Origin of the sequence: Eubacterium sp. CAG:156, from assembly GCF_000434315.1 — a bacterium.
GTDB lineage: Bacteria > Bacillota > Clostridia > Lachnospirales > Lachnospiraceae > Eubacterium_U > Eubacterium_U album.
Genome location: NZ_FR878157.1, coordinates 1 through 47,433 on the forward strand (window position 1 = coordinate 1; position 47,433 = coordinate 47,433).

Here is a 47,433-nt window from a genome sequence, read left to right on the forward strand (position 1 = left end):
TGGGCAGAGAAGGATTCGAACCTTCGAAGGCGTTGCCAGCAGATTTACAGTCTGTCCCCTTTGGCCACTCGGGAATCTGCCCATTTGTTTTCAACAATAAATATTTATACCATATTTTTTTTATTTACGCAACCATTTTTTCTACTAAATCAAGCTAAATAGGCACCATCAAATACTACATAATTGACATCCTTTTTTCCAAGTCAAATACTTGTCTATATTATGAAATTGGCTATTTATACATTAAGATAGGAATTTAACAATGGTGAAACTTTCATCTATATATTGTGGGTTATTACACACATCTATTTTGTTCTATAAACTACCGCGCTACATGCAGGAATGGTAACTGCTATATTACCATTTTCTACCATTACCGGAATTCGACCCACATTATACAATTCCTCAGATGTTTCCATTAATCGTTCCATTACGTTTCCATTTGGAATGTTTAACTGCCAAACAGGAATTTTCACATTGATTTCATGGTCTGATGTATTGATAGCTGTTACTGTGCCATTTAATGCGTCAAATCGTCCATAACTTAAATAATTGTTGCCCCAGTCTAATTGCTTGTAAGAACCTTTCTTCAATTCATCGCAATGATTGTGTATAAAAATCATATCTCTGTAAAATTCGATTAATTCAAAATCTTCTTTGCCCCAAGGATATGTTCTTCGGTTGTCCGGATCTGTCCATCCACACACGCCGGCTTCATCCCCATAATACAATGTTGGTGCTCCCGGCAGAGTCATCTGCATTACGACTCCCTGTTTAAATATGGCTTTCTTTACATTTTCATTTGCCGCTTCTGCTCCTGCAGTTGCAATTCTTCCAGCCATACCGTTTGTTCTTGTCATAAATCTTGAATGATCATGATTTGACAATTCATTCATTGCCACTAATAACGACTGATTCTGGAATTGCGCCATATGATATTTCATTGCATCATTAAAGCTGTGGGCATTTCCCTTAAGTTCCGGTTTTACATTGTCAGAATGTTTATCAACACCTGTTAAAAACCAGCTTACAGGATCCATGAACGCATCATAATTCATTACCGTATCCCATTGGTCGCCCTTTAGCCATTCTCCCGCTTCGCCATAATGTTCTGCTAAAATAATTGCATCCTTATTTGCTTCCTTAACTGCCTTTCGGAATTTACGCCAGAATTCATGATTAAATTCACCACTATGTCCCAAATCAGCTGCAACATCTAATCTCCATCCATCAACATTATAAGGAGGTGAAACCCACTTTTTTGCAATGTCTAAAATATACTGTTGCAACTTTTCACTATCTTCATAATTAAGTTTTGGCAAAGTATCAAATCCCCACCATCCTTCATATGTTGAATTGTGAGGCCACTGACCGCCATTAAATTTAAAAAAAGAATTATATGGGCTGTCCTGAGAAATATATGCACCTTTCTCATAGCCATTCTCTTCTCTATAAATTTCCTCGTAATCCATCCATTTGTTAAAAGAGCCACAATGGTTAAATACGCCGTCAATAATCACTTTAATTCCACGTTTATGAGCCTCTTCTACTAATTCAATAAACAATTCGTTACTTGCTTCAAGATTTTTCTTATTTGTAACTCTTGAAATGTATTTTGTTGCCTTTGAATTATCTGTCTCTCCATCTTTTAATACATCCCCCTCATCAACAACTATTTTTCCAAAATGAGGGTCTATATAATCATAGTCCTGTGTGTCATACTTATGGTTTGAAGGAGATACGAACAACGGATTAAAATAAATAGCCTTTACGCCTAATTTTTCCAAATAATCCATCTTATCTATAACTCCCTGTAAATCACCACCATAAAACTGTCTGGTATCGTCTGCTGCCGGATTTTCATACCAGTCTTCAATTTTTTCTACGCCTTTTCCAATATACGCATATTCATTTGTTTCAACATCGTTTGTTTTATCTCCGTTGCAAAAACGTTCTACATATATCTGGTACATAACTGCACCTTTTGCCCAATCCGGTGTATTAAATCCGGGTGTTATTGAAAAGTCATAAACATCTGAGTAGCTTGTATCAGCTCCTGCTATATTGTAAAACAGGATTTCATTTCCATCTATCTCAAATCTATATCTATAACATCTGTTTTCAAGGTGAATTCTTACAGTATAATACTCAAATATTTCATCCTGATAACATGATGTCATTTGAATTCTTTCATTATCAATAATTATATATACTTCATTTGCCATTCTATGGCCTACGCGAAGTATAAAGCTATATTTATCTGTCTGTTTATTGTATCTGCAAAACTGTTCTGTTCCGTCATGAAAAATAGAATTTCTATTATGGTTCATATTGTTCTCCTAAATATAAAACTATATAAAATTTCCTAAAAAAAAATCAGGAAATAAACATTACTTTTCAACTATCTGTTTGTAACTGTCATATATATATATTATTTCATATATTATTCAATATCTTATTCCAAGCCTACTCACTAAATTATATTACATATTTGCATAAATTGGTGCTATTTATTTTTATACAAACAAAAAGGACAGCTGCTACTGCTGTCCTTTTCGGAGAAGGTATTCGTTTTTTCTTTGGGGTGTAGCAAAAAAAACTATATAATGTATTGGGGGGTTTTACAATAATTATTATAGCATAAAATCAACTGTTGTAAAGCGTTTTGTTACCGATAACAACACTTTTTATCTTTTGCACAATTTATTATTGTTTATTATTGTTTTTTATTAGTATTTTACACAATTTCTTGTTTTTTAAAACATTTTTATTAGTCATTATTACTTTTGTTAAAAAATACTTTCGAATTCCTGTTGGTTTATCTTCTCTTTTTCGATCAACATTTGAGCACATTTTTGTAATTGTTCCATATGATCTTCGATAATTTTTTTAGCATCTTTGTAACATGTATCAATGATATTTTTTACTTCTTCATCAATTACTGATGCTGTATGTTCTGCATATCCTTTTGACTGTGCTAAATCACGTCCAATAAATACTTCTTCAGAATCATTATCATAATTTATTAAACCTAATCTGTCAGAAAATCCATATTTTGTAACCATTGCCTTAGCCATTGCAGTTGCCTGTTTAATATCTTGAGATGCTCCTGTTGTAATATCATCAAGAATTATTTCTTCTGCAATTCTTCCACCAAGGCTTACCATTATTTCCTGAATCATATGTCCTTTTGTATCAAACATTTCATCTTTTTCAGGTAATGGCATTGTATAACCTGCTGCTCCTGCTCCTGTTGGAATAACTGAAACCGTATGAACAGGTCCTACGTCAGGCAATACATGGAATAAAATTGCATGGCCTGCTTCGTGATAAGCTGTAATACGTTTCTCTTTGTCAGAAATAATTTTACTCTTCTTTTCTTTTCCAACCCCAACTTTAATAAGTGCTTTATCAATATCTTCCTGAATAATAAATGCTCTGTCAGATTTTGCTGCAATAATAGCCGCTTCATTTAAGAGGTTTTCCAAATCAGCTCCTGTAAATCCTGATGTAATCTGTGCGATTTTTTTCAAATCAACATCCTCGCCTAACGGCTTATTCTTTGCATGAACTTCAAGTATTCCCTTTCTGCCTACAACATCAGGTCTTCCTACTAATACTTTTCTGTCAAATCGTCCCGGTCTTAAAATAGCCGGATCAAGAATATCTACTCTGTTAGTAGCTGCCATAACAATGATACCTTCATTAACACCAAATCCGTCCATTTCTACAAGCATCTGGTTTAATGTCTGTTCACGTTCATCATGGCCACCACCCATTCCTGTTCCCCTTCGTCTGGCAACAGCATCGATTTCATCGATAAATATAATACATGGTGCATTTTTCTTTGCTTCCGCAAATAAATCTCTTACTCTGGAAGCACCTACGCCTACAAACATTTCCACAAAATCAGAACCTGAAATTGTAAAGAAAGGCACCTTAGCTTCACCTGCAACAGCTTTTGCTAATAATGTCTTACCTGTTCCCGGAGGGCCTTCTAATAAAACACCCTTTGGAATTCTTGCTCCTAAATCTATATATTTTTTAGGATTCCTTAGGAAATCTACAATTTCTTCAAGTTCTTCTTTTTCTTCAATAAGACCTGCGACATTTGAGAAATTAATATTCTTAACATCAAGTACAAGTCTTGCGCGGCTCTTACCAAAGTTAGCCATTTTTGCATTGCCTGCATTGGCACTACCATTCATAACCATAATAATAACAATTACAACACCTGCCATTAATAGCACCTGTATAATTGATATCATCAATGAATTATCACCTGCAACATCAGTAACTGTAGGCTTAACATCTGTATCTATTTCATCTATATCACTAATTACTTTATTTACATCTGTTACATATACTACTTTTCTTGATTTATCCTTTGATAAAACAACAACAATACTTCCTGATGGTACCTCATTATTTTGTCTGATTGTAACTTCTGATACATTTCCAGCCTTTAAATCAGTAATAAAATCATTATATTTATAATCACTGTCTTTCGTTGAAAATATTGAAAATGCATACATACCTACAATCATTAATGCTATAACTATAAAGTAAATTCTAAATCCTCTTGAACTATTCTTCAATTTTTCACCTCCTATGGTAGTATTTTGTATCGCTGTCAGTAAAATTTCACGCATCCGTCATCTTAATCGGAGGCAAATTTTTTTTGAATATTAAATTACTCTTCAACAACGCCTACAAAAGGTAAGTCTCTGTACTTCTGGTCGTAGTCAAGCCCATAGCCTACTACAAATTTATCTTCTATTTCAAACCCTGTATAATCAACATGAACATCTACTTCTCTTCTTGATGGTTTATCAAGAAGTGTTGTTACTGCAATGCTTGCAGGCTTTCTTTCTTTTAACAACGGTATTAACTTGTTTAATGTATTGCCTGAATCAATGATATCTTCAACAACAATTACATTTAATCCTTCTATGTCATGATCCAAATCTTTTTTGATTTTAATATCACCTGTACTTACAGTACCTGAGCCATAACTTGATACACTCATAAAATCAAGAGTTACCGGTATTGATATTCTCTTTGCTAATTCGCATGTATAAAAAACGCTTCCTTTTAGGATACAGATGAGACGAACAGATTTTCCCTTATAATCTTCGCTAATCTGCTTTGCAATCTCTCTAACTCTTTTATCAATTTGTTCTTCACTAATCATTTCCTCGATATGACTTGCCATTTTCTTCTCTCCTTTGTTTTTTAATTATAAAATTCAATCTTAATTATGTTTCTAGTATTACTGTTGACTTTATAGTAACTACTCATTCTATATCCGACTATCCACACTATATGATTTCCATCGGCCAATAGTAATACTTTATCTCTGTCTTCTTTAGGAATTTTTTCATTGATAAAATATTCTTTCAGTTTCTTTTTACTTCCGAAATCATTTACTACAAGGTAATCACCCTCTTTACGATTCCGTAAGGTTAACGAACCTATTTTATCACAATCAATCCATTTAGTATACAGTAATTCCTGTATATCATCTACTGAAAATCCGTTGTTTTCGAAGTCAATTTTAAATTTTCCATTGTACGGATTCTCGTTTATAAGTTCATTATTTACAATAATTGGAATCTCCTTAATTTTTTCAATTTTTATATCGGATAAATCCGAAAGTAGAATTCCCTTATACTTTTTTATTGCTTTGATATTATAAGGCAAATTAACTGACTTTGACACTTCAAGCTTTGCCAAATTTATAATACTTTCAACGTGCGCCGCCGTTACATCTTTTAATTTTCCTGCTTTTTTCTCAATTCCTTTTCTGACAATCCTTTTTGCTATAGCCGGATGAATTTCAAATGCCTTTAATGAGATGAATATTCCTTCTTCATTTTCGTCTACATATTCATCATATGTCTTATTTGTTTCAATCTCTAAATAATCTTCTATTTCTCCTAACATTTTTCCGGCATTTACAATATTATATTCAGCTTTTTTATTTATATTTTCTTTTATATACGGAATCAATTCTAATCTAAGCTTATTTCTGCTATATTCTGTTTCAAAATTTGTTTTATCTGTCCTATATGATATATGATTTTCTTCAAGATATTTTTCAATCTCTTTTCTTGATACACAAAGCAGTGGCCTTACAATGTTATCACGCTGCATAGGGATACCCGAAATTCCTTTTATTCCGGTTCCTCTAAAAAGGTTAAACAAAATAGTTTCACTATTATCATTCAAATTATGTGCCACCGATATTTTATTTGCATTATATTTCTCCTGCACTTTTGCAAAACATTCATATCTGCAGACTCTTCCTGCCTCCTCCTCTGACATTCCTCTGGCTATTGCCTCTTTTTTAGCATCTATGTGAAAAATTTCATACGGAATATGCTCTTTGTCACAAATTTTTCTAACATATTCCATATCTCCATCTGCTTCTTTGCCTCTGATATGATGATGTACATGAACCACTACAAGTTTTAAATTAATAAATTTGCTTATTTCTTTTAGTACATATAGCATACAAATGGAATCAGCGCCTCCGGATACTCCCAGAACGACGCTGTCTCCATTTTGCAGCATATTGTTTTCTTTAATAAAATTCAATACTTTCTTTATCATATTTTTAATATACTGTATGCTTATTCTAAAGTCAAACAACCCGGTTAAATCGTTTAATATTTTCATCTGTCTGTTACTTTGATTGTCATAAAATACCTTAAATCAATAATTTATGTGATACTCTTGTTTTAATGCTTTCGCCATATTCCTGTCACAAGAACCGTCATATCATCTTTTGGCACTCCACCCGACAGTTTTATCGCCTCATTCATAATAATAAGTGCCATTTCTTTTGGATTATTACTCTCTATATCCATTATCACATTTGCCATCTCCTTTTCTTTATCATCGCACTGCAATGATTCCACTATTCCATCTGAAATCATTATTACAAAATCACCGTCATACAATTTTTTAGTTATAGTCTCAACATCCACCTCATTTAAAACTCCTATTGGTAAAGATGTTGACTTTATACATTCTACCCAGTTCCCTCTTTTTATAAACGTGCATGCAGCACCTGACTTCAAAAATCTACATGTTCCCGAATATAGATCAATCATTCCCATGTCGACCGTAGTAGAAATATCCCATCCGCTTTTTGTCAGCAAAACCGAATTAATAAGCCTTAATATTGTATTTTCATTCAGTCCACTGTCCATAAACTGTTCCAACAAATCAATTATGATTCCACTATACTCATTTGCAACACTTCCTGAGCCCATACCATCGCATATGCTCATAAATGTCTGCCCTTTATCTAACACAAGATACGTAAAATTATCCCCTGAAACCTGTTCATTTCTTTTAACTGTTTTTGCACTCCCCTGTAATGTGTGAAAATTCACCTCCTCTAATAACTGAAATTTTCCATATTCTAATGGTATATTTCCATATTCTAAGTTTACCATTCTCATCTTTTTGCCAACCACCCGACTTATTATATCCGTCATCATTCTAACCGTAGCTTTTGCCCTCTTCTTCTTTTTGGCGTAAAACTCTACTTCTATATATTCTTTCTCATTTTTCACCACCCTTATTTTCTTTGCATATATTTTTTTCTCTCTGAATTTTCGTTGTATTTTTTCTGCCATTCTGTCTGTAAGTAAATCTTCACTAATTGCCGGTCTCAAAAATTTTTCCACGATTTTACTTACTTCATTGAATTGTGATGCCATGGCTTCCCTCGTTTCCACCATTTTGCTAAACCACAAATAATTAAGCCTTGCCCTTTCCATATACTGTATTTCACTATTCGCACATCCGCTACACACACACTCATTTATATGATTTTCCAAATATTCGTTTTGAAAATTTTCATTATACTCACTGTTTATATACTGCATTTTAGAAGCTATTCCCTTAAAAGCTTTCGCCGTTTTTAACACCTGCTCCGCATCTACATTTTGCATACCATCATCTATTGGCGATAATTTTTTCTGAACCATAAATTTATTTATTCCATATGCAAATATTATGGTTGTTGACCAGTTAAGCATTATTATCGGAATATATGTAAGCATTTTAAATGTACTCCAATGAAGCGACGCCATATTATTCATATAAAAATCTGCTCCCTCCATAACAACCATTGTCATAACCGAAATTCCTGCCAAAATAAACGGATTTGGATTCTTTGCCCATTTCTTATATAAATTAATACACACATATGTCATCAAAATTATCATTGTATACTTGCACATTGGCAAAAATCCCTGATAAAAATATATTCCCCCTGCCATAACCGGTGCTATCACTACTCCAAATACGGGCAATATGTTTCCCGCACTATACCATGCCAAAGCTATCGGATTACAGCCAAAAAATGTAATTCCTGTTACTGCCCAGGATATCATAAGTAAAAATAATGGTTTCAATACCTTTTGCGTCATTAATCAATCCTCCATTTTTTTATTGACAACAGTATATCGGATGTCAATATCCAAAATTGTCGAATCATAACCTTATGTTCCTTAGACTTTTTGACATTTTTTCCTTTTAAACTTTTATAGACCGCCTTGGTCAAAAGGTCTAAGTTCACATGAATTTGTTCATAAGCGGGTTAAAGCCAAATTCATATAAACATCAAGTATATTATACAAACATGAGCTTACTCATAAGTAAATAAAAGACTTTTTAATCTGTCCAAATACGAGCAAAAAAAAGAAGCTGACCTTTAAAGTAAATGCAAAAAGTTAAATTATCTTATAACTATTAATTCCATGTACTTTTAAAATCAGTTTCTTTTTTAATTATATAGAAAATAAATCTCTTTAAAAATTAATTTTTTATTATATTAATATAAACATCTTTAAAATTGGTTTCTTTTGTATTTAGGAAAATTTACTTCGTAAATCGCTTTCTTACTTATTTCCTATAGCTTTAGTCTTCTGGCTTAAATATTACTTCATCCGGATACACTAATCCCATCTTTCTTGCCATTTCTTCTATATATTCGTCTGTCTTAACGTAGTCTTCTTTTTCTTTTAATTCATCTGATAATTCTAATTGGTCATTATATTCCTGCGTAAGTTCTTTTTTCTGTTTCTTTAAATCTGATAACGTTCCATATGCATTAAATGTCTGTACAAGTAAAATAGCACATAACATAATAACTACAAGGCTTATTCCAACTATCATGCCTCTGTTATCGTTTTTTTTCTTACTCTTACTTACTCTGCTCACTCTGGAAGTAGCAGTGCTTTTCCTTGGTTTTCTTACCTGTTGTCCGTTTTGCTGTCTGCGTTGCATGCTTTCCTGTGGTTTTCTTTTTTCCGACATCTACTCACCTTATTTCCTTTTGCAAACTTTTCTTCTATTTTCGTCTTTCTTAGTTTAATTCGTTTCCATGCTTTTTTCAATGGTTTTAATAAAGTTCTAATTATCTTTTCCAAAACTTTCGAAATTTTCAACACTAATTTTCTTCCTACTATTATTTCATAAACTGCCATTGCCAAAAGCATTCCAAATATAGGATACCATCTTAAATTTCCGTAATTTTTTTTAATCAACATACTAAAAAATATGTAAGCTACACATATCCAATATATAAAATCTTCAATAACCACTCTAATAAAATGTGGTTTAATAAGATTTCTTATTATCCTTATAGCATCGTATACAATTGCAAATATTATTCCGCAATACAGTGAAGTAAAAAGCAAAATAAGTTCATCTTTAATCATTTAAACATCCTTTTAAGCATGCTTTCTTTTTTTCTTTTATATGATGAGATTTCAGAATATTCCATGCTGTCCACAGTTCCTTCAATCTCTAATTCCCCTTTTTCTATACTTAACCTATTTACTTTTAAATCCTCACCTTTAATAGTCAGAATTCCCATTGTCGTTTCAAGTAATACCTCTTTTGTATCAAAAGAAATAACATCCTCGACCCCTGTAATCTCCATTGATTTCCTGTTAAGCATCATAAGTTTATGAGCTTTGGAAATATTATCATTCTCCACTAAATCACCCACATAGCTATACTTACATAAATATATGAAACTCTTTTTTTATTTATACTAACTAAAAAACAATCCGTAGGTATCAAAGCTAGAGCTTTTGACCCAAACATCTAAGTTTATATTTCTATCAAATAATTTCTGTATGGGCTAATTTAGGCACTCTTTTATTAGATGCATTAGTACATTTATATTTGTATACTATCTTAAATTTATGTCAAATCTTTGTACATTTCTGTAGCTTCTTCTTTTTTTACGGTTTCATTCAAGTTTAATACCTGAACTTTAACTGTTCTCTGTCCAAATTGAATTTCAATTACATCGTTAATCTTAACATCGTAAGAAGCTTTTACAGGTTTTCCATTTACTATTACTCTTCCTGCATCACAAGCTTCATTAGCTACTGTTCTTCTTTTAATAATTCTTGATACTTTTAAGTATTTATCTATTCTCATGTTTCCTCCTGATTTTGTTGTTAATTAGATATCCTTTTTTCTGCTATTATATTCATTAACCGGATATCTTTTCTGTTTTGCACAATTACATTATTAATTACAAATCTTATATTTTATTGTAAATTTAATTATTTTATAATTTATTTCTAAACTTCCTGATTAAAAAGTAGTATAAAATAAAGGGCTTTTGATAACAAAAGCCCTTAAAATCACTTATATATTTACTCTTTTAAATTAGTTAAGAGCTTCTTTTAAAGCCTTACCTGCTTTGAACTTAGGTACATTAGCTGCAGCAATTGTGATCTTTTCCTTTGTTGCAGGGTTGATACCTTCACGAGCTGGTCTCTTAGAAACTTCAAAGTTACCAAATCCGATTAACTGTACTTTTTCACCCTTCTTCATTTCTTCTGTTACAACGTCTGTAAAAGCCTTAACAGCCTTTGCTGCGTCTGTCTTTGATAATCCTGCTTCTTCAGCTACTGCTGCGATAAATTCTGTCTTGTTCATGTTTATATCCTCCTAAAAATTAGTTCAGAAACTACTTTAATTTCATGTGTTCCTGTAATATACGTTTTCCTCGCGTACTTCAATAAATTTTATACATCATTTACCCTTACTTTGTCAAGGTAATTTGCTTATTTTAAGGGGATTTCAGCCAAATTTTATGTGCATTTTTCATAAAACATTTTTTTTATTTTTTTCGAACTTTTACGACTTATTTTTTTTAGCACAAAATTTTGTCATTTTAATTGTATTTTTTACCCGTTTAAATTTAAGACTCCATTTGCTTTCCTAAAAAATTTGCTGCAACTGCCGCTAACTTTTGTTCAGTTACCGATATTGGATTCTTTATGTCTTTTCCAATTATTGCAACCGCACCAACTGCATCTCCTTCACAGATAATCGGATATATTACTTCACCCATAGATGGTTCTTCACCTTCCTCAATGATAGCTATCCCCTTTTTTAAACTATTATGAGTTGTAAAGACTTCACGTTCATCTATTAAGTTTTCTACATCCTTACTTATCTTCTTTCCTATGTTTTCTTTTTTAGCTCCACCTGATGCAGCAACAACCTGATCCCTGTCGCAAATCATAATCATTTGGCCTGATGTCTGCCCTAACGCTTCCGCATATTGTTTTGCAAAATTGTCAAGTTCTCCAATTGGTGAATATTTTTTTAAAATGACCTCACCATCTCTATTTGTAAAAATCTCTAAAGGATCGCCTTCCCTTATTCTTAAAGTTCTTCTGATTTCCTTTGGAACAACAACTCTCCCCAATTCATCGATTCTTCGTACGATACCTGTCGCTTTCATGTTATTATCCTCCATAACTAATCTTTTAAAGAATTTAATTTTTTCTTTAATGTAATTAAATCCTATTTTGCTAAATTTAAGTTATGGAGTTAGTATGTGGAAAACTTAAGATAATATTCTTAATTTTACTCTAACCCTGTAAGCCTGCTGACTGACGAATCATATCTTCAACTACAATATCGTAAATTTCTCCAATTGAGTTACAATATTCTAAAACTTTCCAAGGCTCATTTGTATGGAAATGAATTTTAATCAAATCTTCATCTCCTACTGCGATAAGACAGTTACCTTCAAAATGTTCTGTTATGTACTCTGATATCTCATCCTCATCTAAATCTTTATCTCTTCTGTCAATCAAAAGTTGTGTATCATAACGATACGCAAACTGATCTTCTTCTACATCAATACTATTAATTTCTGACATAATTATCACCTCTTAAATTTTGTTATATTTATAATTCTTTAAAATTATGACGTTGTGGTCAAAAGTCCCTTACTTTGATGACTGCAGATTGTTCATACCGCACACTCCTATAATCCTACTCCTTTATGAGCAAGCTTATGTGGGCTTAAGCCTTTTGAACCTGGCATCATATTATTTTCCAATAATAATACTTATCAATCTCTTATCAAGCATTATTGTTTTGTTCCACGGATTAATTATAATTCCACTTATTCCATCTGTTTTTAAGGCTGTCACAAATAAGCTGTCAATGTCACTCATAAAAGTAGACATTACACTACCGCTTCCTTTAACTTCCTCATCAAAACTTGTAAACGCCATCCACCACATTCTTCCATCATCTGTCTTAATTGCCTGAATATTCAAATTCCCATCTGCTTTAGGTGGCTCAACCGCAATAATTAATCTGCCTTTTTCCTTCATTCTTCTTCGGATAACTGTTAAAGTATGAGCTAACATTTCCTGAGTGCTTTCCTGCTGCAATGCTGCAATCGCATTTTCAATCTTAATATTATCCTTTAAGCCCTCATCTTTCATATTATCCGAATTTAAATCTTTTCTCACATTTTCTAAATTATCCTGTGAACCATTCAAATCATCCGGCAAATTATTTTTTATCTTTTTACTCATTTATATTATAACCTCAATGAATCACATAATTAAAATCCTAACAATATACTAACGTTTTCATTGAACCTTCCACTCTTTAATAAATTACATATTGTTAGAATCCTGACCTTTAGCATAAAATTTTACTAATATCTTAACAATAAATTTAGGCCAGAATTTTGAAAACATAACTTCATCTTCATCGCTTCTTTTATTATCGGCAATAATGGCTGATGTTTCTGAATCTTCATGTATTCTATGCGCCACTAATGGCTTTTTGCAATAAATAAAGCTTCCTTTAAGTTTAGAAAGTTTCTCCCATGCCTGCCAGTCTTCATTGCTTCTAAATCCAACTTCAAAAATAGGATTCGGCAAATTTGCTCTGACATATCCTACTGAAGGGCAACAAATAGGTGATCCAAATGATAATATTCTTCTTCTTACAAATCTGCTGTTAAAAAACAATCTTGTCTTTAATGGTATAAGCATGATTCTTTTAACTTTAAGTAATTTGTTTTCTTTAACATATTCACCATTTCTAAGTTCCCAGTAATCTGTAAAGAAAATCAAAGGATGTTTGCTTCTTTCAAATTCCTTTAATAGAGTTTCTGTATACTCTGGAAAATATACATCATCCTGATGTGCAATTGTCACATAAGGAGTATCGATCTGTTTATATCCGAAATTCCAGTCTTGGACAATTCCTCCCTGACCTTCGTTTACTATCAGTTCTATATTGTGTTTTTTTGCCATATCAGCAATATACTCATTAGGTGTTGAAGTAACCATTTTAATTGTACTTTTTACTGTCTGTTTTTCTAATGACTGTATGCATTCCTCTAAAAAAGGACTTTCTTTGTATGCACATATTACAAATGAATGTTTCATCTTTCTTCTCCTAAAAACTCTGTTGTTATTTACTAAGTTTTTTTGCTCTGCTATTGTTTATTATTTTGGTTTACCAAACTATATCATTGCTTATTATTCATGATTACTAAACTTTAACATTGTTTGTTCCCATTTTTTTAATTCTGTTGCTCTCTATTTATACAATCTTTTTATATAGCATCATTATACATATTACTATGCTCTTTGGCATTTTGCAAAATATAGTTACAATTAGTCTTATTAAAACTGTTTCACCTTTAGGCTTTCCAAGTCCCACATAAGGATTTTTCTTATAATCAGGAATCTTCCCGGATAACCAGTTAAAATATTCTGTATACGCTTTTGACATTTCTTTTTTAGTACTCTGTTTACATATAAAGGTCAAATTCCAGATAACATATTTTATAACAAAATACTCAAACATTTTAGGTTTCATATATTTTTGATTTTTATTTCTCTCTATTAACCCTTCAAGAAAAGGAATTGGAGAATTTGTCACTTTTTTCTGAGTTGTATTTGAAACCGACTCATCTCTGTAAATCCAATTATAACCCACATAATCTGTTGTTATGATTTTGTCACTTTCGCCGTAAGCTGTAACATTAAAATATGAATCCTCTCCCATTTTATAATCGCCAAATTTAAGATTATGTTCTCTGACAAATTGCGTTTTCATAATACGTCCCCAAGGACTTATCATTCTAAACTTTGCCCATTCATCTTTTGTGAGTATCATTTCCTCTAAAACTTTTCCTTCAGGAGTAATTCGTCTGTATCCACCAATTACCATATCAGCATCAGTTTCCAAAATTCTGCTTAACAGCATTTCTATACAGTCTTCTTTCATGGAATCATCATTATCCATAAACATCAGATATTCACCTGTGGCAAATTCAATTCCTCTGTTTCTTGTATAAGCTATCCCATGATTTTCCTGTGTAAGAACAATTAAATTATTATATTCTTTTGCAAGTTCATTTAATATTTCTAATGTTGAATCCTTCGAACCATCATTAACAACTATAATTTCTATATTTTTATATGTCTGCCTTTGTAGTGACAAAATACAATCCTTTATATATTTTTCACTGTTATATGCAGGTATTACAATTGATACTTTTTTATCCATTTCCCAAACCTCTCAAAAAGGCTTTACAAAATCAGATTTTGTAAAAGCCTTTCCTTCTATGCCAGCTTTTGAACGATTAATACCGTCAAAAGTCCATATGCAGTTATAAATGTCATAATTCCCGTAAGCAATCGGGCGTAGCCTGTTTTTGTCATATTAATGCTTAATTTTCCATTATATGCAGCCACTATAGCCAGCCACAATATCGGAAGATAATATCTGGCCTGTACCCCTACTATAGCCGTCTGTCCTACAGGTGTAAATGCAAGATACATCGCTGTCCAAATCAATACAACAATAATAAAGATAAGTCCCCAAACACCTAATTTTGTTTTTACATTAAGAGACTTTTCTTCTTTATTTTTGCAAATCAAAAGCATAATAAGTGCCATTATTACATAAGCAAATTTATCCGGTCCTACAACTGTTCCGCCATAATTCATAAGCATTAAATTACCAATTGTATATGGGTCTCTTGTCTCAGCTGAAATACCAAAGTTTTCAAAACTAAATATACTTGATAACAATTCTTTTGCATAATTAAATGGCTGTCCAATAATGTTTCCAATCTGACTTCCTGAGTTTGTATCTCCACCTCTGATATCCACAGTTGCCGTAACATCCGGTGAAATCATACTTGCTATTGTTGGCAACACAAATGTTGTAAGCATCCATCCACATACAGCCAATATTCCAAGTTTAAACCAGATTACACTCTTTTTACTTGAGAATTTTCTATTAGGAATAAATAGTGCAAGCATAACTAATGGTGCATAAACCATCTTAGATAAACTTCCCACTGTAATTGCAACCATTCCGGCTACTAATAACTTTGTATTTATCTTTTCTTCATCACTAATAATTTCATTTATCAGCAATACAACTCCAAGTGAAACAAAGCATAAAACAAAGCCATCATATGTTATAGAACTTGCCTGTAAAATACTTGTAGGCATTAATGCTATACAAACAAGTGCATATTTACATACTTTTGTCATCTTTATTGCAATCGCCATAACAACAAGATATACAATTAAATTCATAAATTTAATAAACATCAGCATATTAGAAAAGCTTAAATGTAGTGCTCTTGCAATTTTTGCTCCAAGAATCTGAGGTATATATGCTACTGCAGTATAATTTGTTGCAACCGCCTTATTTGTTCTTGAAATTACTTTTTTATCATTAGCATTCATGTATTGGTCTACGAGATTTTTTTCCTCCAAAGTGTTATATGCAGGAATTCCTACTTTTTCCTCATACTTAACAACTGCACTCGTGTTATCTACTAAATCTCCGTAGGCATTTTCATATACGGCCTTAAAATGTGTTTCTTCATCCCATGTAAACGGTGTTGCGCCTGTAGAATAAATTAATGATACTCCGATTAAAAAACCTGATACAACGAAGAACAGCTCTATTCTTTTTCTAAGAATATCCTTACATAAAATAATCATTGCAAGCATCACAAGTACTGAAAATATAAAGCACATTCTATATTTGTTAGGTGTAAATGAATTTTTAATCTTAACTGCTTTTATACAGTCCACGTATTCTTTAGGAACATCAATTTTAATCTTGTTTCCGTATTCCCCTACAGAAGTCACCCCTGTTTTTAATTCAGGATACAATATGTCATTATATCCTTTTTTATTTTCTTTTCCATAAGACGATACAGTAGTAACTTCAAAACTGTAATGGATTATTTTATTTTCTTCTGATAATCCATATATCTGTACCTTTCCTATGTAAGTAGTCTTTTTTAACTTAACTTCAATTGAGTTATTTTTAACTGTAAAATTAGTAAAAGTTGTATCTTTAAGTCCATATCTTATACTCTTAAAATTAAAGCCAAAAAATTCGATTACAAACGTTAACACAACAATTAGAAATAATACAATTGCATACGCTAAAGGCTTCGGTATTTTATTTGTTATTCTTTTTACCATTAGACCCTCCATTGGCATTTGCTTTCATTTTAAGAAAATTAACTGTAATTCCTATAAAGGCAATCAATACTAATCCCCACAAAAAATCTGTAGAAATTTTCTTTCTTCCTTCAACTACAATACATAAAATATTTCCACTTATCTGCATATCATCATCATATGATGCTAAATTTTCAATTTTATCCTGTCTGTTACCATAAATAACAAGTTCACTGTCCTGTGGAATATTTTTGCCTTTCACAACAATTTTTAACGAATCAGCACTAATTTTTAAATCGTGACATTCTATGTTTGAATATACAACTGAGCTGTCTGAAGATTCTTCAGCATAATATGATGTTAACATAATATCCTGAACTTCTAACTCTTTTTCGCCTAGAACTTTTCCTGATTCATTATCATAAAACTTTATGGAAATAATTCCATTGTTTCTTTTTTCCTGCGTATATTTTTCTCTTAAATCTTTTATCTTAAGAGAAATGCTTTTAAGGTTGCTAACCTTCTTGTCTACAACTATGGAATATTCCCTGTCATTAGAAATACGTCCAACCGTATACTCTGTATCTTCGTTTGTATTTGCCGCTATTGTAGATTTGCCTACATCAAAAACCCTTCCGGTAACAGCCATAAATAAAATGTAGACAACCAATGCAATCCCTAAAATTATAATACTAAGATTTTTATTATATTTATTAAGCATACTTTTACCCATTATTATTTATTCTCTATAACATTTTTAGCATTAATATAAGGATATACCTCATATCTATACTCAATATCATCGTCATCTACCAGTCCAATATCATCTACGTTTTTAATATATTCTTCTTTGTAAATGCCGTAATATTTACCTTCAATTGTAATTTCATCATTTATAGCTGGAAGCACTTTTGTCTTTTTGTTATATTTAAAATTAACATAATAAAACTGTTTGTCCCCAACTTCTAACTTTATAGTAGCCGTATTTTTCTTATTGTTAAGTTCTATATAATTAACTTTTCCATTGACTTTTGCTTTCATTCCAGCATAGCCATATGGATTCTTTGCAACATCTTCATATGTATATGAAGGATTTAACGGATTAAATTCTCCTGCATTTACGTCGTAACTGTAAACAACTTCTACATATGGCAATGTACCTGTGTACTGATTATACTTTGTACTCTTATCGTCATTAAAATGTGTATACATATCAGTTTTTAATAAATATCCATAAACCTGAACTTTATCTCCGACTTTATATGTCTGTGAAATAGACTGTCTGCCATTAAATACTTTCATGTTTTTGCATTTGCAAACATAAATTTTTCCATCAGAATCCTTAATTGTTATATATGCATTTATTTTAGCTTCATAAACAGACTCCACCGTACCTGTAGCTTTTATCATTTTTCCAACATAATTATCAGGATAATATATTAATTGTGAGTATTTTACGTCCTTTACCTGCGAAATTAGTTTTTTAATTGGAACCTGTTCATAATTCCAATCATAATCAGTTAACGTTCCCTTACTGTCATAATACTTAATGGCACCATTTGGAATCCCTGAATTATAATTCATAACATTATATGTTCCATCAGCAAATGTTTTTGTAATTTCTCCGTCAAATCGATTCTCAACCATGTCGCCTTCTTCTATGCTACCATCACTATATGTAATCGTACATTTTCCATCAAGGCTTCCATCTTTCCACGTTCCTTCAACCTTAGAAACTATATCACCGTCTACTTCAATTACGCCCTTTCCTTCAGGATTTCCATTATTAAGTTTCCCTGTATAACTCCCTGTATACTTGTTACCAAAAAGCGTTATTCCACTTGTAATAGTTCCGTTAGAAGTGTTTTTTTCATTTGAGCATCCTGCAAAAACAGCAGCTGTCATTCCCACTGCAAATATTGCAACAAGCAACTTATGCTTACTCATATTTTCCTCCTATAATCTGTATTGCACCATCTATTTGGTCAGTGGCCATTCATCAGAAACTTTTATCAAAATGAACTTTGCTCATTTTGTTTCCACTTTATAATCTACTTAAACATAAACTTTCCATTACTTTGTACTAAATTAGCATTGTAATATTTGTTTTCTTTCTTTAATTTATCTTTCCAGACCTTTTTGAACTCTTTCTGAGATTTTTCATCATTATAGTTAAGATTGTCTGCTAATTTTACATGAACATCAGTATTTAAAATAACATCATAACCTGCTTCATCTATTTTAAAGCAAACATCTAAATCTCTATATGGGAAACTAAATTTTTCATTTATTCCACCAACTTCTTTAATTACGTTAGTTCTAAACATTACCAATTTTAAAGACACACCCATAACATTCTGAGGTCCGTCTGCTCTATGACAATATCCTCTAAAAATTGAAGGCAAATGATAAAACAGACTTGATACAGTTGCATTACTGTCATAATTAAGTCCACAGCTTTCAATTTTCTTATTTTTATTAAGGCATTTTACACCTGTTATTCCAACATGTTTCCACTGACAGTATTTAAGTAATTCTTCTACCCAATTGTCTGTCATAGGAATAGCATCATTATCTGCGACCACAACGTATTCAGTCTTAACTGCTTCCATTTCTTTTGAAAGCTGACCTTTTACAACTTTATATTCAATATGAAGATTTGACATTTCTCTCTGTTTTTTCTTCATTTCATTAATCTGTTTTTCATCATTAGCTAAAACAGTTACGCTATAATCACCTTTTAAATCATAATCAATTTTATAAAATCCTAAATCTTTAGTAAGCGCCGGAGTTCCGTCTTCTCCGATTTCTGTCAAATATTTTTTAATTGCTTTATTTCCATTTTCAAAAGCATATAATTTACTGTTTGGATTTGCTGCTGTTGAATCAGGATGAATTCTCCAATGATATAAAATTTTTGGTACATGCTTTATGTCAGCTCCTGCACCGTTACATCTTAATACGAATTCAAAATCCTGAGCCCCATCAAATTCCTGATTTAATCCACCGACTTTATCTAACAATTCTCTTGAAAACATTAAAAAGTGGCAGATATAATTTGTATGTCTTAAAAATTCTTCGTTTAAATCCGGTTTAAATGCCGGATTAATTAGCTTTCCTGTATCTGCTACGATTTTATCTTCATCTGAATAAACCATATCAGGAATTTTATCATGTGCATTAAGTTCCTTAACCATTTCATATAATGCATTTGGTGTAAGCAAATCATCATGGTCTAACAATGCTATATATTCTCCCTTAGCATTATCAAATCCTTCATTTGTATTATTTGAAATTCCATCATTCTTACTTAATTTTATATAGCTGATTCTCTCATCTTTATATTCATTTAATGTATCTTTAACAATTGTTGTGTTACTTCCGTCTGCGATACATAATTCAAGATTTGAATATGTCTGTTCTAATACACTGTCAACAAGCTGTCTGAGAAAAACAGGTGCAGTCTCATATGCAGGCACTACAATACTTACTAACGGTGCATATTCAAACTTCACTTTTCTTTGTTCATTTAACTCATCTTCTCCAGGTAAAAATTTTTCTATATTATTTTGATAATATCTGTCTCTTTTCTTCGTATCAAACCACTCCATAAATCTAAGAGTGAAATCGTGTAAACCGTACTGTTTAAAGAGATCAATACCATTCTTCAAATTCATTTCCAATTCTTCCTTTCATTTCACAGACATTCATCTGTTAGTTATCCTGCCAAAGTTTCTTGGGCATTCCTATTCAATCGACAACTGATTAATCATACACTAATATGGAAAAAATAACAACTTTATTAAAATATATGCCTTAATTTTGCTTAACTTATCAATATAAACTTAATATTGATTTATATAAGTCAACAATCAAATTTTCACAAACGGACTTAATATACCTGTATCATTCTAAGCCCGTTCTAAATCATTTTAAGCTCGTCCCAAAACGAATAAAATTCTTAAGGCAATATCTCCCGGCACTCTTGAGCGCAGTGCATGTGGATAAAATATTTTTCTAATCTGTGTTATAAGACCATTTTTCTTTATAAATAATGCCATTTTCTTCTTTTGTTCATTTGACAATCTATCCTCAAACACTTTTGCAAAATAGATAAGGTTCTGTTTTGCTTCAACGCTTGCAGGGCCAAACACTTCCTTTTGGAAGAATCCTTTTAACAGACCTATTGTATTAGAATCCTCAGCTGTAACAGCTTCCGTATGTCTTATATGTGAAGCCGTAAAACGCTTATCATAAATCGTATCACCAAAACATACACAACATCTGATGAGCCATCTGTCATGCATTTCTATTCCGGGGTCTACATCTAAAATAAATTGTTTACATGCTTCATGATTAAATACAAGCAAAAATCCTGATGCAGGAGTACAGTATAAAACATCTGTTAAACCAATGTTTTCTTTTTGCTCCGGCGAGTGACGGATAAAGCTTCCATCACTCATGTAATAATCATATGCTGAAAAATAAACCAAAGGTTTATTTGTATCTTTTTTCTTCTCAAGTTCTTCAACCGCCCATTTAATTTTATCAGGGTACCATACGTCATCCTGATCGCAAAATGCATAATATTCTGCCGGTTCACATTCTCTTGCTATCTGGTAAAATGATTTCGGAGGTCGTAAATTAACTCCATTATTTTCTAAAAGAATTATCCTCTTACCTGATTTATTGCTTTCGATATAATTTTTAATAAATTCAACTGTATTATCTGTAGAGCAGTCATCTCTTACATATATATCAATATTTTCATAAGTCTGTTCAATAAGACTGTCCAATTGAGTTTTCAAAAATTTTTCGCCGTTATACGTTGCCAGCAAAATGTTTACTTTCGGTTGACTCATGCCAATTCTCCTTTATTCATTTATCGCCATGCAGGAATCTCTTACAACCAAATGACATGGTAATTTTACTTTAATTGTTGTCTTGATTGCTAAATTTGATGCTGCAAATAAGGAATTTACACCATACTGACCCATTTCATATGCAGGTGCATGAAGTGTCGTAAGTGCAGGTGCCGTATATCTTGTCATTTCCAAATCATCAAATCCAATCAATGAAATATCTTCTGGAATATTAAGATCATGCTCTCTAATTGCCTTCATTGCACCAAATGCAATCTGGTCACTTGCAGCAAACACCGCTGTAGGCAACTGTTTTTTTTCTAGAATTTCATTCATCATTTGATATCCTGATTCCATGGAATATCTTCCTTCTATAAGATATTTATTGTAATCTATCTCATTTTTCTCACAGAATTTAATAAATGCTTTTTTTCTATAATCTTCATATACTACATTATCATTCTCTTCGCCCAGAAATTCTCTACCACCTAAAAACGCAATTTCTTTATGGCCTAATTCTATAAGATATGTAAGTGCCTCATTAACTGCCATTTCAAAATCAAGTGAAAATGTAGTTGCCTTATAATCATGGAATGACATATCCAAAAAGACTATATTCTTTGTAATGCTCATAAATTTTTCGACTTCTTCGTTGCTAAATTTACCAATACAAATAATTCCGTCAGCATCTTCAATTTGTTCTAAATAGTTGGGATTTGACTTGAAAGTTCTCACAACATTAATGCAGTTCTTAACACAAAAATCCTCTATTCCTCTTCTTACCTTAAGATAATAATTATCCTTTGCTTCCTGTTGTTCAGAAAACCATTGAATAATTCCCAATGTAAAAATAGCTTTAGACATTTTCTTACTCTTGTTGTACTTAAGTTCCTTTGCTGCATTAATAACTTTTTTCTTAGTTTCAAGCGATGTACTCAAAGTAGGATCCTCATTCAAAATTCTTGATACTGTTGAGGGGCTTACCTGAGCTAATTTCGCCACATCTTTGATTGTAGCCATACTCTATACCACCTTTATCTTATTTATGTCCCTAGTCACTTTTTCCTTAGTAACTCCGCCATTTTTTTAATGACGCCGCTTCAAGTATAACATCTTTTTTTAATTAAAGATATGATTTATTGTGATTTTCTACTATTTTACTGTTATTTATTTAGTGGTAAACACGGAAATCAAATAAGTTTACTAAATTATATTGTGTTTTAGTAAACAAAAGTTTATATTTAAATTAGCAAAAGTATTCTAACAAATTAACAATTAATATCAGCAATTAGATTATAGATTAATTTGCTTTAATTAGAGCCACTCATTCTGATTACTTATAAATATTGTTTATTTCTGAATACTACAAATCGGATTATTTTTTAACGGAGGATTTAAATGAATATTAACGAATTAAAATCATTATTTGGCAAAAATGAATTTGACTCACTTTTAATGGATATTTACGAGGATTCATCTTTAATTGGATACCAGAACAACAGATACATTAAGGCTTTAGATAAATTTGAAAGTCTATTCGGTGAAGGAGAGGTTGAAATCTATAGTGCTCCAGGAAGAACTGAAGTAGGCGGTAACCATACTGACCACCAGCACGGACAGGTTCTTGCTGCATCTATTAACTTAGATGCCATTTCTATCACACAAAAAACTGATGACGGAATTATTTCTTTAGTATCTGAAGGATATGACCTTATTACAATTGATACTGCAAATACAGAACTTATTGAAGAAGAAAAAGGCACAACAGTTGCGCTTATTAAAGGTGTTGTTAATGAATTTAAAAACCGTGGATACAAAGTCGGTGGATTTAAAGCATACATTACAAGTGACGTATTAGTTGGTGCAGGTCTATCTTCATCTGCTGCATTTGAAGCTGTTATCGGAACAATTCTTTCAGGATTGTATAATGATATGAAAATTTCTTCAGTAGAAATTGCCATTATAAGTCAGTATGCAGAAAACGTTTATTTTGGAAAACCTTGTGGATTAATGGATCAGATGGCATGCTCCGTTGGTGGATTTGTTAACATTGATTTTATTGATCCTGCTCATCCTGTTGTAAACAAAATTGATTTTGATATTACAAACGAAGGATATAGTTTATGTATTGTTGATACAAAGGGTAGCCATGCAGATTTAACTGACGATTATGCTTTGATTCCTGCTGAAATGAAAGAAGTTGCCAAAGTATTTGGCAAAGAAGTTCTTGGAGACGTAAACCCTGATGAATTTTTCAGTAACATACCTAAGGCATTGGCTGGAGCTTCTTCGAGAGGAGTTCTTCGAGCATATCATTTCTTTACTGAAAATAAACGTGTATCAGTTGAAGTTAATGCTTTAAAAGAAAATAATTTCCACAAATTCCTTGATACAGTTAAGGAATCCGGAAATTCATCATATAAATTTTTGCAGAATATTTATGCAAATAAGGAACCTTTAAATCAGCCTGTAAGCATCGCCCTTGCTGCCAGCGAATATATCCTCGGTGATAATGGCGTATGTCGTGTTCATGGTGGTGGATTTGCCGGAACCATTCAGGCATTTGTAAAAAACGAGGCCGTGCCTGAATATAAGAAATTTATTGAATCTATATTTGGCACAGACTCATGTCACATTTTAAAAATACGTAAATATGGAGGTATGAAGGTACAATGAGTATTTTAGTATTAGGCGGAGCCGGATATATCGGTTCTCACACGGTTTATGAACTTATTGACAGAGGTGAAGATGTTGTCGTAGTTGATAATTTACAAACAGGATTTAAAGCAGCTGTTCATCCCAAAGCAAGATTCTATGAAGGCGATATAAGAGACAAAGCTTTCTTAGATGATTTATTTACAAAAGAAAAAATTGACGGAGTTATTCATTTTGCTGCCAACTCTCAGGTTGGAGAAAGTATGAAAGTTCCTCTCAAATACTATGATAACAATTTATACGGAACAATGGTTCTTTTAGAAAGCATGGTTGAACATGGAATTGATAAAATTGTATTTTCTTCTACTGCTGCAACATATGGAGAACCTGAAAGAATTCCAATTTTAGAAAGTGACAGAACTGAACCTACAAATACATATGGTGAAACAAAGCTTTCTATGGAAAAAATGATGAAATGGACAAGTAAAGCCCACAATTTACGTTATGTAGCATTAAGGTATTTTAATGCATGCGGTGCTCATATCAGTGGAAAAATTGGAGAAGCCCATAATCCTGAAACTCATTTGATTCCACTTGTACTTCAGGTTCCACTTGGAAAACGTCCTTATATTTCTATATTTGGAAATGATTACGATACAAAAGACGGCACATGTGTACGTGATTATATTCATGTTACTGATTTGGCACAGGCACATATCCTTGCTCTTAAATATTTGGCTGAAGGAAATGACAGTGATGTATTTAATCTTGGAAATGGAATTGGATTTACGGTAAACGAAATAATTGAAAGTGCAAGAAAAGTTACAGGTTTAGACATTCCTGCTAAATACGAAGCTCGCCGTGCCGGTGATCCTTCAAAGCTTATTGCTTCAAGTGAAAAAGCTAAGACTGTTTTAGGATGGAAGCCTGAATATCCTGATGTTGAAAAAATTATTGAGACTGCATGGAAATGGCATAAATCTCATCCAAACGGATATGAAGATTAAAATTCCTACTATATGTTAACAGGCGATTTAACTGTTCTTAGCATTATATCTTAAAACTTATATTTATTCATAAATATAAAGTTTAGAAAGGTTGTTATATGTTAGATTTATATATAAAAAAATTAGTTAATTATGGAATTAACACAGGCTTAATACCTGAATGTGAAAGAATTTATTCTACTAATTTGCTCCTCGAAGTATTTGGAAAAGATGATTATACAGATTTGGCTGTTGATGACAAAGAAGAAAACCTTGGCGATATTCTCGCTGCTCTTTGTGATGAAGCCGTAAAATTAGGAATAATTGAAGACAGCGTAACTTACAGAGATTTATTTGACACAAAATTAATGAACTGCATTATGCCACGTCCTTCACAGGTTCAAGAAAATTTCTGGAAGGAATATGCTAAATCTCCTGAAGATGCCACTAAATTTTACTATGATTTTTCTCAAAACAGCAATTATATCCGTCGCGACAGAATAAAGAAAGATATGAAATGGGTTGTACCTTCTGAGTACGGAGATATTGATATAACTATCAATCTTTCAAAACCTGAAAAAGACCCTAAAGCTATTGCTGCTGCCAAAAACAGCACAAGTGTATCATATCCTAAATGCCAGCTTTGTATGGAAAACGAAGGTTATGCAGGTCGCATTAACCACCCTGCAAGAGAAAACCACCGTATAATCCCTATAAAGATAAATGATTGTGATTGGGGATTTCAATATTCTCCTTATGTTTACTACAATGAACATTGTATTGTATTTTCAGGCACACACACACCTATGAAGATAGAAAAGGCAACATTTATCAAGCTATTCGATTTTATCAAATTAATGCCTCACTACTTCTTAGGTTCAAATGCCGACCTTCCAATTGTAGGTGGTTCAATTTTAACTCATGATCATTTTCAGGGCGGACATTATACATTCGCAATGGCAAAAGCTGATTCAATCAAGACTTTTAAAGTTAAAAATTATGAAGATGTAGACTGTTCAATTCTTCATTGGCCACTTTCGGTAATCAGATTGAAATCAAAAGACAGCAACCGATTAGTAGAATTAGGTGACTATATTTTAAATAAATGGAGAAACTATACTGATGAGGATGCATTTATATATGCAAATACAGATGGTGAACCACACAACACAATTACACCAATTGCCCGTTTTAGGGATGGCATGTATGAGCTTGATTTGGCTTTACGAAATAATATTACTACAAAGGAACATCCTCTTGGTGTTTATCATCCTCATGAAAAGCTTCATCATATTAAGAAAGAAAATATCGGTCTTATTGAAGTAATGGGTCTTGCAGTTTTACCTTCAAGACTTAAAGGTGAAATGCAAACATTAGCTGATTATATCGTAAATAAAAAAGATATACGAAGCAATGAATCTATTTCTAAGCATGCTGACTGGGTTGATGAATTTCTTCCAAAATATAATGACATTACATCTGAAAATGTTATGAACATTCTTGAATCAGAAATTGGAAAAGTATTTGTAAAAGTTCTCGAAGACGCTGGTGTTTACAAGTGTACACCTGAAGGTCTTGAAGCTTTCACAAGATTTATCGATACATTATAAAGCTTTCAAATTTTCTTTTAATATACGAGGCGCCTGCAGTTTTACTGCAGACGCCTCACCCTTTTTATAAAAACTTTAACTTTATATTCATATTATATTCTTCATCAGGTTTTAAAATTGCCGACTCAAATTTATCATTATTGATATTATCCGGTACATACTGCGGTTCGAGACAAAATGCATGTCGTCTGTTATACACTGCTCCATTTTTTCCTGATTCATCTGATACAAAATTAGCTGTATAAAGTTGTAATCCCGGTGTATCTGTATAAAGCTCCATCTTAATTCCTGACTTATCTCCGATGGCTTTTGCCGCCAGTCTTAATTCATGAGCATTTCCATTTATCATAAAATTATGGTCATATCCCGTTCCAAATTTTAACTGTTCATCTTCAACATCAATATCTCTCCCAATTGATTTCATTTCCGTAAAATCCATTGGTGTACCTTTTACGCTTCTAATTTCACCTGAAGGAATAGAATTGTTTGTGGCAAATGGAGTAAAATAATCACCATTTATCATTAATTTCTGCTCATATACTTCGCCTGAATCATGGCCATTTAAATTGTAGTATGAGTGATTTGTAAAATTAGCAATTGTAGTTTTATCCGTTGTTCCTTTATAATTTAAAATTAATTCATTGTCCTCTGTAAGTATGTATGTAAGATTCACTTTTAAATTTCCCGGAAATCCCTGCTCCATATCTTTACTTAATATTTCAAATGAAATCTTATCATTTACATTCTCATCATAAATTGCTTTCCACATTTTTAGTGCTGTACAATTTGAACCACTATGAAGATTATTACCATTGTCACCATCATTGCTTTCCAAATTGTATTCAACTCCATCAATTATGCACCTTGCACCTTTGATTCTATTGGCATTTCTACCTACATTTGCTCCAAAAAAAGCTGATGCGCCCTGATACGGGTCAACATTATCATAGCCTAAAACTATATCCGTGTCTTTTCCATCTTTATCCGGCACAATTAATGAAACTAGAGTTGCACCATAATCGCATACTTTAACTTTCATTCCATTGCTATTTTCAAGAGTAAATAAATGTGTTTGTTCCCCATTTTTTGTTTTTCCAAATTCATTAATCTTCATCTGAATCTCCTTATTCTTGTAATTTTAAAGTAATTACGGACGTGAGGAATATTACCCTTCCTGAAAGGACGCTCGCGCTGCTTGTCGCTCGTAGCAGTTCTAAACATTCAGCACACAGACCGGCTTTGAAACCTACAGTTTCAGCCGGACTATGCGCCGAATATTTGAACCGACGGCGCCAAATGCCCTTTCATCAAGTATAATATTCCTCACTATTTAATTGCCTATTCTTCTTTCAAATTTTCTTACATTCTTAGAGATTTCCCTACTCTTTTACTTATTTAAAATTTTAATGTTTACCATATATAATTTTCTTTTATCTTTTAAAATTTCCCTGCTTCATATTCTTTACAAACTCAGGATATTCTTCTGTCGGCATAGGCTTTGCATATAAATATCCCTGAATATACGAACACCCATACTGCTTTAACTTTTCAGCCTGTTCAACTGTTTCAACACCCTCTGCAACAACTTCCATATTAAGTTCTTTTGCCATGGCAAGAATCATTTTGATAATTGTATCTGCTCTTGCAGGATCCTGTGTTTGTGATACAAACCTCATATCCATCTTTATAATGTTAACCGGAATATCTTTTAAGGCATTAAGAGATGAATATCCACTTCCAAAATCATCCATTTCTACAATAAATCCAAACATTTGAAGTTTTTTTATTACATTTACATTTTTCTCTAAATCAAGAGTAAATGCACTTTCAGTAATTTCAAGTCTAAGCTTATTTTTATCAATTCCGTACTTTTCGATAAGATTTGTAAACACTTTATATAAATCTATAATGTAAAAATCCTTCATTGAAATATTTACTGCAATATAGTCATCTCTGCCTTCCTCTTTCCACTGTTTAAGAATCTGGCATACTTTCTCCCACACATACATATCAAGTTCTGTAATCAAGCCATTTTGTTCAAAGAACTCTATAAAATCTCCAGGTGGAATTAATCCTAATTTTCTGTGTTCCCATCTCACAAGAGCCTCTGCTCCTTTTACCAATCCATCTTCGCATCTGACCTGGGGTTGAAGATAAACTTTAAAATCTTCATTTTCTATGGCACTTGTAAGTTCTTCTTTATACATATGCTCTTTTAAAATTTTATTTCTAAGATTATCATTATAAACTGCTGCAACACAATTTCCATTATTCTTTATAGAGTCAAGCGCCATTCTTGCCCTATCGCACATAGTTCCAACATCAACTTTAGAATCATAATCTACTTCATAAATTCCATATCTGATATGAACAGTACATGTGATGTTGTTATAAGTAACCTTTATATTTCTTTTCTTCTCAAGGTCTTTTATTACCAAATCACTCTTAGGACATAATGTAATAAAATTATCACTTTCCACTCTCGCATATACCCTTTTATCAGAGCACTGCGCTAAACAGTTTTCTGAAATCTGCTTAAGAATGGCATCACCCATTTTTCTTCCAAACATATCGTTTACGACTTTAAATCTTGATATGTTAAATATCATAATTGCAAATTTATCATCTGGGTATTTATTTGTTATCTCAATTACTTTTCCATAGAACCTCTTCATATTGTACAGTCCTGTAAGTTCATCATGAGTTTCCAAATATCTCATAACAGAATTAACCATTGTTATTTCCGTTACATCTTCAAATACAAAGTATTTTGCATATGCTATATTATCATTTTCACATAATTCGCCATATTTACACTGAAAATAAAGTTTCTTATCTTCATGCATAATACTTATTTTTTTGTGATAAGTTTTCTCTAACGCGGCAGGTGTATATAAATTATATGCTTTACAAAATTCCTCAAACGAACACTTTTGTGTGCATTTATCAAATAATCTTTCCGCTTCTTTATTATAGGCAATTATGCTATCATCTGTGCCGAATACTACCATCGGCAGTTCTGATTCCTCAGCAATTTTCTGCAGTGCCCTGTTCTTAACAACTTTATGACTATATTGAAATGTTATTTCATAAACAAATGCACCTAATATACCATAAAACAATAATGATACATTCTCCCACAATCTAAGCTGAAACATTACAATATTAATGCAGGACACAATTATCATGCATGTTAATATCTGCATATATTTCACCTTATAAATACGTGGCGAATTTAATATACGGTATATGAAGCACAATATAAAAACTGCGACAAATACATATGTAATAAATATGTGTGCATCATATCCCAAATTATAAAGCCATGCAGCCACACCACTTTTATTCATCCTTACATTCTCAATTTTAATAATTGAATGTATAAACATATTTATAGTATCCACAATTGTAAATACAAACACAGCTCTTTTAATATATTTGAAGCATTCAAATGCTTTACCTAACCCTGTATATTCAAATGCATATTCTATTAATGCCAATATCATCCATGTAAAGCATGCATAAAATGGCCATATAAGAATGCTCTCTATAAAATTCGAACCAATACCTTGCATTATAATTCCGAGTATTACTGCAACAAGATTACTCTCCATAAATAATGCAATGCTTTTTCCCGTCCTATTTTTATGTATTAAACTTAATTTAAGATACCTTACATCCATTACCCCCAATAAGATATACGGAATAATCATGTATTTTCCCATTCAAATTCTCCCTTTGTAAATTAATAGTTTCAATTTACTCTCACCCGTATTTATTTTACCACATTACTCTATATAAACATACACTTTTAATCTTATTCCTGTACCATATTACTTTCATTATTCTCTTCATCTCTTGCATCAATTATTTTAGCAAATATCTTTTGATATACTTTTGCATGGCAAAATCCTGATATTAATGGGAATAAAATAAACAACGCCGGAATCTTAAAAGCAAATATGAATATTGCTACATCAATTATAATAAGTAAAATTGACTGAATAAAATGTCTTGTTGAAAATATTAATGAAATCATTAAAGTCCTCTTAACAGTATCATAAAATTTTGCGATATATGGGAATACAAAATTAATCGTCATTGTATAAATAATGAGTACTAACAAATAAAATGGTAATGCATAAAACAATTTGCTTCCTACTTTAGATGAGTTAAATACAATATAAAGACTTGTACAAACTAATCCTCCGATTGTTCCCATTATAAGCCATACAATTGTTGATATTTTAAAATTCTCCTTAAAAGCCTTAAAGAAACTTCTTACCACATATGACTCCTCACCAACAACTAATTTCATCATTACTGAGTAAAATGCTGTTGTAGATGCGCCAACTGTAATTATTGGCAAAGAACAAATTACCCACAATATTGCCAAAACCATTACATCTGCAAATCCATCTAAAAATGTCATTAATTTTCCTTCACTGTCAAATATATTTTTCACTATTTTTACCTTTGTGTATTATTACACACCTTTCGTTTTAAATTTGTCACTAATTTTAATAGTCAATCTGAATTCCCTATCAACACAATTTACATTTAATTTATTATTTCAAGTTTGCTTCCTTTCTCTTTGTCTTTCGTAACCACAATCTGCCTGTCAATTCTGGTCTTAAGTTCTGATACATGCGATATAATCCCTACAAGTCTTCCTACATCTGTAATCGAACTTAATGCCCTCATTGCACTTTCAAGCGATTCTCCATCCAATGATCCAAATCCCTCATCTACAAATAATGTATCAATCTTTATTCCTCCGGACTTAGCCTGGATTTCGTCAGACAAACCTAATGCCATCGACAAAGAAGCTTTAAATGATTCTCCACCTGAAAGAGTTTTTATATCCCTTTCACTTCCACTATAATAATCGATAACATTTAACTCTAATCCGCTCTTGCTTACCTTATTGTCAGCTTCACGCTTTCTCTTCAACTCATACTGACCTGAAGTCATATCCCTGAAATGGCTGTTTGCCTTGACTATAATTCTATCAAACATTTCCATTTGGACATAGGTTTCTAAAGTAATTCTTGACTTCGAAGAAAGAGTTCCATTGCATGTATCCGCCAGACTGCCAACAACCTGCAGCTTATCTTCTACTTCCACGGCTTCATCCATACACTTCTCAATTCTTTCATTTGCAAATTTATTCATATCCAGTCGTGAATGAACTTCTTTTTCACTCTTTCCAAGTTCCTTTTCCATACTTTGAAGCTGCTTCTTTTCTTCCTTTAATTCATCCAAATCTTCAACCTTTGAATTTTTAAATTGATTTTTCAAAGCCGCTATCGCATTTTCAAGCCCGGATTTTCTTTCCTTTGCTTCTTCATAGTTATCTCTTGCCTTTTCAAATAACTTAATAAGCCTGTTTCTTTTATCCTGCAAACTGCTGATATATTCCTCTGCTTCTTTCAGACTTGAGTATTTAAGTTTAGACTGAAGTTCTTCTATTCTGATATTTGCATTTGCAATATTAGTATTTTCTTCAATTATTTTATTTGAAATTTCCACAATTTCTGTTTTTTTACTTTCAAGTTCGTTCTTTAGTTTAGGCAAATTTTCTTCAATTGTTTTCTTCTCTTCTTTAAAATCTGACAATTCTTTAGCTTTAACATTTAAGTTCTTTATATCATCGTTTAACTTCTTTGTATTTTCTTCTAAAATATTAAAGCTATTCTCATCTATGCTTTCAGCAAATTCATTTGGATTTTCATTTACTACATCATCTATTCTTTCTTTCAACGAATCGATTTCTGTAATTTTCGCCCTCAAATTACCTGAAATTTCACTTCTTTTCTCTTCCTTTTTCTGTCTAAGATTTTTAGCATTTTTCAAATCTTTCTCAGACGGAATTTCATCTTTAACCTCAGTTATATGAGGATGACTTGTCGAACCGCAAACAGGACAAGGTTCTCCCTCTTTCAGATTTTGTCCAAGCATACCAGCCTGCGCATCCATGTACTTAGCCATAAGACTTTCATAATTTTGTGATGCGTTATTATACTCATTAACGCTTTCCACATATTTTTCCTTTAAAGACTTATGCTCATCTTTGACTTCAACATATTTTTTAAACAATTTTTTCAAATTAGAATAAAGATTTATCTTATCCTCAACACTCTTAATGCTGCTCTGGCATTTTTCAAATTCAACTTCGCATTCTTTTATTTCTTCAAGCCTTTTTTCAGAAATCAAAATACTATTTTCAATATTTTCTACATCGTCTTTAATTTCAGTTTCTTTATTTGTTAATTTTATTAAATTTACCTGTCTGTTATGTAAACTTTCAAGTTCTTTAGTAAGTTCATTGTAGCTTTCAAGTTTTTGTTTTTCTATCTCGATTTCAGTTGCAAGCTTTTCGCGTTCACTTTCCGTCTCTTTTTGCAAATTATAATTTTCTAAGAGCTTCGGCATAACTTCTAATACTTTAGCAAGTTCATTTTCATTATTTTCAATGTTTTTCATACCTGCCAAAACATTTTCTGTTTTACCAATTGTCTCATTAATTTTTTCAAGATTCTTATTAACTTCTTTTTTATTTTTTTCTAAAGTTTTTAACAAATCTTTGTCTTTATTAATAAGTTCTAAAATAAAATTATTAATATCTTCTGTCTTCCAAAATGTGTTGTCATCAATAATCTGTTTTAATTTTTCTTTATCATTTTCATCATTGTCACACTGAACACTTGCAATGTAATTTTTGATTGACTTCTCAATATCCTGATACTTAAACTTAAGTTCATTCTTTTTTCTTTTTAATTTTTCCTGTAAATCAAGATATTCATTTGTATTAAATATCTTTCTTAAAATTTTACTACGTTCATCAGTTCCCGTAAGCAGAACTTTCATAAAATCTCCCTGTGCAATCATGGCAATCTGAGAGAATTGTCCTCTATCTAGTCCTATAATTTCTGTAACTGCATCATTTACATTCTTTTTATTTATAATTGGTTCTCTGTCCTTAGTTAGAAAATATAATTCTGCTTCTTCTTTCTGGGCAACCATTTTATCCCCACGCTTTGCCTTACGCATATACTCAGGAACTCTTCTGATTTTATATTTTTCATCTCTATATTCAAATTCTAATTCAACATAGCTTTCCGTTTCATCATCAGCATATTTGCTTCTAAGAGATTTCACTTCTCTTACCTGTCCGCTTGCCTCTCCATAAAGAGCATATGAAATTGCATCAAATATAGTCGTCTTTCCGGCTCCTGTATCACCTGTAATCAAATACAATCCGCTTTCACCTAATAATGTAAAATCAACTACGGTTTTGTCTGCATAAGGTCCAAAACCACACATAACTAATTTAATTGGTCTCATGGCTTTCCTCCCTTGCTTCTCCTAAAATTTCCAACAGGTAATTCCTTTGCTTTTCTGACATTTTCCGTCCATTCTGTTTTTCAAAAAATTCCTCAAAATAATCCAATGGAGATTTAGTCTCTCCTGTTTCAACATTATCAACAACAGAATATGAACGTGTTCGCGTATTGTCATATTCCATGCTCATCAGATTTGGATAAATGCTTTTTAATTTTCCTATTGCATTCAAAATATCATCTTCATCTGTAAGCACTGCTCTGTAATAGTCTTCTTTTTTTAATTCTTTGTAAAACTCTTCACTTGTTATTTTGCTGAACTTTCCTTTAATTGTCTTTAAATCATGTAACGGCTTTACGGGAATTTCTTTAATTTCTATATTTCCTTTTTCTTTTAAATCAACAATCGTCATTGACTTATTATGTTTTTCTTCTGAGAATGAATACTTAAGCAATGTTCCTGCATAACGTGCACTTTCCCTGCCCATTTGCTGAGCTCTATGAATGTGTCCTAACGCAACATAATCAAATGCTTCATAATTTTCAACGCTAACATTATCAAGTCCGCCAACTGAAACTTCTTCTGATTCGCTTCTCAACGCACCTGTAACAAACTGGTGTGACACAATCACATTTCTCTTTGTTTTATCAATTTTTTCCTGACTTAGAACGTACTCTAATGCGTCATCATAGTCTTTAATTTCAGCCTCTTTATAAATATTTTTTACCGTTGCCGGCTTTATGAATGGCAATAAATAAACATTTATTTTGCCATAGTCATCTTCTAATTCTATTTTTTGTAAATTGCCATTATACACTCTCGACATATAAACCTTTGCCGCAGACAGTATATCTGAACCAAATCCTATTCTCTCAGCACTGTCATGATTTCCGCTTATTACAAAAATCGGCAAATTGATAGACACGAGTCTTGTCAACATTTCGTCAAATAACTTAACTGCCTCCGCAGACGGAACCGGCTTATCGTAAATATCCCCCGCCATAATAATTCCATCTATCTTTTCATTTTCTATTACATTATAAACCTGTTCAAAAACAAATTTTTGATCCTCTATCATGGAAAATCCATTTACTCTTTTCCCAATATGCAAATCCGCAAGATGTAAAAATCTCATTCACTTCTCCATTCTAATATCTTGTTTTTTAATTATTATCACTTTAACTTATGTATCTCTAATTTATTAATCAAATATGCAATTCTATTATTTATAAACAACTCGAGCAGGTTATCCCACTCGAGTTGTTACATTTGCCATAATTGTGCTGTTAAATTTTTATATTTTTTCAGTCACATTCTTACTAAAATTCTGCACCAAGTGTAGCAGCCATTACAGCCTTTATTGTATGCATTCTGTTTTCAGCTTCATCAAATACTACTGAATGTTCTGATTCAAATACTTCATCTGTAACTTCCATTTCTGTAAGTCCGAATTTTTCATAAATCTGTTTGCCAATCTTTGTATCTAAATCATGAAAAGCCGGAAGGCAATGCATAAATACAACATCCTTATCAGCATTGTTAATTAAATCCATTGTCACTCTGTATGGAAGTAAGTCATTGATACGTTCTTCCCATACTTCATCAGGTTCGCCCATTGAAACCCATACATCAGTATAGATTGCATTTGCATCCTTAGTTGCAACCATAGGATCTTCAATAAATTCCAAAGTTGCTCCTGTTTCTTTAGCAATTGCCTGACATTCATCAATAAGTTCCTGTACCGGCCAATATTTTTTTGGAGCACATGCTACAAAATGCATTCCCATTTTTGCACATCCAACCATAAGCGAATTTCCCATGTTATAACGTGCATCGCCCATATATACAAATTTAAGGCCTTCTAATTTTCCAAACTTTTCCTTTAATGTAAGAAAGTCTGCTAAAATCTGTGTTGGATGAAATTCGTTTGTAAGTCCATTCCATACAGGTACTCCTGCATATTCTGACAACTGTTCAACTATTTCCTGTTCAAATCCTCTATATTCGATACCATCAAACATTCTTCCTAATACTCTTGCAGTATCTTTAATGCTTTCTTTCTTACCAATCTGTGAACCTGTTGGGTCTAAATATGTAACTCCCATTCCTAAATCATGAGCTGCAACTTCAAAAGAGCATCTTGTTCTTGTACTTGTTTTCTCAAATATAATTGCTATATTCTTTCCTTTTAATACGTCAACGAGCTCTCCGCCTTTCTTTTTTGCCTTTAACTGCGCTGCCAAATCAATAAATTCCCCAATCTGTTTTGGTGTAAAATCCAATAATTTTAAAAATGACTGTCCTTTAATGTTCATGTTCTCCTCCTAATGTTATGTCTTTGTATTATTTTTTACTAAGCTTATTTCCAAAGTCAGCAAGTCTTTCTCTAACACTAATTGTTGAGCCACTGACTCTAAGTTTAGGAAAGGCCTTAACCTGCCTCTTTCCTAACTTCTGTGCTTTCAAAAGCATAACTGCATATTTAGCTTCCATTTCTATTTTTTGTTTCTTTAATTCAACAATGCTTGTCTCATATGCACTCGCAATTTTTTCGCGACTGTTAACTGTTGCTTCTGCAATTTTTTCACGACTACTTGCTGTTGCTTCTGCAAGTTTTTCACGACTACTTGCCGTCGCTTCTGCAAGTTTTTCCTTGCCTTCTTCTGTTTTTTCAGAAACAGTAATTGCTGAATTTCCAACCACATCTTTAAGCTGATCTCCAATATCTTTAAGGCCGTCAGCAATTTTTTCAAGCTGTCCAAGACTCTTCTTAAATCCTACAATTTCCTTAACAGTTACAATTATATCAATAATAAATGCTATCGCAAATATTACTAACAAAGCATATATTACCATAAGCGGAATCTTACTTACAACACCATAAATCATTGGATGAATCATGTTAACCATAATCATACTTCCAAGACCCCACATTATGCTAAACTCCAGGCAAATATAACCACCTATATTAAATCTATTTTCTGAATAATCCCACCATCTCATACGGAATATTTTATCCAAAATCCAACCGGTAAATAATTCTAGCACTGAACAAATTACCACACCACCTATAAATAACACAATCGCATTATCCTTAAGTGGTTCTAGTGCATATAGGATTCCAACCATCCCAACTCCATAAATCGGGCAAACAGGTCCATTCAAAAATCCTCTGTTTACTACTTTTCCCCTTGTAATTGCAACAAACGAAACTTCGACGCACCATCCAAGAAAAGCATAAATAAAAAAGAATACCAGACAATTAATAAACACATTCATATTTTTAAACTACATTTCCTTTCTGCTACAATTATTTACGAATACTATTCCTTAGATTAAATAACAATCAAACTATTCTGTTGTCTACATTAAATAAGGAATTAACTATTCCGCTTCTTAATATCATTATTAAGAATATAATGAATTTCACTAATAAAGAAGATTATACTACGTATTAATATCTGTAGCAAACAAAAAAGACTACTATTTTAGTTTTGAGCATTAACAAAAATAATAGCCTTCTTTTTACTTTATAAAATTGTAATAATATCCTTATTTCATCCGTAATTGCTTATCATCCTCATTTTATACTCACCACCCTTATTTTACCTCAAACTTACTTTCAACAAGCAGCCAGTTTGCCCTAAACAATCTCATTATCTGCCAATAAGCTGCCCCCCTAAGATTGTATTCATCAATTAAATTTAATTTTGCATTTATGCTCCTTACATCTTCAAACCATACCTCATGTATTTCATTTCCGATTGTGTAATTAAAAAATGGAGTTTGTGCCACATCATCATATTGTACTGTAGCGCCATTATTAATTGCTAGTTGAATTGCCTCAACATTTCCAATTGTCTTAGCTTTAGTCACACCTTTTTCATATGGCAAAGTCCAATCATAGCCGTAGTTTGGTATTCCTATATCGATTTTTGCCACAGGAATTTGTGAAAGTGCATATTCAATTACCTGTCTGACTTTATTAATAGGCGCCACCGCCATCGGTGAACTATAAGTATAACCCCATTCGTATGTCATCAAAAGGACTGAATTTGCGGCAGCACCAAGTCCACCATAATCTTTTCCTTCATATAGCAAACCTTTCTGGTCAGATGACGTCTTTGGTGCAAGTGCCACTGACACCCAAATTCCATACTCATTCATTCGTCTTGTACATTCTGCGACAAAACTTGTGAAGGCATCTCTGTCTTCTTTATAAATATATTCAAAATCTATATCAAGCCCTGCAAAGCCCTTTTCATTCATTAAATAAATCAAATTGCCTATCAGGTTTTCAATTGCCTGCTTATTATTAACTAGAGCTGTAATCAAATTATTGCTAAATACTCCATTTTCATCAAATGGAGTAAGCGTAAGTACAGGCTTGGTATCATTTTCATAGGCTTCATTTATCATCCACTGGTCATCTAAAGCCGGAGACACAACTTCCCCTTCCTTAGTAAATCCATACGAAAAAATATATAATCCTGACAAATACGGCAAAGTTACTCTCAACACATAATTACTTATAAAAGGATACGCATAGCCATTTATTACTCTTCTTGTTCTATACTGATTTGGTCGAAATTCAACTAAAAGAGCCTGCCCAACTGCTAATTTATACGGATAAATAAGCTGATTTGCAAATATTATTTCTTCTACCGGTGTTCCAAATTTATTTGCAATGCTATCAACTGTATCCAGTGGTTCCACAACATATATCTGCATATGGTACCTCATTCTAAATTCCACTTATACTAATTTATGTTGTTTAGTATATTTGTGCCACTTTCTATTAAAGCGCAGATGAAACATCGTAATATATAAAATATGTTTTAATGCCTGTGTCACTTTCTACAAGGTGCAAACTGCCATTTAATTTTCTATATATTAGGTATCAACTTTTAGGAGAAATGGATATTTTATTTTGTTTCACATGTCTAAGCCCTAAAAAACAGAGGATGCGAAGTTATAAACTCGCATCCTCTGTTTTTTCGTAATACTAAAGTTATAAGATTTGTTTTTCCATATAGGAAATAATGTATTGTTAAAACTAATAATAGTTTGTAACCATATTTTAATTTTATTGTCTTTAGAATAAAATTCCGCCGTACTGAGCAATTACTGCTGCAAATACAAGTGAAACAATTGTCATTAATTTGATTAAGATATTGATTGATGGTCCTGATGTATCCTTGAACGGATCACCTACTGTATCACCAACAACTGCTGCCTTATGAGCATCGCTTCCTTTTCCGCCTGCGAAACCACCTTCGATATACTTCTTAGCGTTATCCCAAGCACCACCTGCGTTTGCCATGAAGATAGCCATCATAACACCACTTACAAGTGCACCTGCAAGCATACCACCAAGAGCTTCTACGCCGAGTAAGAATCCGATTAATAATGGTGCTACTACTGCCATAACACCCGGAATAATCATTTCATGTAAAGCTGCCTGTGTTGAAATACCAACACATGTCTTATAGTCAGGTTTTTCTGTTCCTTTAAGGATTCCCGGTTTTTCTTTGAACTGACGACGAACTTCTTCAATCATCTTATTTGCTGCCTTACCAACTGAAGACATTGTTAAAGCTGAGAACATAAATGGAAGCATACCACCAATGAATAAACCTGCAACTACAGGAGCATCAAGGATGTTAATTCCTTCTTTTGTAATGCCTGCTGTTTCAGCAAATGAAACAAATAATGATAAAGCTGTAAGTGCTGCTGAACCAATGGCAAAACCTTTACCAATTGCTGCTGTTGTGTTACCAACTGCATCTAATTTATCTGTAATATCTCTAACGCTTTCATCAAGTTCTGACATTTCTGCAATACCACCTGCATTATCAGCAATTGGACCATAAGCATCAACTGCGATTGTCATACCTGTTGTTGAAAGCATACCAACTGCTGCAAGAGCGATACCATACATTCCAGCAAAATGGAAAGCAACTAAAATACCGATTGCAACGATGATGATAGGAATAAATGTTGATTTCATACCAACTGATAAACCGCTGATAATATTTGTTGCTGAACCTGTCTGAGAGCTTTCAGCGATTTCTTTAACACTCTTATATTTTTCTGAAGTATACATTTCTGTAACTTTACCAATAATAGTACCAACGATAAGACCTGAAATAATTGCGATAAATGCATCGAATCCACCGAAAAATACTTTGCTTAAAATTGCTGATGCAATAATAACTAAAACTGTAGCTGTATATTCGCCTGCATTTAAAGCCTTCTGAGGATCAGAACCTTCTTTACCTCTAACAAAGAAAGTTGCGATTACAGAAGCAAGAATACCGATTGCTGCAATAACAAGTGGGAAAAGAGCTGTCATAAATGATGTAGCATCTCCCAATGTTGTAACAATACCTAATGTAACTGCTGAAACTAAAGCACCAACATAACTTTCAAATAAGTCAGCACCCATACCTGCAACGTCACCTACATTGTCACCTACGTTATCAGCGATAACTGCCGGGTTTCTTGGATCATCTTCAGGAATACCAGCTTCAACTTTACCAACAAGGTCAGCACCAACGTCTGCTGCCTTTGTATAGATACCACCACCAACTCTTGCAAAAAGAGCAATTGATGAAGCACCTAAACTAAATCCTGTAAGTATACTAACTGAATTAGAAGTAATTCCTGTTGTAGCATTAAGCACAATGAAAATAACGCTAAGTCCAACAATACCAAGACCTACAACGCAAAGACCCATAACTGCACCACCTGAGAATGCAATTGAAAGAGCCTTATTCATACCACTTTCCTTAGCTGCATTTGCAGTTCTAACATTTGCCTTAGTAGCAACTGTCATTCCAAAATAACCTGCTAAAGTTGAGAAAGCTGCTCCAACTAAGAAACAAACGGCTGTAAGCCAGCTAACTCCAAATCCAATAACTATAAAAAGCACTGCCGCAAAAATAACTAAAACCTTATATTCTGAATATAAAAATGCTTTAGCACCTTCTGCAATGGCGTCTGAAATTTCTACCATTCTTTCATTTCCAGGTTTAGCTTTTCCAATAACCACTGCTTTGTATGCTGCAAAAATTAAAGCAATAACACCTGCTATCGGAGCTAAATAAACCAAATTCTCCATTTCAAATTTCCTCCTGTTTTCAATTTTTCTTTTAATAATTTTGAGGCTAATAAAGTTTATCATTTCCAGCATTTAACAAAATTAACTATATCGTATTTTTACTTGTTTTATTTAACTTATATACATTTTTTATTTAAGAAAATAAACTTTATTTCAAATCCCCATTAATATTTCAATAGATTATCATTTTATTTCAAACTTATCAAGTATTTTGTTAATTTTTTCACAATAAAATTTTCACTAATAAAAGTGCAAAAGTTTTTTTGAACGTTTTCTTTCTTAATTAAATATGTTTTATTTCCATCATAAATTTTTACTTAAAAAAGTTTTTTAATTTGTTTTATTTTAAGTTATTTTTTATTAGATCTTTTTTTATGAACTTTTTCTTCCTTTTTTCTTTATTTAGTAAATTTTCCTTTGTAATTTTTATAAAGTGTGTGTTATAATATCTGTGTTAAAATAAAGTTTAAACTTAACTTTATTAATAACAGGCTGAAAAATAATATGAAATTAAAGGAGAACTACTATGAGACATGAACTTGATCACATTGATGAACAAATTATCAGACTGCTTCACGAAAATGCCCGTACCCCCCTTAAGGCAATAGCCAGTCAGGTGTTTCTTTCATCCCCGGCAGTTTCTGCAAGAATTGAACGTCTTGAGAAAGCCGGAATTATAACAGGCTACAATGCAATAATCAATCCTGCTGAATTAGGATATCATATTAAGGCATTTATTAATTTGGAAGTAAAACCGGGACAGAAGAAAGACTTCTACCCATACATAAAGAGCTGTGATAACGTTATTGAATGTAATTGCGTAACAGGAGAATACGCAATGCTTATTGAAGTAATGTTTAAAAGCACTGAAGAACTTGACCATTTTATCGGCGAACTTCAGAAGTTTGGAAGCACAAAGACTCAGATTGTTTTCTCAACATCTGTACCTCACAGAGGAATTCCTCTTTCAGACTAATTTTTAATACTAATCGCTATAGAATGATAATATAAAAGCTTAGATGCTTTAGATTTTTTAATAGTAATATGAGATTTAGTTATTATGAATCTCCAAAAAATACGGCTGAATTTTATTTTGAAATTCAGCCGTATTTTTTAATTACATTTCAGAAATCCTGCTTTAGTCTCGAATTACAGAGATCCTATTCTAATCACACATTTCAGAAATCCCACTTTAGTCTCATAGTTCATAAATTTTATTTATCTTCTTTAGATTATCAATAATATCATATCCATTTCTTAAAATTATATTGCAATTATGCTCTGATAGATGCCTACGGCTTTCTATCTGATTATTTGTGCTTATAATTCTTTTATCTTCATTAAATATAAAATTCATAATCTCACACGCCCATGCACGTACCGGTTTTTTTAATGATAAAAATTGCACTGTATCCGTAACATTAATCTTTTCGCTTAAAACATCTGATGCAAATATTTTAACGCCACTTGCCTGTGCCGCCAAAAGTGCTGTTGTCAATGCTGTCTTTTTCCATGGAGCCAGAATAATATCTGATGCCGATAAAGCTTTATCAAGGTTTTCCATAGATCCAAGAAAATACAACCTTTCTTCAAATCCATATCTCGAAGCATACTTTTTAAAGAATTTGATTTCATTTATTTCCTTCTTATTATCTTCATTACCTATAAATAAAAGACATGCATTTTTAACTTCTCTTAATTCACGAAATATTTCTATAGAAAATTCCTGATTAAATTGGTCACTTATATTTCCAATATGCAAAAAAACAATCTGGTTGTCATCTATTCCAAGAGAACTTCTAAACTCTTTTGCAGTATCTAAATTAAACTCATATTCAATTACATCAACTGCCTTATTCACAGAAACAATTTCCTCTTTATTTTCATTCGGCACCATTATGCCTTCATTACCTTCATCGATTTCATTTGTCACTGCTGCATTTGTGTTAACATGGTCTACTCCGGATATTTCCCGATTAACACTTTTACTTCCATTATTATCCAAATTAATTTCATTCGTATCAGCATTCTTTTTACCGGATGCAGCTGTATTATCCGATTGATTGTTATTTCCTGTTGTGACTATGTGTGTGATTTCATCATTTTTATTATTTTTTCTATTATGAGCGACGTCATTTTCACTACAGTTAATAATCCTTACCGGTATTTCATTTTCTTTTGCCACAGCTAAAGCGACCATTCCATTTTTCAAAAAAGAATGTACAACATCGTATTTATTTCTTTTCTGGATGAATTCTGCAAATTTAGTTTTAAATTTTCTATCGGAAGTACTCGCACATAAACAAAATACATTGCATCCTTCATTGCTAAACTGCTTCTCCATACTTCCTAATTGATTTGCTGCAACTAATATATCAAAATGGAATTTATTCCTATCCATATTTTTGACATAACTTAATACAGTGGAATTTAGGGCACAAAATTCCATCCTATCTAATAATAGTAAAATATTCTTATCTCCCATTATTTTCTCCTTTTCATAATTTGTAATTAATTTTTCAACCCAATTAGTCTAATCTACTATTTAAATAAGAAACAATTGCTATCCAATCTAAATATTTGTATGCATAAATGCTAAACTTTTCTGCCGCATTTGTACTATAAGAACTGATTATGCCAATCAAATAACATAAATACACAAAATCAGTATCTTTATCTATGTACTGTGACAATAATTTTTTATATTTGTCATACACGGCAATCGTCTTGTCGCCATCATTCTGCAAACCGTATAAAGACATTTTGGTTAAATAATGAAATGCATCTACGTATTCAGGCATCTCATAATGCGCATACTCAAAGTCATACATGCACACTTCTTTTTTGCTATTATAATAAATGTTCCAAGGCGAAAAATCACCGTGACTAACCGCATAATAATCCTCTGTTTCTTTAAGCTGGTTTTCTATAATTCTAATTGAATGCTGTAATATCATTCCCTCATTTTTAGGGAACTTTATCTTTATTTCGGATTTTAATTTCTGAATTAATCTATATAAATCTGTCTCCTCATATTTACATAATATCTTTGTTTTGTCCATAATGTCTTTAAGACACTTCATATGCCTATCATCAAATTCAAGTTTAACTTTTTCTGAAAGTTTCTTCTCGCTTTTTTGTGCAAAAATATGCAAATCCCCAATAATAGACGTATCTATTATTTCAGGAATGTTTGCTACTTCTTTTTCATGCAAAAAGTCAATCATATCTATCTCGTGCTTCATCACATTAATAACTTCAGAAGAATTAGAAATTCTCAAATAGCACAATATCTTCTCATTCGTAAAAATCTGTAGCGTAACTTTTTGGTTTAATTCAGATGAAATATCTCCCATATAAGCTGCTACATAATAATTTTCCGTTCCAACTAATCCGTCTATATATTCTTTTAACTGTGGCTGTAACAATAAGTTAACTGTCTCAACTCCCATTTTGCGAAGCGCAAATCCAACATCCTTTACCGTTAAAATTAAATCTCTTCTTTTCTGATCCTTCTTAGAATAAGGCTGACACATTTCAATCGCCAATTTCAATTTATCTGCCGGAAGAATCCATGTATTTTCGTTCTGATTAAAAACGAGGTACCTTCCACCTCCATCATCAGATGCAAATATACAATTTAATAATTGTTTATACCCGAACATCTCTACATCCCTCTTTTCAACAAATTTTCCGTAATTTTTCCCTGCATAATTGCCGTATTTGTTATTTTCATACTATCAGTCATAAATTTGTTACTTTATGCCATACTGCAAATCATAAAATTATTTTATTTGCCTTTCCTATAAATTTATATTTTAGTTTTTCATTTTGTTCTTAAATTCAAATTTAATATTACTTTAGTTTTCTTTTTAATCCTTTTTATTTTTTTAATCCGTTTCTAAATTTTTTCTATAATTTTATCTCATTTTGTAATCTGACCTAAATAATTCATTTGGTCGTTTTTATAATTTTATCCTTTCCTTAAATTTTATTTTTCCTATCTGTACTCTCAATACAGACTTAGAAAATTAACACGTTAAATAATACTTTAATTATACTATTTTAAAGGTATTATATCAAATATTAATAAGCACAATTTTTACGTTGCACCATTGTACAATATGGCCTTTTTTACTAATTAAATTTTGATGTGAATTTTGCTTTATAATGCTATGCAATATGTCGTTATACCAATTATATTTTGATGTGGATTTTGTTTTGTACTGCTGTGTAATATGGCGTTTTTTTACTAATTGTGTTACGATTACACAAGATTAAATTTTTGATAACACATATGGTAACGAGAGGATTTTGTTATGCAGAAAGATGATTTATATTCATCAGGGGAATTTGCCAAAATGGCACATGTTTCCGTGAGAACAATACGTTATTACGATAAACAGAATATTTTAAAACCAACTTATATAACTGATTACGGAGCAAGATTTTATTCTCATGAGGATTTGGTTAGATTACAGCAAATCCTTTTGCTCAAATACCTTGGTTTTTCTTTGGATGACATTAGAGAAATCACAATCGACGACAGTAATTCGCAAATGCTTCTCAATTCATTGAATATGCAGCTTAAACTTGTTCAGGATAGAATTGAGCAAATGCAAATGGTTGAAAAGGCGATTAAAGACACAACAGCCGCCTTAACAAAGGAACATCATGTTGACTGGAGCCAGATGTTAGAGCTTATTCATTTGACAAATGCAGAAAATTCCATAAAAACACAGTATCAGAATGCTTCTAATATTTCTGCCAGAATTAATTTGCATAATCTATACTCTCATAATGAGCAGCATTGGTTTAACTGGCTTTATGACAATTACGATATTCAACCGGGCATAAAGGTTTTGGAAATTGGTTGCGGAAGCGGAGCCCTTTGGACCCAAAACATGGACAAAGTGCCTGCTGACATTAACATTTATCTTTCTGATATTTCTCAGGGAATGATTCGTGATACCAGACGTGCCATCGGACTTGCTGACACACGATTTTCTTTTGGAACATTTGACTGCGAAAATATTCCATATAAAGATGAAGAATTTGACCTTGTAATTGCTAATCATGTGCTTTTCTACTGTGAAAATATTGATACTGCTCTCTCTGAAGTCAACAGAGTTCTAAAGAAAGGCGGTCGTTTCATATGTAGCACTTACGGAAATAAGCATATGTGTGAGATTGACAAACTTGTCAAATCTTTTGACAACCGTATAAATTTGTCATCAAATAAACTTTATGAAAAATTTGGTCTTGATAATGGTGAAGATTTTCTTAAACTTCATTTTAACTCTATTCAAATGAAGCCTTATGAAGATTACCTTGAGGTTGACCAGGCTGAGCCATTGATGGAATATATTTTGTCCTGTCACGGAAACCAGAATGAATATATTCTCAGCAAATATCAGGAATTCAAAGATTTTGTCGAGCAGAGAACAAAAACACCTTTCCATATCACTAAAGAAGCCGGAATATTTGTTTGCGTGAAATAAATGATGGCATTTAGCAAAAACAAAAATAAGTTAGGGTACAACTCTGTACCCTAAAGTTAACTTAAGGTTTTACAAGGGTACAACTTTGTACCCCTAAGCATAAAATTTCTTTTCCTTAATTATGAAATCTGATATAAGACTCAATAAAATGTAAAAGATAACTGTTACTTATGGTATAAGTGAACAATCTTAGCAAATAATAGCTTCAAGAATCTAAAATATCGCACCATATGTATCAAATTTGCATAAAATAGTGCAATTAAATATGAATTTTTTATTAAATTTCAAAAAAATTGAAAAAAATACTTGAAGGTGACGTTACGTCACCTTTTATTATATACTTAACATTTGAGTCAGACAGTTTTATTGCTTTCAAAGTAGAATGTTTTATGATATTTAAAATCGTGCGAACTAATATTGTTGAATTGATAAATTTTATCAACTAATATTGTTGCAAAAATCGTGCAACCGGATATTGCTACGATAATTTTATCATCATCAAATTCTACTTAAGCAAAATTTGATTAAACAAAGGAGATAT

The 47,433-nt window shown here is 32.0% G+C and carries 37 protein-coding genes and 1 tRNA gene; 5 read left to right on the forward strand and 33 right to left on the reverse strand.

All coding sequences use genetic code 11. From position 1 onward, the window contains the following. From ABMA45_RS05530 to ABMA45_RS05635, 22 genes are all read right to left on the reverse strand, one after another. Positions 1-82, reverse strand: a tRNA-Tyr gene (locus ABMA45_RS05530). 223 nt (positions 83-305) lie between these two features. Beyond that, on the reverse strand, positions 306-2,330 hold the full coding sequence (locus ABMA45_RS05535; protein WP_022088889.1) for a glycoside hydrolase family 13 protein: 2,025 nt from the start codon (positions 2,328-2,330) through the stop codon (positions 306-308). Positions 2,331-2,789: 459 nt separating this feature from the next. Continuing rightward, a complete protein-coding gene (ftsH, locus tag ABMA45_RS05540; protein ID WP_022088890.1) occupies positions 2,790-4,598 on the reverse strand; it encodes an ATP-dependent zinc metalloprotease FtsH in 1,809 nt (602 codons plus the stop codon). Positions 4,599-4,693: 95 nt separating this feature from the next. After that, a complete protein-coding gene (gene hpt, locus ABMA45_RS05545) occupies positions 4,694-5,215 on the reverse strand; it encodes a hypoxanthine phosphoribosyltransferase (protein WP_022088891.1) in 522 nt (173 codons plus the stop codon). 20 nt (positions 5,216-5,235) lie between these two features. Continuing rightward, entirely contained in the window at positions 5,236-6,681 is a 1,446-nt protein-coding gene (tilS, locus tag ABMA45_RS05550; RefSeq protein ID WP_022088892.1) for a tRNA lysidine(34) synthetase TilS, read from the reverse strand. 62 nt (positions 6,682-6,743) lie between these two features. Then, on the reverse strand, positions 6,744-8,447 hold the full coding sequence (locus ABMA45_RS05555; protein ID WP_022088893.1) for a SpoIIE family protein phosphatase: 1,704 nt from the start codon (positions 8,445-8,447) through the stop codon (positions 6,744-6,746). A 490-nt stretch (positions 8,448-8,937) separates the two neighbouring features. Beyond that, positions 8,938-9,336 (reverse strand): FtsB family cell division protein, encoded by a 399-nt coding sequence (locus ABMA45_RS05560; protein ID WP_118565698.1) that lies wholly within the window; start codon positions 9,334-9,336, stop codon positions 8,938-8,940. Further along, entirely contained in the window at positions 9,273-9,740 is a 468-nt protein-coding gene (gene yabQ, locus ABMA45_RS05565) for a spore cortex biosynthesis protein YabQ (RefSeq protein WP_022088895.1), read from the reverse strand. The genes ABMA45_RS05560 and yabQ overlap by 64 nt, the downstream gene beginning before the upstream one ends. Next, positions 9,737-10,021: a sporulation protein YabP gene (gene yabP / locus ABMA45_RS05570; protein ID WP_243003062.1), complete on the reverse strand. Its 285-nt coding sequence runs from the start codon at positions 10,019-10,021 to the stop codon at positions 9,737-9,739. Before yabP ends, yabQ begins: the two co-directional genes overlap by 4 nt. Positions 10,022-10,230: 209 nt before the next feature. After that, the gene (locus tag ABMA45_RS05575; protein WP_022088897.1) at positions 10,231-10,473 is read right to left on the reverse strand and encodes an RNA-binding S4 domain-containing protein; all 243 of its coding nucleotides are present in this window, start codon (positions 10,471-10,473) and stop codon (positions 10,231-10,233) included. Between the two features lie 234 nt (positions 10,474-10,707). Beyond that, a complete protein-coding gene (locus ABMA45_RS05580) occupies positions 10,708-10,980 on the reverse strand; it encodes an HU family DNA-binding protein (protein ID WP_022088898.1) in 273 nt (90 codons plus the stop codon). Positions 10,981-11,245: 265 nt separating this feature from the next. Beyond that, entirely contained in the window at positions 11,246-11,794 is a 549-nt protein-coding gene (spoVT, locus tag ABMA45_RS05585; RefSeq protein ID WP_022088899.1) for a stage V sporulation protein T, read from the reverse strand. Positions 11,795-11,924: 130 nt separating this feature from the next. Beyond that, positions 11,925-12,218 (reverse strand): hypothetical protein, encoded by a 294-nt coding sequence (locus tag ABMA45_RS05590; protein ID WP_022088900.1) that lies wholly within the window; start codon positions 12,216-12,218, stop codon positions 11,925-11,927. A gap of 171 nt (positions 12,219-12,389) precedes the next feature. Continuing rightward, complete coding sequence (locus ABMA45_RS05595; protein ID WP_022088901.1) at positions 12,390-12,887, reverse strand: SseB family protein; 498 nt, start codon at positions 12,885-12,887, stop codon at positions 12,390-12,392. An 84-nt stretch (positions 12,888-12,971) separates the two neighbouring features. Beyond that, a complete protein-coding gene (locus tag ABMA45_RS05600) occupies positions 12,972-13,754 on the reverse strand; it encodes a glycosyltransferase family 2 protein (RefSeq protein ID WP_022088902.1) in 783 nt (260 codons plus the stop codon). A 157-nt stretch (positions 13,755-13,911) separates the two neighbouring features. Further along, positions 13,912-14,883, reverse strand: coding sequence for a glycosyltransferase family 2 protein (locus tag ABMA45_RS05605; RefSeq protein ID WP_022088903.1), 972 nt, complete (start codon positions 14,881-14,883; stop codon positions 13,912-13,914). A 56-nt stretch (positions 14,884-14,939) separates the two neighbouring features. After that, positions 14,940-16,832: a DUF2142 domain-containing protein gene (locus tag ABMA45_RS05610; RefSeq protein WP_022088904.1), complete on the reverse strand. Its 1,893-nt coding sequence runs from the start codon at positions 16,830-16,832 to the stop codon at positions 14,940-14,942. Then, entirely contained in the window at positions 16,810-17,544 is a 735-nt protein-coding gene (locus tag ABMA45_RS05615) for a hypothetical protein (protein WP_022088905.1), read from the reverse strand. Before ABMA45_RS05615 ends, ABMA45_RS05610 begins: the two co-directional genes overlap by 23 nt. Before the next feature lie 2 nt (positions 17,545-17,546). Then, positions 17,547-18,758: an mORN motif protein gene (locus ABMA45_RS05620; RefSeq protein WP_022088906.1), complete on the reverse strand. Its 1,212-nt coding sequence runs from the start codon at positions 18,756-18,758 to the stop codon at positions 17,547-17,549. Between the two features lie 104 nt (positions 18,759-18,862). Further along, the gene (locus tag ABMA45_RS05625) at positions 18,863-20,488 is read right to left on the reverse strand and encodes a glycosyltransferase family 2 protein (RefSeq protein ID WP_022088907.1); all 1,626 of its coding nucleotides are present in this window, start codon (positions 20,486-20,488) and stop codon (positions 18,863-18,865) included. Between the two features lie 255 nt (positions 20,489-20,743). Continuing rightward, positions 20,744-21,673 carry a glycosyltransferase gene (locus ABMA45_RS05630; RefSeq protein WP_022088908.1) on the reverse strand — a complete coding sequence of 310 codons (930 nt, stop codon included), beginning with the start codon at positions 21,671-21,673 and terminating at the stop codon, positions 20,744-20,746. 12 nt (positions 21,674-21,685) lie between these two features. Then, complete coding sequence (locus ABMA45_RS05635) at positions 21,686-22,693, reverse strand: LacI family DNA-binding transcriptional regulator (RefSeq protein WP_022088909.1); 1,008 nt, start codon at positions 22,691-22,693, stop codon at positions 21,686-21,688. A 378-nt stretch (positions 22,694-23,071) separates the two neighbouring features. Here ABMA45_RS05635 and ABMA45_RS05640 point away from each other — a divergent pair, with 378 nt between their 5' ends. The 3 genes from ABMA45_RS05640 to galT all read left to right on the forward strand — a co-directional run bounded on the left by ABMA45_RS05640 (position 23,072) and on the right by galT (position 26,924). After that, a complete protein-coding gene (locus ABMA45_RS05640) occupies positions 23,072-24,349 on the forward strand; it encodes a galactokinase (protein WP_022088910.1) in 1,278 nt (425 codons plus the stop codon). Further along, entirely contained in the window at positions 24,346-25,335 is a 990-nt protein-coding gene (gene galE / locus ABMA45_RS05645) for a UDP-glucose 4-epimerase GalE (protein WP_022088911.1), read from the forward strand. Before ABMA45_RS05640 ends, galE begins: the two co-directional genes overlap by 4 nt. A 98-nt stretch (positions 25,336-25,433) precedes the next feature. After that, positions 25,434-26,924 (forward strand): UDP-glucose--hexose-1-phosphate uridylyltransferase, encoded by a 1,491-nt coding sequence (gene galT / locus ABMA45_RS05650; RefSeq protein ID WP_022088912.1) that lies wholly within the window; start codon positions 25,434-25,436, stop codon positions 26,922-26,924. 64 nt (positions 26,925-26,988) lie between these two features. Here the strand turns inward: galT and ABMA45_RS05655 are convergent, their stop codons facing one another. The 9 genes from ABMA45_RS05655 to ABMA45_RS05695 all read right to left on the reverse strand — a co-directional run bounded on the left by ABMA45_RS05655 (position 26,989) and on the right by ABMA45_RS05695 (position 41,391). Next, on the reverse strand, positions 26,989-28,038 hold the full coding sequence (locus ABMA45_RS05655) for an aldose epimerase family protein (RefSeq protein ID WP_022088913.1): 1,050 nt from the start codon (positions 28,036-28,038) through the stop codon (positions 26,989-26,991). A 316-nt stretch (positions 28,039-28,354) separates the two neighbouring features. Further along, on the reverse strand, positions 28,355-30,649 hold the full coding sequence (locus tag ABMA45_RS05660) for an EAL domain-containing protein (RefSeq protein WP_022088914.1): 2,295 nt from the start codon (positions 30,647-30,649) through the stop codon (positions 28,355-28,357). 92 nt (positions 30,650-30,741) lie between these two features. Beyond that, positions 30,742-31,389 (reverse strand): YesL family protein, encoded by a 648-nt coding sequence (locus ABMA45_RS05665; RefSeq protein ID WP_347996339.1) that lies wholly within the window; start codon positions 31,387-31,389, stop codon positions 30,742-30,744. A 95-nt stretch (positions 31,390-31,484) separates the two neighbouring features. Next, a complete protein-coding gene (locus tag ABMA45_RS05670; protein ID WP_022088916.1) occupies positions 31,485-34,271 on the reverse strand; it encodes an AAA family ATPase in 2,787 nt (928 codons plus the stop codon). Beyond that, positions 34,258-35,403, reverse strand: a complete 1,146-nt coding sequence (locus ABMA45_RS05675; protein ID WP_022088917.1) for an exonuclease SbcCD subunit D — start codon at positions 35,401-35,403, stop codon at positions 34,258-34,260. The genes ABMA45_RS05670 and ABMA45_RS05675 overlap by 14 nt, the downstream gene beginning before the upstream one ends. Before the next feature lie 184 nt (positions 35,404-35,587). Further along, complete coding sequence (gene argF, locus ABMA45_RS05680; protein ID WP_022088918.1) at positions 35,588-36,583, reverse strand: ornithine carbamoyltransferase; 996 nt, start codon at positions 36,581-36,583, stop codon at positions 35,588-35,590. A gap of 28 nt (positions 36,584-36,611) precedes the next feature. Further along, entirely contained in the window at positions 36,612-37,547 is a 936-nt protein-coding gene (locus tag ABMA45_RS05685; protein ID WP_022088919.1) for a putative ABC transporter permease, read from the reverse strand. A gap of 321 nt (positions 37,548-37,868) precedes the next feature. Then, complete coding sequence (locus tag ABMA45_RS05690) at positions 37,869-38,999, reverse strand: glycosyl hydrolase family 18 protein (protein WP_022088920.1); 1,131 nt, start codon at positions 38,997-38,999, stop codon at positions 37,869-37,871. A 364-nt stretch (positions 39,000-39,363) separates the two neighbouring features. Next, positions 39,364-41,391, reverse strand: a complete 2,028-nt coding sequence (locus ABMA45_RS05695) for a sodium-translocating pyrophosphatase (protein ID WP_022088921.1) — start codon at positions 41,389-41,391, stop codon at positions 39,364-39,366. Positions 41,392-41,917: 526 nt separating this feature from the next. Between ABMA45_RS05695 and ABMA45_RS05700 the strand changes: the two genes are divergently transcribed. After that, positions 41,918-42,367: an Lrp/AsnC family transcriptional regulator gene (locus tag ABMA45_RS05700; RefSeq protein ID WP_022088922.1), complete on the forward strand. Its 450-nt coding sequence runs from the start codon at positions 41,918-41,920 to the stop codon at positions 42,365-42,367. A 222-nt stretch (positions 42,368-42,589) separates the two neighbouring features. Here the strand turns inward: ABMA45_RS05700 and ABMA45_RS05705 are convergent, their stop codons facing one another. Together ABMA45_RS05705 and ABMA45_RS05710 are read right to left on the reverse strand one after the other, a co-directional pair. After that, positions 42,590-43,876: a glycosyltransferase gene (locus ABMA45_RS05705; RefSeq protein ID WP_022088923.1), complete on the reverse strand. Its 1,287-nt coding sequence runs from the start codon at positions 43,874-43,876 to the stop codon at positions 42,590-42,592. A gap of 43 nt (positions 43,877-43,919) precedes the next feature. Further along, positions 43,920-45,056, reverse strand: a complete 1,137-nt coding sequence (locus tag ABMA45_RS05710) for a hypothetical protein (protein ID WP_022088924.1) — start codon at positions 45,054-45,056, stop codon at positions 43,920-43,922. Positions 45,057-45,710: 654 nt separating this feature from the next. Between ABMA45_RS05710 and ABMA45_RS05715 the strand changes: the two genes are divergently transcribed. After that, entirely contained in the window at positions 45,711-46,892 is a 1,182-nt protein-coding gene (locus ABMA45_RS05715) for a MerR family transcriptional regulator (protein ID WP_022088925.1), read from the forward strand. Positions 46,893-47,433 lie beyond the last annotated feature (541 nt).

Excerpts from the sequence above, each read along its gene's own strand:
- ABMA45_RS05535 (WP_022088889.1), bottom strand. The coding sequence starts at position 2,330 with ATGAACCATAATAGAAATTCTATTTTTCATGACGGAACAGAACAGTTT.
- hpt (WP_022088891.1), bottom strand. The coding sequence starts at position 5,215 with ATGGCAAGTCATATCGAGGAAATGATTAGTGAAGAACAAATTGATAAA.
- tilS (WP_022088892.1), bottom strand. The coding sequence starts at position 6,681 with ATGAAAATATTAAACGATTTAACCGGGTTGTTTGACTTTAGAATAAGC.
- ABMA45_RS05555 (WP_022088893.1), bottom strand. The coding sequence starts at position 8,447 with ATGACGCAAAAGGTATTGAAACCATTATTTTTACTTATGATATCCTGG.
- ABMA45_RS05560 (WP_118565698.1), bottom strand. The coding sequence starts at position 9,336 with ATGTCGGAAAAAAGAAAACCACAGGAAAGCATGCAACGCAGACAGCAA.
- yabQ (WP_022088895.1), bottom strand. The coding sequence starts at position 9,740 with ATGATTAAAGATGAACTTATTTTGCTTTTTACTTCACTGTATTGCGGA.
- ABMA45_RS05575 (WP_022088897.1), bottom strand. The coding sequence starts at position 10,473 with ATGAGAATAGATAAATACTTAAAAGTATCAAGAATTATTAAAAGAAGA.
- ABMA45_RS05580 (WP_022088898.1), bottom strand. The coding sequence starts at position 10,980 with ATGAACAAGACAGAATTTATCGCAGCAGTAGCTGAAGAAGCAGGATTA.
- spoVT (WP_022088899.1), bottom strand. The coding sequence starts at position 11,794 with ATGAAAGCGACAGGTATCGTACGAAGAATCGATGAATTGGGGAGAGTT.
- ABMA45_RS05590 (WP_022088900.1), bottom strand. The coding sequence starts at position 12,218 with ATGTCAGAAATTAATAGTATTGATGTAGAAGAAGATCAGTTTGCGTAT.
- ABMA45_RS05595 (WP_022088901.1), bottom strand. The coding sequence starts at position 12,887 with ATGAGTAAAAAGATAAAAAATAATTTGCCGGATGATTTGAATGGTTCA.
- ABMA45_RS05600 (WP_022088902.1), bottom strand. The coding sequence starts at position 13,754 with ATGAAACATTCATTTGTAATATGTGCATACAAAGAAAGTCCTTTTTTA.
- ABMA45_RS05605 (WP_022088903.1), bottom strand. The coding sequence starts at position 14,883 with ATGGATAAAAAAGTATCAATTGTAATACCTGCATATAACAGTGAAAAA.
- ABMA45_RS05610 (WP_022088904.1), bottom strand. The coding sequence starts at position 16,832 with ATGGTAAAAAGAATAACAAATAAAATACCGAAGCCTTTAGCGTATGCA.
- ABMA45_RS05615 (WP_022088905.1), bottom strand. The coding sequence starts at position 17,544 with ATGGGTAAAAGTATGCTTAATAAATATAATAAAAATCTTAGTATTATA.
- ABMA45_RS05620 (WP_022088906.1), bottom strand. The coding sequence starts at position 18,758 with ATGAGTAAGCATAAGTTGCTTGTTGCAATATTTGCAGTGGGAATGACA.
- ABMA45_RS05625 (WP_022088907.1), bottom strand. The coding sequence starts at position 20,488 with ATGAATTTGAAGAATGGTATTGATCTCTTTAAACAGTACGGTTTACAC.
- ABMA45_RS05630 (WP_022088908.1), bottom strand. The coding sequence starts at position 21,673 with ATGAGTCAACCGAAAGTAAACATTTTGCTGGCAACGTATAACGGCGAA.
- ABMA45_RS05635 (WP_022088909.1), bottom strand. The coding sequence starts at position 22,693 with ATGGCTACAATCAAAGATGTGGCGAAATTAGCTCAGGTAAGCCCCTCA.
- ABMA45_RS05640 (WP_022088910.1), top strand. The coding sequence starts at position 23,072 with ATGAATATTAACGAATTAAAATCATTATTTGGCAAAAATGAATTTGAC.
- galE (WP_022088911.1), top strand. The coding sequence starts at position 24,346 with ATGAGTATTTTAGTATTAGGCGGAGCCGGATATATCGGTTCTCACACG.
- galT (WP_022088912.1), top strand. The coding sequence starts at position 25,434 with ATGTTAGATTTATATATAAAAAAATTAGTTAATTATGGAATTAACACA.
- ABMA45_RS05655 (WP_022088913.1), bottom strand. The coding sequence starts at position 28,038 with ATGAAGATTAATGAATTTGGAAAAACAAAAAATGGGGAACAAACACAT.
- ABMA45_RS05660 (WP_022088914.1), bottom strand. The coding sequence starts at position 30,649 with ATGGGAAAATACATGATTATTCCGTATATCTTATTGGGGGTAATGGAT.
- ABMA45_RS05670 (WP_022088916.1), bottom strand. The coding sequence starts at position 34,271 with ATGAGACCAATTAAATTAGTTATGTGTGGTTTTGGACCTTATGCAGAC.
- ABMA45_RS05675 (WP_022088917.1), bottom strand. The coding sequence starts at position 35,403 with ATGAGATTTTTACATCTTGCGGATTTGCATATTGGGAAAAGAGTAAAT.
- argF (WP_022088918.1), bottom strand. The coding sequence starts at position 36,583 with ATGAACATTAAAGGACAGTCATTTTTAAAATTATTGGATTTTACACCA.
- ABMA45_RS05685 (WP_022088919.1), bottom strand. The coding sequence starts at position 37,547 with ATGAATGTGTTTATTAATTGTCTGGTATTCTTTTTTATTTATGCTTTT.
- ABMA45_RS05690 (WP_022088920.1), bottom strand. The coding sequence starts at position 38,999 with ATGCAGATATATGTTGTGGAACCACTGGATACAGTTGATAGCATTGCA.
- ABMA45_RS05695 (WP_022088921.1), bottom strand. The coding sequence starts at position 41,391 with ATGGAGAATTTGGTTTATTTAGCTCCGATAGCAGGTGTTATTGCTTTA.
- ABMA45_RS05700 (WP_022088922.1), top strand. The coding sequence starts at position 41,918 with ATGAGACATGAACTTGATCACATTGATGAACAAATTATCAGACTGCTT.
- ABMA45_RS05705 (WP_022088923.1), bottom strand. The coding sequence starts at position 43,876 with ATGGGAGATAAGAATATTTTACTATTATTAGATAGGATGGAATTTTGT.
- ABMA45_RS05710 (WP_022088924.1), bottom strand. The coding sequence starts at position 45,056 with ATGTTCGGGTATAAACAATTATTAAATTGTATATTTGCATCTGATGAT.
- ABMA45_RS05715 (WP_022088925.1), top strand. The coding sequence starts at position 45,711 with ATGCAGAAAGATGATTTATATTCATCAGGGGAATTTGCCAAAATGGCA.